At 72.4% G+C, this 57,671-nt stretch carries 37 protein-coding genes and 2 pseudogenes (1 of these 39 running past the window's edge); 16 read left to right on the forward strand and 23 right to left on the reverse strand.

From position 1 onward, the window contains the following. Window positions 1-132: 132 nt before the first annotated feature. From ACZ4U4_RS25070 to ACZ4U4_RS25085, 4 genes are all read left to right on the forward strand, one after another. A complete protein-coding gene (locus ACZ4U4_RS25070; protein ID WP_467878766.1) occupies window positions 133-573 on the forward strand; it encodes an enoyl-CoA hydratase-related protein in 441 nt (146 codons plus the stop codon). Window positions 574-640: 67 nt separating this feature from the next. Further along, on the forward strand, window positions 641-1,609 hold the full coding sequence (locus ACZ4U4_RS25075) for a zinc-binding dehydrogenase (protein WP_467878375.1): 969 nt from the start codon (window positions 641-643) through the stop codon (window positions 1,607-1,609). A gap of 27 nt (window positions 1,610-1,636) precedes the next feature. Continuing rightward, window positions 1,637-1,879, forward strand: coding sequence for a hypothetical protein (locus ACZ4U4_RS25080; RefSeq protein WP_467878378.1), 243 nt, complete (start codon window positions 1,637-1,639; stop codon window positions 1,877-1,879). Between the two features lie 21 nt (window positions 1,880-1,900). Beyond that, on the forward strand, window positions 1,901-2,872 hold the full coding sequence (locus ACZ4U4_RS25085; RefSeq protein ID WP_467878381.1) for a 3-oxoacyl-ACP synthase III family protein: 972 nt from the start codon (window positions 1,901-1,903) through the stop codon (window positions 2,870-2,872). Here the strand turns inward: ACZ4U4_RS25085 and uppS are convergent. The 11 genes from uppS to ACZ4U4_RS25140 form a co-directional block, all read right to left on the reverse strand. Then, window positions 2,860-3,630, reverse strand: a complete 771-nt coding sequence (gene uppS, locus ACZ4U4_RS25090; protein ID WP_467878384.1) for a polyprenyl diphosphate synthase — start codon at window positions 3,628-3,630, stop codon at window positions 2,860-2,862. The genes ACZ4U4_RS25085 and uppS overlap by 13 nt on opposite strands. Before the next feature lie 18 nt (window positions 3,631-3,648). Next, complete coding sequence (locus tag ACZ4U4_RS25095) at window positions 3,649-4,521, reverse strand: enoyl-CoA hydratase/isomerase family protein (RefSeq protein ID WP_467878387.1); 873 nt, start codon at window positions 4,519-4,521, stop codon at window positions 3,649-3,651. Next, entirely contained in the window at window positions 4,518-4,739 is a 222-nt protein-coding gene (locus ACZ4U4_RS25100) for an MbtH family protein (RefSeq protein WP_467878390.1), read from the reverse strand. Before ACZ4U4_RS25100 ends, ACZ4U4_RS25095 begins: the two co-directional genes overlap by 4 nt. After that, entirely contained in the window at window positions 4,736-5,968 is a 1,233-nt protein-coding gene (locus ACZ4U4_RS25105; RefSeq protein WP_467878393.1) for a cytochrome P450, read from the reverse strand. The genes ACZ4U4_RS25100 and ACZ4U4_RS25105 overlap by 4 nt, the downstream gene beginning before the upstream one ends. Next, window positions 5,968-6,759, reverse strand: coding sequence for a thioesterase II family protein (locus tag ACZ4U4_RS25110; protein WP_467878396.1), 792 nt, complete (start codon window positions 6,757-6,759; stop codon window positions 5,968-5,970). The genes ACZ4U4_RS25105 and ACZ4U4_RS25110 overlap by 1 nt, the downstream gene beginning before the upstream one ends. Then, window positions 6,759-7,784: a class I SAM-dependent methyltransferase gene (locus ACZ4U4_RS25115; protein ID WP_467878399.1), complete on the reverse strand. Its 1,026-nt coding sequence runs from the start codon at window positions 7,782-7,784 to the stop codon at window positions 6,759-6,761. The genes ACZ4U4_RS25110 and ACZ4U4_RS25115 overlap by 1 nt, the downstream gene beginning before the upstream one ends. Beyond that, a complete protein-coding gene (locus ACZ4U4_RS25120) occupies window positions 7,781-9,142 on the reverse strand; it encodes a condensation domain-containing protein (RefSeq protein ID WP_467878402.1) in 1,362 nt (453 codons plus the stop codon). The genes ACZ4U4_RS25115 and ACZ4U4_RS25120 overlap by 4 nt, the downstream gene beginning before the upstream one ends. Next, the gene (locus tag ACZ4U4_RS25125; RefSeq protein ID WP_467878405.1) at window positions 9,142-15,492 is read right to left on the reverse strand and encodes an amino acid adenylation domain-containing protein; all 6,351 of its coding nucleotides are present in this window, start codon (window positions 15,490-15,492) and stop codon (window positions 9,142-9,144) included. The genes ACZ4U4_RS25120 and ACZ4U4_RS25125 overlap by 1 nt, the downstream gene beginning before the upstream one ends. Window positions 15,493-15,668: 176 nt before the next feature. Beyond that, window positions 15,669-17,564 carry a methylaspartate mutase subunit E gene (locus ACZ4U4_RS25130; RefSeq protein ID WP_467878408.1) on the reverse strand — a complete coding sequence of 632 codons (1,896 nt, stop codon included), beginning with the start codon at window positions 17,562-17,564 and terminating at the stop codon, window positions 15,669-15,671. Window positions 17,565-17,604: 40 nt separating this feature from the next. Further along, window positions 17,605-19,977, reverse strand: a complete 2,373-nt coding sequence (locus ACZ4U4_RS25135; RefSeq protein ID WP_467878411.1) for an amino acid adenylation domain-containing protein — start codon at window positions 19,975-19,977, stop codon at window positions 17,605-17,607. Further along, a complete protein-coding gene (locus ACZ4U4_RS25140; protein WP_467878413.1) occupies window positions 19,974-20,984 on the reverse strand; it encodes a TauD/TfdA family dioxygenase in 1,011 nt (336 codons plus the stop codon). The genes ACZ4U4_RS25135 and ACZ4U4_RS25140 overlap by 4 nt, the downstream gene beginning before the upstream one ends. Before the next feature lie 248 nt (window positions 20,985-21,232). Here ACZ4U4_RS25140 and ACZ4U4_RS25145 point away from each other — a divergent pair, with 248 nt between their 5' ends. The 3 genes from ACZ4U4_RS25145 to ACZ4U4_RS25155 all read left to right on the forward strand — a co-directional run bounded on the left by ACZ4U4_RS25145 (window position 21,233) and on the right by ACZ4U4_RS25155 (window position 25,975). Continuing rightward, a complete protein-coding gene (locus ACZ4U4_RS25145; protein ID WP_467878415.1) occupies window positions 21,233-22,081 on the forward strand; it encodes a phytanoyl-CoA dioxygenase family protein in 849 nt (282 codons plus the stop codon). Window positions 22,082-22,316: 235 nt separating this feature from the next. Then, window positions 22,317-23,699, forward strand: a complete 1,383-nt coding sequence (locus ACZ4U4_RS25150; protein WP_467878418.1) for an MFS transporter — start codon at window positions 22,317-22,319, stop codon at window positions 23,697-23,699. A gap of 1,229 nt (window positions 23,700-24,928) precedes the next feature. Then, window positions 24,929-25,975 (forward strand): NAD-dependent epimerase/dehydratase family protein, encoded by a 1,047-nt coding sequence (locus tag ACZ4U4_RS25155; protein WP_467878421.1) that lies wholly within the window; start codon window positions 24,929-24,931, stop codon window positions 25,973-25,975. 235 nt (window positions 25,976-26,210) lie between these two features. Here ACZ4U4_RS25155 and ACZ4U4_RS25160 read toward each other — a convergent pair. Continuing rightward, window positions 26,211-26,352 (reverse strand): annotated as a pseudogene (locus ACZ4U4_RS25160) (response regulator); the annotation flags it as partial. Window positions 26,353-26,550: 198 nt separating this feature from the next. On the opposite strand from ACZ4U4_RS25160, the gene ACZ4U4_RS25165 reads away from it, so the two are divergent. Genes ACZ4U4_RS25165 through ACZ4U4_RS25175 form a run of 3 tightly spaced genes read left to right on the forward strand, consistent with a single transcriptional unit; the run spans window position 26,551 to window position 28,792 of the window. Further along, a complete protein-coding gene (locus tag ACZ4U4_RS25165; RefSeq protein ID WP_467878769.1) occupies window positions 26,551-27,336 on the forward strand; it encodes a glycosyltransferase family 2 protein in 786 nt (261 codons plus the stop codon). Continuing rightward, window positions 27,333-27,995, forward strand: a complete 663-nt coding sequence (locus ACZ4U4_RS25170; RefSeq protein WP_467878423.1) for a TIGR04282 family arsenosugar biosynthesis glycosyltransferase — start codon at window positions 27,333-27,335, stop codon at window positions 27,993-27,995. Before ACZ4U4_RS25165 ends, ACZ4U4_RS25170 begins: the two co-directional genes overlap by 4 nt. Further along, entirely contained in the window at window positions 27,992-28,792 is an 801-nt protein-coding gene (locus tag ACZ4U4_RS25175) for a class I SAM-dependent methyltransferase (protein ID WP_467878425.1), read from the forward strand. Before ACZ4U4_RS25170 ends, ACZ4U4_RS25175 begins: the two co-directional genes overlap by 4 nt. Window positions 28,793-29,108: 316 nt before the next feature. On the opposite strand, the gene ACZ4U4_RS25180 is transcribed toward ACZ4U4_RS25175, so the two are convergent. Then, window positions 29,109-30,386, reverse strand: coding sequence for a molybdopterin-dependent oxidoreductase (locus ACZ4U4_RS25180; protein ID WP_467878428.1), 1,278 nt, complete (start codon window positions 30,384-30,386; stop codon window positions 29,109-29,111). Between the two features lie 172 nt (window positions 30,387-30,558). Between ACZ4U4_RS25180 and ACZ4U4_RS25185 the strand changes: the two genes are divergently transcribed. Next, window positions 30,559-31,917 carry a hypothetical protein gene (locus ACZ4U4_RS25185; RefSeq protein WP_467878431.1) on the forward strand — a complete coding sequence of 453 codons (1,359 nt, stop codon included), beginning with the start codon at window positions 30,559-30,561 and terminating at the stop codon, window positions 31,915-31,917. A gap of 49 nt (window positions 31,918-31,966) precedes the next feature. Here the strand turns inward: ACZ4U4_RS25185 and ACZ4U4_RS25190 are convergent. The 4 genes and pseudogenes from ACZ4U4_RS25190 to ACZ4U4_RS25205 form a co-directional block, all read right to left on the reverse strand. Further along, window positions 31,967-32,367 (reverse strand): annotated as a pseudogene (locus tag ACZ4U4_RS25190) (amidohydrolase family protein); the annotation flags it as partial. A gap of 567 nt (window positions 32,368-32,934) precedes the next feature. Further along, window positions 32,935-33,819 (reverse strand): thioesterase II family protein, encoded by an 885-nt coding sequence (locus ACZ4U4_RS25195; RefSeq protein WP_467878434.1) that lies wholly within the window; start codon window positions 33,817-33,819, stop codon window positions 32,935-32,937. 6 nt (window positions 33,820-33,825) lie between these two features. After that, entirely contained in the window at window positions 33,826-41,535 is a 7,710-nt protein-coding gene (locus ACZ4U4_RS25200; protein ID WP_467878437.1) for an SDR family NAD(P)-dependent oxidoreductase, read from the reverse strand. Window positions 41,536-41,680: 145 nt separating this feature from the next. Beyond that, on the reverse strand, window positions 41,681-42,526 hold the full coding sequence (locus tag ACZ4U4_RS25205; RefSeq protein WP_467878440.1) for a class I SAM-dependent methyltransferase: 846 nt from the start codon (window positions 42,524-42,526) through the stop codon (window positions 41,681-41,683). A gap of 754 nt (window positions 42,527-43,280) precedes the next feature. Here ACZ4U4_RS25205 and ACZ4U4_RS25210 point away from each other — a divergent pair. Then, window positions 43,281-45,707 carry an SdrD B-like domain-containing protein gene (locus ACZ4U4_RS25210; RefSeq protein ID WP_467878443.1) on the forward strand — a complete coding sequence of 809 codons (2,427 nt, stop codon included), beginning with the start codon at window positions 43,281-43,283 and terminating at the stop codon, window positions 45,705-45,707. Window positions 45,708-46,016: 309 nt separating this feature from the next. Beyond that, the gene (locus ACZ4U4_RS25215; protein ID WP_467878446.1) at window positions 46,017-46,697 is read left to right on the forward strand and encodes a hypothetical protein; all 681 of its coding nucleotides are present in this window, start codon (window positions 46,017-46,019) and stop codon (window positions 46,695-46,697) included. A 7-nt stretch (window positions 46,698-46,704) separates the two neighbouring features. Here the strand turns inward: ACZ4U4_RS25215 and ACZ4U4_RS25220 are convergent, their stop codons facing one another. Next, window positions 46,705-48,042: a right-handed parallel beta-helix repeat-containing protein gene (locus ACZ4U4_RS25220; RefSeq protein WP_467878448.1), complete on the reverse strand. Its 1,338-nt coding sequence runs from the start codon at window positions 48,040-48,042 to the stop codon at window positions 46,705-46,707. A gap of 87 nt (window positions 48,043-48,129) precedes the next feature. Here ACZ4U4_RS25220 and ACZ4U4_RS25225 point away from each other — a divergent pair, with 87 nt between their 5' ends. Further along, a complete protein-coding gene (locus ACZ4U4_RS25225) occupies window positions 48,130-49,302 on the forward strand; it encodes a Dyp-type peroxidase (RefSeq protein ID WP_467878451.1) in 1,173 nt (390 codons plus the stop codon). A gap of 135 nt (window positions 49,303-49,437) precedes the next feature. Here ACZ4U4_RS25225 and ACZ4U4_RS25230 read toward each other — a convergent pair whose 3' ends face one another. The 4 genes from ACZ4U4_RS25230 to ACZ4U4_RS25245 all read right to left on the reverse strand — a co-directional run bounded on the left by ACZ4U4_RS25230 (window position 49,438) and on the right by ACZ4U4_RS25245 (window position 53,709). Then, window positions 49,438-49,974, reverse strand: a complete 537-nt coding sequence (locus ACZ4U4_RS25230; RefSeq protein WP_467878454.1) for a Dps family protein — start codon at window positions 49,972-49,974, stop codon at window positions 49,438-49,440. Window positions 49,975-50,192: 218 nt separating this feature from the next. Beyond that, complete coding sequence (locus ACZ4U4_RS25235; protein WP_467878456.1) at window positions 50,193-50,540, reverse strand: PRC-barrel domain containing protein; 348 nt, start codon at window positions 50,538-50,540, stop codon at window positions 50,193-50,195. A 310-nt stretch (window positions 50,541-50,850) separates the two neighbouring features. Then, window positions 50,851-52,374 carry a hypothetical protein gene (locus ACZ4U4_RS25240; RefSeq protein ID WP_467878459.1) on the reverse strand — a complete coding sequence of 508 codons (1,524 nt, stop codon included), beginning with the start codon at window positions 52,372-52,374 and terminating at the stop codon, window positions 50,851-50,853. Window positions 52,375-53,010: 636 nt separating this feature from the next. Then, a complete protein-coding gene (locus ACZ4U4_RS25245) occupies window positions 53,011-53,709 on the reverse strand; it encodes a glycosyltransferase family protein (protein WP_467878461.1) in 699 nt (232 codons plus the stop codon). A 463-nt stretch (window positions 53,710-54,172) separates the two neighbouring features. Here ACZ4U4_RS25245 and ACZ4U4_RS25250 point away from each other — a divergent pair, with 463 nt between their 5' ends. Next, window positions 54,173-55,378: a glycosyltransferase gene (locus tag ACZ4U4_RS25250; RefSeq protein ID WP_467878464.1), complete on the forward strand. Its 1,206-nt coding sequence runs from the start codon at window positions 54,173-54,175 to the stop codon at window positions 55,376-55,378. Window positions 55,379-55,697: 319 nt separating this feature from the next. Here ACZ4U4_RS25250 and ACZ4U4_RS25255 read toward each other — a convergent pair whose 3' ends face one another. Beyond that, on the reverse strand, window positions 55,698-56,738 hold the full coding sequence (locus tag ACZ4U4_RS25255) for an asparaginase (RefSeq protein WP_467878466.1): 1,041 nt from the start codon (window positions 56,736-56,738) through the stop codon (window positions 55,698-55,700). 264 nt (window positions 56,739-57,002) lie between these two features. Here ACZ4U4_RS25255 and ACZ4U4_RS25260 point away from each other — a divergent pair, with 264 nt between their 5' ends. Next, on the forward strand, window positions 57,003-57,671 hold the 5' portion of the coding sequence (locus tag ACZ4U4_RS25260) for a GntR family transcriptional regulator (RefSeq protein WP_467878469.1). 84 nt of this gene lie beyond the right edge of the window; 669 of the gene's 753 nt are visible here — the first part of the coding sequence; it begins with the start codon at window positions 57,003-57,005; the stop codon falls past the right edge of the window.

Below are 57,671 nucleotides of genomic sequence, written 5' to 3' on the forward strand. Positions count from 1 at the left end.
TCCTCTGGTTGCGTCGCGGGGGGTGCTTTTTTCTCCCCCCCTCCCCCCCCCCTCTCTTGGGGGTGGGAGCCTCCCCCCCCCTCCCCCCGCCCTTTTTTTTTTTTTTTTCCCCCCCCCCCCCCCCCCCCCGCGATCGGCGGCGGACTGCTGCTCGGGCTCTACGCGGACCTCGCGGTGCTGTCGGAGCGCTCCGTGTACGCGGCCAACTTCATGTCCCACGGCTTCACCCCCGGGGTGGGGGCCACGGCGCTGCTCCCCGCCCGGTTCGGCTCCGTGCTCGGCACCGAGATGCTGCTCACCGGCCGGTCCTACCGCGGCGCCGAACTGCGCCGACGCGGGGTCCCGTACCGGGTCGTGCCGCACGACACCGTGGAGCGCACGGCGCGCGAGCTGGCCGTGCGCACCGCCCGCGCGCCCCTGGCGAGCCTGCGTCTGCTCAAGGAACATCTGCGGGGAGAGCTGCGCCGCCGGACGGACGCGGTGCTCGGCCCCGAACTGCGGATGCAGGCGGTCACGTTCGCGCTGCCGGACGTCGCCGCCCGCATCACGCGCGCCTGCCCGCCCTCCGATTGATCCGCCGCCGGTCCTCGCCGACCGGATGACCGTCGTGCGTCCGCCCCCAGCCGCAGAGGAGCCTGCCATGAAGGCGGTCTACGCCGCGCGCCCCTGCCCCGACGCCCCGTTGACCGCGCTGCGCTTCGGCGAGCGGCCGGAGCCCGAACCGCCCGGTGCGGACTGGACCGTGGTGACGGTACGGAGCGCCGGGCTCAACCACCACGACCTGTGGACCCTGCGCGGCGCGGGCGTCCCGCCGCACCGCTACCCGCTGACGCTCGGCGTGGAGTGCGCGGGGACGGACGGAACCGGCCGCGCGGTCATCGTGCACGGCATGGTCTACGGCCGTGAGTTCCTCGACCGCCCCGTACTCGATCCGCAGTGGACGATGCTCGGCGAAGGCCGGCCGGGGACCTTCGCCGAGCGGGTCGCGGTGCCCACGCACACGCTGATCGCGAAGCCGCCGGAGCTGAGCTTCGCCGAGGCGGGCGCGCTCACCGGCACCTGGCTCACCGCGTACCGCATGCTGTTCACCCGGGCGGCGCTGCACCCCGGGCACACGGTGCTCGTACAGGGCGGCGCCGGGGGCCTGTCCACCGCGCTGATCCGGCTGGGCCGGGCGGCCGGACTGCGGATGTGGGCCACGTCGCGCACGGAGGCCAGACGCCGGCTCGCACTGGAGCTGGGCGCGGACCGGGTGTTCGCGTCGGGGACGCCGCTGCCGGAGCGGGTCGACGCCGTGATGGAGAGCGTCGGCCGGGACACCTGGGCGCACAGCCTGCGCTCGGTGCGGCCCGGCGGCACCGTCGTGGTGGCGGGGGCGACGACCGGGGCGCTGCCACCGGCGCATCTGACACGGATCTTCTGGAACGAGCTGCGGGTGCTCGGCGTGATGTGCGGAACCATGAGCGAACTGCGCGGTCTGCTGTCGTTCATGGTGGCCCACGGCCTGCGGCCGCACCTCCAGCATGAATTCCCCGCCGAGCGCGCCGGGGAGGCGTTCCGCCTTCTGGCCCGGGGCGAGATCGGCGGGAAGACCGTCCTGAACTGGTGAACCGGAGTCGTGTACGGAGGATGGCACGTGGGTACGGGCGCGCCCCCCAAGGGCATTTCGGAGATCACGCTGAGTCTGGTGATCGGTGAGTTGGAGAACCCCGCACACAAGGAGGTCTCCGCCACCGATGTCGCGCGGAGCACGGGCATGAGCATCGTCACGGCCCGCCGCTACCTGCGCTTCCTCGCCTCGGTCGGCAGGGCGGAGGTGTCCTGCCGGTACGGGAGGGTGGGGGCGCCCGAGCGGCTGTACCGCCGGTGCGGTTCCTGAACGGGGCCGGCGGTGGTCGCGGTGGTCAGCGGTGTCGGCGCGGCGCGGGCGTCCCGGACGGTCCGCAACGCGCACTTCGCGTATCTCGGGATCTCCGACCAGTGGATCACGAGCCGCACGGGAATCCGGGAACGGCGGTGGCTCGGGCCGGACGAGGGGCTGACCGGGCTGGCGATCGAGGCGGGCCGCCGCGCGCTCGCCGACGCGGACTGCGCGCCGGACGAGGTCGATCTGGTGATCGCGGCCACCGCCACCCCCGACCGGATCTCCCCAGGTCTCGCCCCCGAACTGGCGCACGGGCTCGGTCTGCGGGGGCTGCCCGCCGTCGACCTCAACGCGGCCTGCCCCGGCTTCCTCTACGCCGTGGACCAGGCGCTCGCGCAGATCGACGCCGGTCGCCGGTCCTGCGTGCTGGTGTGCGGCGCCGACGCCGCCTCACGGATCATCGACCCGCACGACCGTTTCACGGCGCCGCTGTTCGGTGACGCGGCCGGCGCGGTCGTCGTCCGGGCCGCCGGCGCCGACCGCTGCTGCGCCGCCTGCGCGCCCACCGTCGTCCTCGGCGCCGACGGTGGCCTCGGCGACATCCTGTACGTGGACCGGGAGCGGCACACCGTGCACATGCGGGGGGCCGAGGTCTACGAGCAGGCCGTCGACGCCATGGCCGACAGCACGCTCCGGGCCTGCGCGGTACGGGGCGTGACGCCGGCGGACCTCGACCTGTTCGTGCCGCACCAGGCCAACGCGCGGATCATCAAGGCGGTGCTGCGCCGACTGGCGTTCCCCGCCGGGCGCACCGCGGTGTACGTCGGCGAGTTCGGCAACACCGCGGCGTCCTCGATCCCGCTGTCCCTGCACCGCGCGCAGTCGGACGGACGGCTGCCGAAGGGGGCCCGGGTGGGCATGGCCGCGTTCGGGGCGGGCCTGACCTGGGCCGCCGCCCTCCTCGACTGGAAGGGGTGCCGGCACGCGCCGGCCGCTCAGGCCCCGTAACGCCGCTGACGCGCGGAGTACGCGCGCAGCGCCCGCAGGAAATCCACGTGCCGGAACGCCGGCCAGTGGACGTCACAGAAATACAGTTCGGAATAGGCCGTCTGCCACAACAGGAATCCCGAGAGCCGTTGTTCACCACTCGTACGGATGACGAGATCCGGATCGGGTCGACCATTCGTGTACAGATGATCGGCGATATTTTCGGCGCTCAGCTTGGCCGACAGTTCCGCGACGGGCGTGCCCGCGCCGATCTCGGCGTCGATCCAGGCGCGGAAGGCGTCGATCAGCTCCTGCCGGCCGCCGTAGCCGATGGCGACGGTGAGGTGGTGTTCGGTGGCGTAGGCGCTGGTGGTCTCCTCGGCGGCCTTGAGGGTGCGCGCGGTGGAGTCACGGATGAGGTCCAGGTTGCCCGCGATGTGCAGCCGCCACAGGCTGGACGGCCGGGTGAGGTGCTCGTCGACGACCCGTTCGATGACCCCCATCAGGAAGTCCATCTCGGCCGGAGAGCGGTTGCTGAGGTTCTCGGTGGAGGCGGCGAAGATGGTCACGTGCTTGATGCCCGCCGAGGAGCACCAGCCGAGGACCTCCTCGACGTGTTCGGCGCCGTGCTGATGGCCGAGGCTCGCGTTTCCGAGGCCCGCCCGCTGCGCCCACCGGCGGTTACCGTCCATGATGATCGCGACATGGCGAGGAATTGGCCGTTTGATCAACTGGCGTTGAAGCCGGCTTTCATAGAGCCGATAGAGCAATCGGTGCATGCGCGGCATGGTACCGCCTCAATTACCGTGGAATTCCGCTCGGTTCCCCGTTTTCCAGGCACCCAGTCCGCGCTGCACGTCCTGCGTCCGGAGCCCCCGGACGAAATCCTCGTGCTCCCGTTGCAGATGGTCGGCGAGCGGAAGGGAAAGGCCCTGGTGCGCCAGGCGCTTGGCGGAACGCACCGCGTGCGGGGCGGCCCGCGCGAGGGCCCGGGCCCGCTCCAGCGCCGCGGACAGCAGTTCGGCGGGTGGCACCACGGCCGAGACCAGACCGATCCGCAGCGCGGCGGCGGGCCGCAGCACCGGCTGCTCCAGAAGCAGCGGCAGGGCCCGCGCCAGGCCCACCACACGCGGCAGGAACCAGGACATCGCACCGTCGGTCGAGCATCCCAGCGCACCGTAGGCGAGGTGGAAGGCGCTCCTCCCGGAGGCGATCCGCAGATCGCACGCCAGCGCCAGGGAGAACCCCGCACCGGCCGCCCGCCCGTTCACCGCCGCGATCACCGGGCACTCCAGCGTGGCGAGACCGAGGACGGCCCCGGCCAGGTCCCGCACCGGCGCGAGAACCTCCTCGTCCGGCGGGCCGTCACCGGCGGCACGGAGGTCCCGGGCGAGCCCCTCCAGCGCGTCGGGCGAGCCGCCGAGGCAGAAGTCGCGCCCCGCGCCGGTGAGCACCACCGCCCGCACCGCGGGCTCGTCGCGCAGTCCGGTCACGGCCGCCGCGAGGTCACGGAGCACGGCCGGGGTGAGCGCGTTGCCGGAGCCCGGCCGGTCGAGCGAGAGCAGCGCGACGCCGTCGGAGACCTCCACCCGTACCGCGCGGCCGCCGTGGTGCGCCCCGTCCGTCCGGTCGGGCCGCGCCGTGGGCTCCGGGCGCCCCACGGCAGTCATGTGCGCCCGGAGTCCTTCATCCGGTCGGCCAGGCTGCGGGGCCGCAGATCCGTCCAGTTCCGTTCGATGTGGTCCAGGCAGTCCTGCCGGGACGCCTCGGGGTGGGTCACCCGCCAGCCGTCCGGCACCGCCGCGAAGGAAGGCCACAGGGAGTGCTGGCCCTCGTCGTTGACGAGGACGAGGAAGGTGCCGTCGGGGTCGTCGAAGGGATTGATCATGATCGTCCTTCCCTTGTGCATGAACCGTCCGCGGGGATCAGCGAGACGGGCAGGGACTCCAGGCCGCCGATGAGGTTGGACCGCATCCGGCGGACCGGACCGGCCGGCTCCGCCCGCGCGACCCGGCGCGTCAGCTCCTCGAACATGACGGTCAGCTCGGTGACGGCCAGCGCCGCGCCGATGCAGTGGTGCGGGCCGTGGGCGAAGGTCAGGTGCCGGTTGGGCGAGCGGGTGATGTCGAAGGCGTCGGGGGAGTCGAAGACGTGCTCGTCCCGGTTGGCCGAGGCCAGCCACAGGGTGACCCGGTCACCGGCGCGGATCCGCTCGCCGCCGAGCTCCGCGTCCCGGGTCGCGGTGCGCAGCAGGTGCATCGCCGGGGAGGTGTGGCGCAGCACCTCCTGGACGGCGCCGGGCAGCAGGTCGGGCCGGGCGCGCAGCAGCGCCCACTGGTCCGGGTTCTCGATGAAGGCGAGCAGGCCGCCCAGCGTGGCGTGCCGGGTCGTCTCGTTGCCGCCGGAAATCAGGCCGTTGCAGTTGAGGACCACCTCCGTGCTGCTCAGCGGCTCACCGTCGATCGTGCCGTGCACCAGGGCGCTGATGATGTCGTCCCGCGGCGCGCGCCGCCGCTCGCGCATCAGCTCGCCGTAGTAGCGGAACAGTTCGGTGTGCGCCACGGCCGCGGCGGCCGCGTCGGTGGCGCCGGACCGGTCGCCCACGCCGAACGCGGTCATCGTCCGGCTCAGCATGAAGTCCCGGTCCGCGGGCGGCACCCCCAGCAGATCGCAGATGACCGTCAGCGGCAGCCGTGCCGCGACCTCGGTGAACTCGCAGACATCGGCGGCCAGCGCGCCGTCTAGGAGGCCGGTCACCGTGGTGCGCATGTTCCGCCGCAGCCGGTGGACCGTGCGCGGGGTGAACGCGGAACTCATGATGCGGCGGATCTTGCCGTGCCTCGGCGGGTCGGAGATGACCATCATCTTCCCCGCACCGGCGGCCGTCGCCGTGCCGTCCGCGTCGAGGCGCATACCGCCGGTGGAGGAGAAGACGGCCGGCTGCGACAGGGCCCGTACGACGAGGCCGTACGAGAGCACCGCCCAGAACGGTTCGCCGCCGGGGCGGACGACCCGGCAGACCGGCCGCTCACGGCGGAGGCGGCGCCACACCGCGGCGGCCTCGCCGCGCTCGTACAGCAGGGGGTCGGAGAGATCGGGGACGTCGACCGCCGCCATCAGTCGCTCCTCCCGCGGGCGGGCCCGCCCGCGGCGCGGACCGCGGCCGACACCGGGGCCAGCACGGCCGCCAGCTGTTCGAAGAGGAAGAAGTGACCGCCGGGGAAGACCCGGACCTCGCACGTTCCGGTGGTCAGCTCGCTCCAGCGGCCGAGCAGTCCGGGCTCCGCGCTCGGGTCGTCGGTGCCGCCGAGGACGGTGACGGCGGCCCGGAGCGGGGGCGCTTCCTCGTAGCGGTAGGTCTCGCACAGCGCGAAGTCGGCACGGAGCACGGGCAGCAGCAGTTCCAGCAGGGAGGGGTTGGCCAGCACGTCCGGCGGGGTGCCCTGGAGCCGGGTGAGGTGGTCGATCAGCCCGTCGTCGGAGAGTCGGTGCACCTGTGTGGGGCGGTACAGATGCGGGGCGGTCTGCCCGGACACCAGCAACCCCGCGGGCGGCCGCTCCAGTTGCGTCAGCAGGGACGCCGTCTCGTAGGCCACGAGCGCGCCCATGCTGTGTCCGAAGAGCGCGTACGGCCGTCCCGCCGCCCGCTCCGCGACCGGCCCGGCCAGCCGCTGCGCCAGCCGTTTCAGCGAGGTCTCCGGAGGCTCGCCGAACCGCGGCGGCCGCCCGGGGTACTGCACCGGCACCACCTCGATGCGCGGATCGAGGTGGGCGTCCCACTGCCGGAAGGCGGCGGGCCCCGCCCCCGCGTGCGGCAGGCAGAACAGCGGGATCTCCCCGGTGGTGGCGTCGGTGCTCGCGGCGGACGGGAACCACGAGGCGCCGCCGCCGGACGTCGCCCCGTGCATCAGCGCCGCGCCACGAAGAGACGCCCGGTGGGGAACCCCAGCTCCACGGTCTCCACCCCGGAGAAGCCCGCGGCCCGCAGCTTGCCCTCCCATTCGGCCTCGGTCAGGAGTCTGCGGCCCATGAACTGCCGGTGGTAATAGGTGACGATCGCGCTGAACAGCCGCTCGCGCTCGTTGCGGAGGTAGGGGACCGCGTCCGTGATCGCCATGATCCCGCCCGGGCGCAGCGCGTCCCGGCAGTTGGCGAGCACCTTGTCGGCCACCGCCTCCTCCTCCGGCATCATGTCGTGGAACACGAAGCCCGCGTGGATCACGTCGGCCCCCGCCACCGGTCCGGGGTCCTCGGCGATCGACTGGATGGACCGCTCGACCACCGTGATCCGCTCGGCCATGCCCGCGTGGTGCACGGCCGCACGCGCCGCCTCGCAGGCGCCGGGGCTGAGGTCCAGGCCCACGCCGGTGGCGCCCGGGAGCCTGCGCAGCGCCTCCATCAGCAACTGGCAGGTACCGGCGCCGAGATCCGCCAACCGCCCGGGTGCGGCCTGGAGGATCTTCTCCAGCGCGGCGGGATAGAAGGCGAGCGACCCCATCCACTGCGAGCTGACGGCGACCTGCCGGCCGTCGCGCAGATGGGCGGCGCGGGCCGCGGCCGGGTCGGTGAGGAACTCCCGGGCGTGCTCGATGAACGGCCGGTTGGCGTTCATGGTCCAGGACACGTAGCCCGCCCGGTGCAGGAGGACACCGAAGTCCGCCACCACCCGGAAGTCCGTGCCGCCGTCCGAGGCCGGCTCGATGAGGCCCGCGGACTCCAGCGCCTCCAGATAGCGTGCGGCGCCCTCCTCGGGGACGTCCGCCCGCGCGGCCACCGCGGCGCTGCCGAACGTCCGCCCGGGGGCGATCACGTCCAGTACACCGAGCCGGTCGCCCATCTCCAGCAGCGCCGCGGCGGCGGCGAGGTCCGGGGCCGCTCCGCTGTGCCGGGTCTCGGTCGCGAGCCGGCGACCTGTGTCGTGGGTGGCGGTCATGCTGAGGCTCCTCTCTGCTTTCTGCCGCACCGGGACGGCCACCAGGTGGGCGGCTCGGCTTCCCCGGCCAGCGCGTCCAGCGTGGTCTCGGGCCCGGCGAGGATCCGCCGGAGCAGGGCCTGGCACAGCTCGCCCAGTGCCCGTATGTCGTCCGCGCTCAGCACGTCGGGCCGGTGCACGAACCGCAGTGCCAGATCCGGGTCGCGTTCCTGGAGGAAGACGGTCATCGCCCGCTTGGAGACCACCCCCCGCCGGTCGATGCGCTCCACGGCGACACCGGGCAGATCCCAGGGCACCGCCGCGGAGCTGTCCGTGCAGAACAGCACCTCCGGATAGAGGTCCTCGCCGCCGTCCAGCGCGCGGACCACATGGTCGAAGGGGAGGGCCTGGTGGTCGTAGGCGGACAGCACATGCGCGCGGATCCGGGTGAGCAGCCGGCTGAACGGCAGGTTCCCGTCCACCGTCTCGCGCAGGACGACGATGTTCCGCAGGTACCCGACCATCTCCTCGTAGGCGGTACGCCCCCGGTTGGCCATGGCGGATCCCAGGGCGATGTCGCGCTCTCCCGTGTAGAGGTGGACGAGGAGGTACATCACGGCCAGCAGCACCAGGAAGGGGGTGCAGCCCCGCTCCCGGGCGAAGCGCCGTACCTCCTCGGACAGCGTCCGCGGCAGCGTGAGGTCGTACGCGTCCCCGCACGGTCCGCGCGCGGGGGCGGCACGGGCCGAGGGGCGCAGCCGCAACGGCCGGTGGCCGCGCAGGTCGTCGAGCCAGTACGCCAGGTCCTGCCGGGCCTCCTCGCCCGCGAACCAGGCGTACTGGCGGTCCACGAAGTCGCCGTACCGGGCGGCGGGGGAGGCCAGCCCGGCCGGCTGCCCGCTCACGCCCGCGCGGTAGAGCGCGCCGATCTCCCGCAGGACGATGCCGCAGGAACAGCCGTCGGTGACGATGTGGTGCATCGCCAGTGCCAGCAGCCGGTCGCGGTCCCCGTACCGGACGAGCGCGGCGCGCAGCAGCGGCGGGTCCGCCAGGCCGAAGGGGCGCCGGCAGTGCTCCTCGGCGATCTCCAGGGCCCTCTCGCGGGGACGCCCGGCCCCGCGTACGTCGTGCAGGCCGAGCAGGCGCCGGGGCGGGGCCGCGACGAAGCGGCGCGGGCCGTCCGCCGTCGTACGGAACCCGGTGCGCAGGGACTCGTGGCGCGCCACCACCGCGTCCAGCGCGTCTTGCAGAGCGGCCTCGTCCAGCGCGCCGGACAGCCGCAGCAGCCCGGTCACGAGGAAGTCCTGCCGGCCCGGCTGCCGCTGCTCCAGGTGCCACAGCCGTTCCTGAGTGGGGTACAGCAGGCCGGCGGCGCCCATCAGTCGTCCCCCTCGGTGTCCGCGGCGAGCAGCCGGCCGATCTCGCGGGCGAGCCCCGCGACCGTCGGGTGCTCGAACAGCATCCGGACCGGGAGGGTGACGCCGCACTCGTCGCGCAGACGGTTGACCACTTTCCCGGCGAGCAGGGAGTGGCCGCCGAGCCCGAAGAAGTCGTCCGCGGGGCCGACCTCCGCCGCGCCGAGGACCTCGCGCCACACCCGGGCGACCACCCGCTCCACCGGCGAGCCGCCGACCGGGGGCGGCGGCTCGGTCCGATCGGGGGCCGGCAGCGCCGCGCGGTCCAGTTTCCCGTTGGGGTTGAGCGGGAGCCGGTCGAGCACGATCACCCGCGCCGGGACCAGATAGCCGGGGAGGACCTCGGCGACCCGGCGCCGCACCTGCGCGCCCCGGCAGTCGCCGCCCGGCGCCGGGACGACGTAGCCGATCAGCCGCCGTTCGCCGGGGACGTCCTCCCGGACGGCCACCGCCGCGCGGGACACCGAGGGCACGGCGGCGAGCGCCGCCTCCACCTCGGACAGCTCGATCCGGAAGCCGCGGAGCTTCACCTGGTGATCGGCGCGGCCGAGGAAGCCGAGTTCCCCGCCGGGGCGCCGGACCACCAGGTCGCCGGTGCGGTACATACGGGCCCCCGGGGCGTCCGTGAGCGGGTCGGCCACGAAGCGTTCGGCGGTCAGCCCCGGACGGTTGGCGTAGCCGCGGGTGACGCACTCCCCGGCGAGGTACAGCTCACCGGGCACGCCGGGCGGGACCGGCCGCAGCCAGGGGTCGAGGACGTACAGCGCCACGCCGGGGCGCGGGGAGCCGATCGCCGGGGCGGCGGTGCCGGACAGCGGGCCCGCCCAGGTGGCGATGACCGAACCCTCGGTCGGGCCGTAGAGGTTGACCATGCGGCGGCCCGCGGACCAGTCCCGTACGAGCGCCCCGGGCACCGGCTCACCGGCGACCACCAGCGTCAGATCCGGCGGCAGGGCCCCGGGCGGTACGGCGGCGAGCACCGAGGGCGGCATGGTGACATGGGTGATGCCGCACCGCCGCACGGTGTCGCCCAGTGTCTGGTCGGGCACCAGGTCGCGGGGCTCGGCGAGCACCAGCCGGCAGCCGGAGAGCAGCGACATGCAGATCTCCAGCAGGAACGCGTCGAAGCTGGGCGATCCGAACTGCAGCACCCGGCTCTCCCCGGTCACCTCGAAGAGCGCGCGCTGCGCCCCGACGAGACCGGCCGTTCCCCGGTGTGTGAGCACCACGCCCTTCGGGCGGCCGGTGGAGCCCGAGGTGAACAGCAGGCACGCCGCGCCGAGCGGGTCCAGCGGTCCGCCGCGCTCGGTGTCGCCGATACCGCCGGGCGCCAGGCGCGCCAGCTCCGCGGCGGTCGCCGGGGCGTCCGGGCAGACCACAGGGGCGGTGCCGTCGCCGAAGAGACCCCGGTGCCGCTCGGTGGTGACGGCCACGGTCGGCCGGGCGTCCGCCAGCATCGCGCGGATGCGGGGCGCCGGGTAGTCCAGGTCGACGGGGAGATACGCGGCCCCGGTCTTCAAGGCGGCGAGGACCGCGGTCACCAGCTGCCGTGAGCGGGGCAGGGCGAGCGCCACGCACCGCTCCGGGCCGGCGCCCCGGGCGAGCAGCAGGCGCGCGAGGCGGTTGGCGTCCGCGTCCAGCTCCGCGAAGGTCCGCTCCTCGCCGTCGCCCTGGACCGCCACCGCGTCCGGGTGGCGCCGCACCTGGCGGGCGAAGAGCACCGGGAGCGGGTCGTGGCCGGCGGTCGCCGGGGCGCGGCGGCCCAGCACCTCCACCGTGTGCCGCCGTTCGGCGTCGGTGAGCAGGTCCACCTCGCCCACCGGACGGCCGGGGCGGGCGGTTACGGCGTCCAGCACGGCGAGGAACAGCCGGACCAGGCGCTCGGCCGTCGCGGCGTCGAAGAGGTCGGCCGCGTACTCGACGAATCCTTCGACGCCTTGGCAGACGCCCTCGGCGGAGACCGTCTCCCGCAGGCTGACGGTGAGGTCGAACTTGGCGAAGCCGATGGGGATCTCGTCACCGTCGGCCTCCCGTCCGTCCAGGCGCAGCCGCAGGTCCGAGCGGGGCGTGTTGCGCAGCATCAGCAGCACCTGGAACAGCGGGTGCCGGGCCGGGGACCGGGGCGGGTTGAGGACCTCCACGAGCCGGTCGAAGGGCAGGTCCTGGTGGTCCAGCGCCTCCAGGTCGGTCTGCCGGACCCGGGCGAGCAGTTCGCGGAAGGTGGGGTTGCCCGAGACGTCGGTCCGCAGGACCAGCGTGTTGATGAAGAAGCCGACCAGATCGTCCCAGGCGTCGTCGGTCCGGCCCGCGACGCCGGTGCCCACGGGGATGTCGTCGCCGGCGCCGAGCTTCGTCAACAGCACGGCCAGGCCCGCCTGGAGGGCCATGAACAGCGTCGCGCCCGACTCCGAGGCCGTGTCCCGCAGACGGCGGTGGAGCTCCGGTGGGATGCGCAGCGGGACGGTGCCGCCGAGGTGGCTCGCCACCGCGGGCCGGGGCCGGTCGGTGGGCAGCCGCAACTCCTCGGGCAGGCCGGCGAGTTTCGCGGTCCAGTAGGCGGTCTGCCGGGACAGCAGGGCGTTGCCGTCCGCGCCGCCGGCGAGGAAGCGCCGCTGCCACAGCGCGTAGTCGCGGTACTGGACGGGCAGCGGGGCCCACCGCGGGGCCCGGCCCTCGCGGCGCGCGGCGTAGGCGCGTTCGAGATCGCGGCCGAACGGGGCGAAGGACCAGCCGTCGCCCGCGATGTGGTGCAGCACCACCAGCAGGCGGTAGCCGGTCGGCGTACGCAGCAGCCGGGCCCGCAGCGGGGTGTCGCGGGTGAGGTCGAAGGGCTGCCGCGCGGCCCGCAGGAGCGCCTCGTCCGCGTCCTCCTCCCGCACGTCCACGACGGGGAGCGCGGGGCGGGCGGTCTCCGGCGCGAGGACGGTCTGCCGTACGCCGTCGGGTGTCTCCGGGAAGACCGTCCGGAGTATCTCGTGCCGTGCGGTGACGTCGCCCAGTGCGGCGGTCAGGGCCGCCACGTCGGTCTCGGGGCCGAGGGCGACGGCGTAGGGGATGTTGTAGACCGCGCGCGGGATGTCCGACTGGTTGAGGAACCACAGGCGGCGCTGGGGCAGGGACAGCGGGACGCCGTCGGCGTCCGCTCCCGTGGCCGGGCCGTCCCCGGTGTGTCCGGCCCCGGCGAGCCGTCCGGCCAGCCGCTCCGGGGTGGCGAGGTCGAAGACCTCGCGGACGGACACCTCGGCGCCGGTGGCGGCCCGGATCCGGGCCGCGAGCTTGACCGCGGTCAGCGAGTGGCCGCCGAGGGCGAAGAAGTCGTCCGTCGCGCCGACCCGCGCCATGCCCAGGAGGTCGCCGAAGAGCCGGCACAGCGTCGCCTCCTGCGGGGAGCGGGGGGCCCGGCCGCGGTCCGCCGTGGGGAGGTGTTCGGGCACCGTGAGGGCCGCCCGGTCGATCTTCCCGTTCGGTGTGGTGGGCAACGCGTCGAGCAGCACGAACCGGGACGGGACCATGAAGCGGGGCAGCGTCCGCGCCACGTGATCGCGCAGCTCGGCGGCGGTGGGCGCCTGCCCGGGAGCGGTCTCCACGTAGGCCACCAGCTGCCGCTTCCCCGGTTCGTCCTCCCGTACCAGGACGAGCACCTGCCGGGCGCCGGGGTGGTGGGCGATCACCGCCTGGACCTCGCCCAGTTCGACCCGGAAGCCGCGGATCTTGATCTGGTGGTCGGCCCGGCCGATGAACTCCACGAGGCCGTCGGCGCGCTGGCGCACGAGATCGCCGGTGCGGTACAGCCGCTCGCCCGGCCCGTCGAACGGGTCGGCGACGAACCGCTCGGCCGTCAGCCGGGGTTGTCCGAGATAGCCGCGGGCCAGGTTCTGCCCGCCGATGTACAGCTCGCCGACCACGCCGCGCGGCACCGGCCGCAGGCCGGAGTCGAGCACGTGCAGGCGGGCCCCGGCGAACGGGGTGCCGATCGGCACCGGTCCGGGCTCCGGCACCGTCCCGGCCGGGATGCGGTGGTCGAGGCAGCCGCAGGTGGCCTCGGAGGGGCCGTAGTGGTTGATGACGGCGACCTGGGGGTGCCGGCGGCGCCATTCCCGGAGGAGTTCGCCGACGAGCGGCTCGCCCGCGACGATGAACTCCTGCGTGGGGGAGCAGAGGTCGGGCAGCGTGTCGAGCAGGGCCAGGTGGGTGGGGGTCGCCTTGAGGAAGGCGTAGCTCCCGCCGGAGCCGCCGCGCTCGGCGTACTCCTCCACGCTGGAGACGATCAGTTCCCCGCCCGCGGCCAGCGTGCCGAACAGGGCGGTGAGCGTGATGTCGAAGGACGGGGACGAGTACAGCAGGACGCGCTGGGCCAGACTCGGGTACGCGACCGCGGCCCGTTCGACGTAGTTCACCACCGACCGGTGCTCGACCGCGACGCCCTTGGGACGCCCGGTGGAGCCGGAGGTGTACATGACGTAGGCGAGGTTGCGGTCCAGGAGGGGCGCGGTGCGCTCGCCGGGCCGGATCCCGTCGTCGGGGAGGTCCGCCAGCCGGGCCCGGACCTCGGGGGAGTCCAGCACGATCCGGCGGGCGGGGGAGTCGTCCAGGGCTCCGGAGGCGTCCCCGCGCCCGTTGGTGAGCAGCAGACGGGTCCGGGCGTCGCGCAGCATGTACGACACCCGCTCCGGCGGGTAGTCGAGGTCCACCGGGAGGTAGGCGGCACCCGCCGCGAGCACGCCCAGCAGCGCGACCACCATGTCGGCGGAGCGCGGCATGGCGACCGCGACGACGTCGTCCACCCCGACCCCTTCGGCGAGCAGCAGCCTCGCCAGCCGGTGGGTGCGGGAGAGGAGTGCGGCGTAGGTGAGGTGTTCGCCGCCCGCGGTGAGCGCCGGTGCCCCCGGATCCCGGCGGGCCCGCTCGGTCACGAGGTCGAGGACGGTCCTGGTCTCCGCGTCCGGCCGTGCGGACGGCTGCGGTGCGCCGTCGGCGAGTTGGGACCGTTCGTCCTCCTCCGCGGCGTCGAGCACGCCGGTGGGGACGTCGAGGGTGCCCCCGTCGGCGAGGTGGGTGAGCAGCCGGATCAGCCGTGCCCGGTGGCGGTCGAGCTGCTCGGCGGTGTAGCGGCCGGGGTGTGCGAAGAAGTCCAGACGCAGGCCCTCGCCGCCGAAACCGCTGTAGACGTAGATGTACAGATCGTCCACGGCGCCCAGCCGGAGGGTGTTCAGCTCGGCCCGGCTGCCCGCGAAGGACAGTCCGTAGTCGAAGGGCACGAGGTTGAGGTGCCAGCCGAACAGCCGCTCGTCGCCGTGGAGACCGAGCGCGCGCCGCAGCTCCTCGCCCCGGAAGCGCTGGCCCTGGAGGACGTCCAGCAGGCCGCCCGACGCCCGGCGGGCCAGGTCCGAGAACGGCTCCCCGGGGTGGACGCCGAGCCGCAGCGGCACCACGTTGGACGCCTGGCACGGGGTCTTCCTGGTGGCCTTTCCCGTCCTGCCGGTCACAGTGAGTCCCAGGCTCACGTCGTCGGTGGCCATCACCTTGCCGAGATAGGCGGCGACCGTCGCGCACACCACGGCGGTCCAGCGGATCCGGTGCTGCTCGGCCAGCGCGGACAGACGGTCGAACCGGCCTTGGTCCAGGTGGCCGGTGGTGCGCAGGAAGTGGGCGGTCGGGTCCGCGGAGCGGACGGCGGGGGTCACGATGTCCGGCCGCTCGGCGAAGAGCGCGCACCAGCGGGCCCGGTCCTCCTCGTACTCCGCCGACCGCCGGTAGGCCGCGTCCTCGGCGACCACCTCGCCCAGCGGCCGGAAGGACGGCGCGCGGGGCGTGCGGCCCTCCACCTCGCAGGTGTACAGGTCGGCGACGCGCTGTCCGAGGAGGAAGAGGCCGTAGCCGTCCACCGCGGAGTGGTGCGCGCGGACGTACCACAGGTGCTCGTCGGGGGCGATGCGCACCAGCGCGGAGCCGAACACGTCATCGCGGGCCGGGTCCACGGGCCGGGCCAGGTCCTCGTGCATCCATGCCTCGGCGCGTTCCCGGGCGCGGGGGGCGTCGCTGAGGTCGAGGAACGGCAGCGGCCGGCCGTCCCGCACCCCGACGGTCTGCCGGAGTCCGTCCTCGTCGTCCTCGCCGATCCGGACGTGCAGGCACTCCGCCTCCGATACCGCCCGTCGCAGCGCCGCCTCGAAGACCTGCCGGTCGAAAGCGCCGCGGACGTGGAAATAACTGCCGATGCTGAATGCCGGATTGTCGGGGTCGAGTTTCTGGGCCAGCCAGACCTCGCGCTGTGCGGCCGACAGGGAAAGCGGTGTCCGTGCGGGCTCAGGCATACCGTGAACTCCCGGAGCATGAGGAAAGCGAAGGGAAAGCCGGGGGCGATACGGGTCGGATCACCGCGCCGGAATGCGGCCCGGAGTACGGGATCAGCTGCGATGCTAGCGATGCCGCGGCCGCGGACCCAGATCGCGGCCGTACTGTTCGTAAGGGTTGTTGTGGTCGATTGCGGTCACGAGAGCGGCCAGTCGTCGAAATTCCCGTCGATGACCCGGCGGATATCGGAGGCGGCCACCTCGGCGGCCGTTCTCCGGCCCTCGAAGCGGTCTTGGGAAAGGCGTTCTTGGACGCGGTCGCGGTGGAATTCCCGTATGCCGGACGGCAGCGGGAGCCGGCCCGCGGCGAGCAGCCGGACGGCGCCCGCGGTGTCCCGGATGCCCAGCACCTCGCCCCGGTTGTGCACGCTCGGCGCGAACGGGATGTCGAGCAGGCCGGTGCGGAAGGCCCGGACGACGCCCCGGGCGACGCTTCCGCCGCCGCATTCCAGGACGGCGTTCAGCAGGTGCTCGCATTCGGCGCGCAGGATCCGCCTCTCCTCGCCGACGGCCCGGTGGTCCAGTTCGGCCGGGGTCGCCCCGTCGACGGACCGCCTCGCCCGGAGGATCGCGTCGGCGTTCTCCGCCACGGTCGGGATGCCCCACGCCTCGGCCGTGGTCTTGAGCAGCACCCGCCCGCAGCCCGAGAGCCCCGCCGTCCGCGCCGATCCGCCAAGCAGCAGGAGCGCCTTGCGCCGGTCCTCCGGGAACGCGGCCATGTACTGGTGGAACACGGTCGTCACCGCCACGCCGGGGCCCGCCAGTTCGTGGGCCATCTCGTCCATGACACGGATGGCGGCGACGTCCTGGGCCCGGCAGCCCTGCTCGGCGTAGCCGAGGCTGACCGAGCGCACGCCCTGGGCGACGGCCATCAGCATCTCCAGGAGGGTGGTGACGACCGCCAGGCACGGCGGCAGCAGCGTCGCCGTCAGGACCCCGAAGAACTCCCGGTCCAGGACGATGCCGTAGCGCTCCGCGTACAGCCCGGTGAGCCGGTCCACGTACTGCCAGACCGGGATGGACTCCTCCAGCGGATAGGTCTTGTAGTAGGGCAGGTTGTAGGTGATGGCGCCGCCTTCGAAGGCGGTGACGCCGCCGGCGTAGGAGATCTCGGCGAGCAGCCGGGGGTCCCGGGTGCTGTGCCGGGTCTGCAGGGGAGCGGGGACCTGCGCCGCCAGCCGCCGCAGTACGGGGACGCCGTGGTTGACGACCGGGAAGCCGTTCAGCGCGGACCGGGCCGGGGAACTGGCGCGCAGGCCCTCCTCGGCGCCCGGGTGGTCGTTGTTCCGGGACAGGGAGTCGACCTGGTACGAGAGGACCTGCGCACCGGCCCGGTGCAGCGCGGTGAACAGGCGTGCCTGGCCGCGCGCGTCGGCCACCCCGCAACGGGGCTGCAGCAGCGGCCGCCCGGTGTGCCGGGCCCGTAGCTGCGCGGCGGTGAGCGACGGCCGGGCGGCGAGGAACGCGGCGTTGGCGTCGAGATCGGCGGCGCCCCGCCCGGTGCGCCAGTGCTCCAGGACCTTCTGACGGGCCGTCAGGAAGCATGCGTCGTCGATCCGCTCGTCCCCGGGCACCGGCGGTCCGCACGGACTGCCCGGCGCGGGCGGGCCGTGGGGGGCGGCGGGGGGTGCGGGCCGCCGCCCCGCGAGGTCCTGGGCGAGGCAGCGCAGCACCTCGCGCAGGTCGGTGTAGCCCGGGAACACCCGGTGGAAGCCGAGGGCGAGGAAGTGGCGCACCACCTCGTCGCGGGGCGACGACACGGACAGATTGCCGCCGATGTACCAGCGGGCGTGGAGGGGGCCGTGCTCCTGGCGCAGTTCGCCGAAGCGCCGGGTGTAGAAGCGGCTGTGGCCGTCCATGCTGGAGATCATCACCACGTCGGCGGTGCGGCCCGCCTCGAAGAAGTCCCGCAGCTCGTTCTGGGTGCGCAGGTCCGTCACCCGGTAGCCGCTCTCCGCCAAGGCGTGCCGGAGCACGAACAGCCCCACGGAGTGGGAGTCGGCCCCGATACCGCCCAGCACTATTCGGTGCACCGCGTTCTCCTGGTTCGTGCTCGGTCCGACGGGCCGGTCCTCACGCGGTGCCCGGGGGCGCCGTGCCGCCGGGCGGTTCGTCCGCCGTGGCGGACAGGAACCGGGCGAGGTGGGCGACGGTGCGTCCCTCGTACAGCACGCGGGCGGGGACGGCGGCGGACAGCCGGCTCTCCAGCGCGCCGAGGAGGGCGGCGGCGAGCAGGGAGTGGCCGCCGAGGTCGAAGAAGTCGTCCGCCACACCGACCGGTTCGACGTCCAGCACCTCCGACCAGAGGGCGGCGAGCCGTGACTCCAGCGCGGTGCGCGGCGGTACGGGGGCGGTGGTCAGGGTCCGGGGGGAGCGGCGGAGCGCGGGCAGGGCGCGGCGGTCCACCTTGCCGTTCCGGTTCAGCGGCAGGTCGTCGCGGACCATGATCGCCCAGGGCACCAGGTACGCCGGCAGCGCCGCCGCCAGGGCCTCCCGGAGGAGGGCGCCGAGCCCGGCTGCGGCGTCGCGCCCGGCGGGCGGCGCGGCGTCCGCGCCCTGCCGCGCCACGACGTAGGCGAGGAGCCGATGGCTGCCGGTGCCGTCCGGTTGGGCGACGACGACCGCGTCCTTGACCTCGGGGTGCCGGGTGAGCTGCGCCTCGACGTGTGCCGGCTCCACCCGGAAGCCGTGCACCTTGACCTGCTGGTCCGCCCGGCCGACGAATTCCAGGCAGCCGTCGGGCGAGCGGCGCACCAGATCGCCCGTGCGGTAGAGGCGGCGGCCGGGGCGGGTCGCGAAGGGGTCGGCCACGAACCGTTCCGCGGTGGCGGCGGGCTGCCCCAGATAGCCGCGGGCCAGGCCCTCGCCACCGGCGTACAGCTCACCGACGACGCCCGGCGGCACGGGCCGCAGCGCGGGGTCGAGGAGGTGGATCCGGGTGCCCCGTACCGGGGTGCCGATCGGTACGCGGGCGCCGTGCGGTGGGTCCCCCTCGGTGGTCCAGCAGGTGGTGAACGACGTGTTCTCCGTGGGGCCGTACCCGTTGGTGAAGGTGAGCGACGGGGCGTCGGTGAGCAGTCGCCGGACGTGGACGGGGGAGGCCGTGTCGCCGCCGGTCAGGACGTGCCGTACGGCGTGGAACAGGCCGGGTTCCGCCGTCACCAGGTGGTGGAAGAGGCCCGTGGTCAGCAGCAGGACGGTGACGCCCTCACGCGCCACGACGGAGCCGATCCGCTCGACGGCGGTGGGCGGCCCGGGCAGCACCACCAGGCGGGCGCCGTTCATCAGCGGCGCCCAGATCTCGATGGTCGAGGCGTCGAAGGCGACCGGTGCCAGTTCGAGGAACACGTCGTCGCGGCGGATGTCCATCCAGTCCGGGCCGCGCAGCAGCCGGGACACGGCCCGGTGCGGGACGCCCACCCCCTTGGGACGGCCGGTCGAACCGGAGGTGAAGCTGACGTAGGCGAGGCGGTCCGGGCGGAGCGGGGCGTCCCGGCGGGGCGCGGGACGGCCGGCGCCGGGGCCCGGCGGGCGGCAGGACGCCGTGTCGATCACGCGGGGCCCCGGCGGCAGCCGGTCGCGCAGCGCGGCTTCGGTCAGCACATGGCCGCTGCGGGCCGCGGCGAGGAGTTCGGCGTACCGGGCCGGCGGGTCCTCGGGATCCAGTGCGAGATAGGCGGCGCCGGCCCGCAGGATGCCGAGCAGCGCGACGACGAGGTCGGCGGAGCGGCGGTGCAGTACGCCGACGATCGTGTCCGGGGCCACGCCGCACGCCCCGAGCCGGTCAGCCACCCGGCCCGCCCGGTCCCACAGTTCACCGTAGGTCAGGGTGGCGCCCTCGCAGGTGACGGCGGGCGCGTGCGGGGTGGCGGCGGCCTGTTCGGCGACGTACTCGTGGACGGCCCGTGCGGGTTCGGCCGGTACGTCGGTGCCCTGCGGGACGTGCGCACCGCTCGCGCCGGGGGGCCACAGGTCGAGCACGGACAGCGCCACGGCCGGATCGCGTACCCCGGCGGTGTGGGCGGCACACAACTGCTCGGCCCATCCGGGCTCGTCGGGAACGCCCCGGACCTCACCGGGCAGGACCCGGCCGTCCGCCTCTTCGGTGAGCACGACCTCCAACGAGGAGAGCGCGGCGTCCGCACCGTGGAGACCGGGATCGGCGCCGTCCGCCGCACCGGGCTCCGCTGCCGCGGCCGCCGGTGCGTCGGCGCGCAGGGCGTCGATCTCCGCCGCCGCCCACGCGGCGAGTTCGCCGAAGGACGGTCCGCCGGACAGTTCGGCGCACAGCATCCCGCGCGGGCTGGCCGCTGCTCCGATGATCCGGCACCGGACCCGGACGCGCTCGTCGGTGGTCCTGCGGTGCACCACCGTGACCACCGCCGCCACCAGGGCCGCGGGATCGCGCGGTTCCCGGTCCGCGAAGTCCACCACCGTCCCGCTCATCCCGGCCGCCCCGTCGCCAGGGCGTCGAGGTCCTTCAGCAGCGCGGGCATACGGGGAACCACCCGGGGGCGGGGCATCCGCGCGGGGAGCCCCGGCGGCAGGGCGCGCAGCGCGTAGCAACGGCGCAGCCAGCGGTCCCGGCCGTCGTAGCGTGGCCGGAAGGGGGTGCGGCCGTGGACGATGACGCTGTTGTCCAGGACGGCGAGTTGTCCCGGGCGGAGCCGCAGCCGCCGTGAGACGCGCTCCAGCGCGGCGCCGAGCGCGGCGAGCGCCTCGGTGGCGCGCTCGGTCGTCCCGGTGGTGGTGTGGGCGTTGTAGCGGACGGCGAGCGCGGACGGGGCGCCGGTGAGCAGGGCGTGCGGCGCGGAGACCGGCCGCCGCCCCGCGGCGTCCGGCCCGAAGGACGTGGGGTAGAGGCTGCGGAACAGGGGGTGGCGCAGCGTGTCCAGGTCTTCGGGCGGCAGGTGGCGGAGGGCCTGACGGACGGAGGAGATCCGCAGCGCGGCGGCGTCGTCGTGGTCCTGGCGCAGGCACAGCAGCCCGACGAAGTCCGGCCTGAGCGGATGGTGCACGTTCTCGGTGTGCAGCCCCAGGGACGAGGCGCCGGTGTTCTGGATGTACTCCTCCATGCCGGGCTCCGGGGAGACCTCGTGGATCAGCGCGCCCGCGTTCTCGTCCTCGTAGCCGATGAGCGCGCCGAGGGTCTCGGCGACCAGCAGCAGCAGTCCGGCCGACCAGTGGCCCGGCGGTGCGGGGCGGTCGGCGGTCGGGGTCGGGGGCAGGTCGGCGAGCGGCGCGCCGTCGGCGACGTCGACGAGAGCGCAGGCCGGTGAGGTGTCGCGGTCGGTGAGTGCGGTCAGCAGGCGGCGCAGCCGGGCGGGGACGGCGTCGAGTGCGTCCGCCGCCCGTTCCGGCGCGCCCGGCACGAATGCTGCGACCTCGGACGCCAGTCGGTGCAGTGCCGCCCTTTCCCGGCGGTCGAGTGTGCACTGGTACTCGGGCCCCACTTGTTCCTCCAACGGTCGGGCGACGGGTACGGAATGCGGTGGTGTCCCGAAGCTATGACCGGGGCCGGGAAGGGTCAATGATCAGGGAAATTAGGAGCGTTACGGGCATTGAAATCGGCAGGGTAAAACTTTGGCCGTGCGATCTGGCGCCCGGCGGGGCCGGCGCGTATGAAAGATATCGGTGGCCGTCCGGGGCGGCCCGCTCTGCGGCCGGCCGTCGTGCATACCTCGCGGAAGGATTGTCGGGAATGCTGACCGAGCATGAAAAGTTCCTCTTCGACGTGAATGGCTATCTGGTCGTCGAGGACATCCTCGACAAGGATCAGCTCAAAGAACTCAACAGCGCATTCGACGAGGCCGGCGACCGGGCCGGGCAACTCCCCTTCTCCCTGGCGGAGAAGGCGAAGCGTTTCGAGGGCGACCGGCGCCGCACCGAGTTCAACGAACCCTTCAACTGGCCCAAGCCCGCATGCCTGGCCTTCCGCCGCCTGGTGTCCCACCCTGCCGCGCTGGAGCTGATGCTCGAACTCATCGGCGAGGGTTTCCGCTACGACAGCATGAAGGGCACGATCATGAAGCCCGGCACCGAGGGCTACCGGCTGCACGGCGGCGGTGGCATTCCGGGCGATCTCCGCTTCTACCGCGTCGACGGCGACAGGATCTCCAACGGCCTGGTGAACATCGCCTATGCCCTCAACGACGTGGGGCCGGGGGCGGGGGGATTCGGCTGCATTCCCGGCAGCCACAAGGCCAACTTCCCGTGCCCCGCGGAAATCCGGCGGATGGAGGCGTACGAGGAGCATGTGCGCCAGGTGCCCGTCCGGGCCGGTTCGGCCGTGGTCTTCACCGAGACGCTGGTGCACGGGACCCTTCCCTGGACCGGCACGGGCGAACGCCGTACGCTCTTCGCCCGTTACTCTCCCGGCGCCATGCTCTTCCGGCCGAATGCGCTGCCGACCGGTTACGCGGAATTCGCCGCCGAACTGACCCCGCTGCAACGGGCGGTGTTCGAGCCGCCGCACTACCTCGACCGCCCCAAGATCGCACACCTGCTGAAGGAGGACCTGCGGAACGGGGCGGCGCAGCAGGCGTCCTAGGCGTGTCCGCGACGTTCCGCCGTTCGCCCGGGTGCCGCAAGCCAGGCGGGGCCTTGCGGACACGCCCCAGGGGAGCGGCTTCAGCGGGATCGCACACGGGTTCCCGCGCTGCGGCAGGGCGGGACGACCGGGAGTAGCCTGGCCCGGCACCCATCCCGTCGGCCCGGCAGAGCGCGGCCCGCCGCAGGGCACCTCACCGGTCTGCCGCCCGGAAAGACCTCGGACGGAACGCTGCATGCGCGAAAAGGAACCGGTCGGCTCGCTCTGGCGGCACCGGGACTTCATGCTCCTGTGGGCCGGGCAGGCCGCCAGCCTGGTCGGCGCCCAGGTCACCGTGTTGGCCCTGCCGTTGCTCGCCACCCTCACCCTGCACGCCTCCACCTGGCAGGTGGCCCTGCTGACCTCGTTCAGCACCTTGCCGTGGCTGCTCTTCTCCCTGCCCGCGGGGGTGCTCGTCGACCGCTGCCGCAAGAGGGAGGTGATGCTGTGGTGTGACCTCGCCCGGTTCGGCGTCCTCGTCACGGTGCCTCTGGCGGCGGCGCTGGGCTCCGTCTCGCTGGTCCAGCTCTACGCGGTGGCGCTGGCCTCCGGCGCACTCGCGGTGGTGTTCAACAGCGCCTATCTGAGCTTCCCCGCGATGCTCCTGGCGAAGGACCAACTGGTGGACGCCAACGGGAAGGTGAGCACGGTCTCGGCGGCCGCCGGCGTGGTCGGGCCGAGCGCCGCGGGGTTCCTCGTGGGCCTGGTGGGCGCGGCCGGAGCCGTGACCGCCGACGCGGTGTCGTACCTGCTGAGCGCGGGCGGTCTGTGGCTCGTCCGGTTCCGGGAGCCGCGCCCGGAGCCCCGGCCCGCGGGCGATCGCGGGCTGTGGCGGGAGCTGTCCGCCGGGCTGCGGATCATCGTGGCCGACAAGGCCCTGACCTTCATCACGGTCTCGAACAGCCTGGGCAATTTCCTGCTGGCGGCCATCAATTCGGTGTGGGTGCTGTACGCGGTCCGTGAGATCCGGTGGTCCGCGCAGACCGTCGGCCTCGTCGCCGGGATCAGCGCCGTCGGCGGTGTGCTCGGCAGCCTGTCCGCGAAGCCCCTGATCAAGCGTTACGGTCTCGTCCGGGTGCTGCTCTTCAGCCCGATCCCCTTCGCCCCGGGGCAGATCGTCGCCGGGTATGTGTCGCCCGGCAGTGCCGGGCAGATCGTGGTGGCCGCCGGCTTCGCCGTGACGCTCGCCACCGCCCTCGTCTACAACATCGCCCAGCGGTCCTACCGTCTGGCGTCGTGCCCACCCGGCATGCTGGGGCGGCTCAACGCGACGGCCAGCTGGCTGCAGTGGGGGCTGCGGCCGGTCGCGGGGGTCGCGGGCGGCGCCCTGGGCACCGCCCTGGGCCTGCGCCCCACCATCCTGCTGTTCGCCTGGCTGCTGCCGCTGGTCGCCGTGATCCTGTGGCTGTCACCGCTACGGAACCGTCGCGCTAACGACCAGGAGAGTCGCGAACCGGTACCGGCGACGGGTGGCGCGGTCGCCAGGACGCCGCAGCCGCCCGGGGCGGCGTCGCCTCACCCAGCAGGCGGTACAGCCTTTCGGGCGCCCCGACCCGACCGTAGCGGTGAGAAACCCTGACCATGCCGGTGCGGGCCAGATACCTGAGGTATCTCCGTGCGGTCACGGTACTCATTCCCGTATCCCGTGACACATCGACCGCGGAGACTTCCGCGGATCCTGCCTCTCTCAGCACATCGACCACAATTTTCAAGGTAATTCCGGAGATGCCTTTCGGTAAACGGATCGCCGCCACCCCCGTCGTTTGCGGTCCCTGTCCAGAACGTACCGACGCCATGCGACCAAAAGTCTTCACCGCCCTCCGCCACCGTGTCAACCAGCGAAAAAGGGCCTTCGTATGTCAAGTATTCTCTTCACTCTCGTGGTGAAGACGTCCCGATGCGCGTGCGAGCCGACGGCCGGATCTTCGTACACCTCTACGGCACGGCGGAAGCGGTTGACCGAGTCCTCCGGCCCGACGTCTCAAAAATGCCTTTCTGGCGCTCCGGCGAAGAGATAGCGGCCGCACCGATGTATCCACGCCCGGACCCTGACGGAGGTCCGCGGAGCAGCCCAGGGAGCGCGGGGTTGGCCTGAAGTTCCCCTTTACGACATCGCTGCCGACCGAGGGCGCCACAAAAGCAACAGAAATTTGCGTGCACCGATCTCATATCTGCACGCCCGCTCGAATGCCGGTGCGCAGTACTCGCTCAGGAGAAATCCCTCACGTCTCGCTGCGGTGAGGCGATTTGCTGTGCGGAGCGGAGCCGACGGCGTACGCACGAGAAGGAGAGGGGCGCGCGCCGGCGCATTCTCCTTCGTCGGCCACCACCGGCGCGATGAGGTGCGCTTGAGGGGTGAGCTGGTGTTGTGGGCCGTGACGGGTCCGGAACGGCTGGGTCAGGATGGGGATAGTGGTGAGAGGAACTGGGAGTGAAGACGTCAACCGGGTGATGGCCTGACAGCTGCCGCCCCTGGTCCAGCTCCTGCTCGACCCGGTCATCACCCACATTCTCCTGAGGCCCGTCCTCGAACCGGCACTGGGCCCCGACCTAGAGGAATCCGATGCCGAAGGGGTGATCCTTGCTCTTGTGTGGGCAATGCGGCCAGGGCCGCGGGCCCGGCCTGGGCGGGAGCGCGTCGGTTCCTGCCCGCGGGCAGCGAGAACGTACAGGCACACCCGCGGCACCCGACCCGGCGGAAACGGGTCGCTGGGTCACGCGCGACGGCGTGGCGGAAGTTCTTACGGACGGGTGACACGGCCGGCCGGACACCGGGCGCGGGCTCGTGGCGGGCTTAGCGTGGCGCGTATGCGTGTACTGGTCACCGGCGGAGCCGGTTTCATCGGGTCACAGATCGTCGAAGTCCTCGGGCGGCACGGGCACGAGGTGGTGGTGCTCGACGCACTGCTGCCCTCGGCCCACGCGCAGCCGCCGCGACCGCCCGGCGGCCGGCGCCCGATCGTTGAGGATGTCCGGTCCCCGGAAGCGGTACGGGCCGCGCTGCGCGGGGTGGACGCGGTCTGCCACCAGGCGGCGATGGTGGGACTCGGGAAGGACTTCGCCGACGCTCCCGCGTACGTCGGCTGCAACGACCTGGGCACCGCGGTGCTGCTGGCCGGGATGGCCGAGGCCGGCGTGCGGCATCTGGTGCTCGCCGGATCGATGGTCGTGTACGGGGAAGGGCGCTACGAGTGCTCCCGGCACGGGGTGGTGCGGCCGGGGCAGCGGGCTGTCGCCGATCTCGACGCCGGGCGATTCGAGCCCCGCTGTCCCTCCTGCGGAGCCGAGTTGAAGCCCGGTCTCGTGGGCGAGGACGCGCCCGTCGACCCGCGCAATGTGTATGCCGCGACCAAACTCACGCAGGAGCATCTGGCCGCCGCGTGGGCTCGCGCGACCGGCGGCCGGGCGGTGTCCTTGCGCTACCACAACGTGTACGGGCCCGGGATGCCGCGCGACACGCCTTACGCCGGAGTGGCCTCGTTCTTCCGGTCGGCCCTGGAGCGGGGCGAGGCGCCACGTGTCTTCGAAGACGGCGGTCAGCGACGTGACTTCGTGCACGTACGGGATGTGGCCGCCGCCAACGCGGTGGCACTGGAGGCGGTGCGGGCCGGGGCCGCGGGAGCGTTCTCGGCGTACAACACGGGCAGCGGGGAGCCGCACACCGTCGGGGAGATGGCGACGGAGCTGGCCGGCGCGTTCGGCGGGCCCCGGCCGGTGGTGACGGGCGAGTACCGGCTGGGCGACGTACGGCATGTCACCGCGGATTCGGGGCGGTTGCGGGCGGAGCTGGGGTGGAAGGCCGAGGTGGGTTTCGAGGAGGGGATGGCGGAGTTCGCGAAGGCGGGCCTTCGCTGAGCGCGGCCGGAGTTCCGGTCGGGCGGATGCGGCCGGCAGGGTGAATTCGACGCAACAGTCGCCCACCACGTTCCGTGCGGCCGCCTGACCCCGGTGTGAGGTCCGACGACGCCGCGCACGATGGCCGGGCCGAGGCCCGCCCCGGCGCCGGTGGTGTGCGGGCGTGGCTGCCACGCCGACCTGTGCCGGAGCCGCGGGGCAGGTCGTCCTCACGGGCGCCGCCGCAGCCGTCCGTCACGGACAGGACGACGAGGCCGGGCCGGCGTTGGGCGGGTCGCTCCAGCGCCGTGGGGGCCGTCTTCGGCGCGGTCGACGTCGTACCCGGCGCGGTCGAGGTAGCCCGTGACGGCCTCGGCAACCGTGGGGTCGTCGCCCACGACGCGTACCCGGAGAGCGTCGTCCGGGGGCTGCGACCGACGCCCGGTGCTCGTTCCCGGGGTGGTGTCTGCATGGAGCCGGCCTTGTACCGCTCGCGTGCGGCTGTCCCGGCCGGCTTCTGCTCAGGCGGCTGATGTCCGTGTTTCGCGAGGGCTTGAAGTCGGAAATATCCGTTTCGGGTTCGTAGGGTGAGCGATGTGACTCGATCTACCCCAGCGTCGGCCAGTCCGGCCGGCCCACGCGCCGTTCGCACCGATGTGGTGCTGCCCTGTCTCGACGAGGCCGCCGCGCTTCCCTGGGTCCTCGAACGCATCCCCGCGGGCTGGCGGGCGATCGTCGTCGACAACGGGTCGACCGACGGCTCGGCCGACCTGGCCCGCTCCTTGGGCGCAACCGTCGTGCACGAGCCGCGGCGCGGCTTCGGAGCGGCCTGCCACGCCGGACTCACCGCGTCCGACGCGGACCTTGTCTGCTTCTGCGACTGCGATGCCTCGCTCGATCCGGGACTGCTCGAACCGTTCGTCCGGGACGTTCTCGCGGGGGGCGCCGACCTGATCCTCGGGCGCCGGCGACCGCAAGGACCCGGGGCATGGCCGGCGCATGCCCGTGCGGGCAATCTCGCGCTGTCCCGGATACTGCGGCGGCGCACCGGCCTGCGACTGCACGACCTGGGGCCGCTGCGGGCGGCCCGGCGCGAAGCCCTGCTCGGGCTCGGCCTGACCGACCGGCGCAGTGGCTATCCGTTGCAGATGGTGGTGCGGGCGGCCGACGCGGGCTGGCGGATCGAGGAGCGGGACGTGCCGTATCTGCCGCGCACCGGCAAGTCGAAGGTCACCGGTACCTGGCGGGGGACGTGGCACGCCGTGCGCGACATGCGAGCGGTGCTCGCGGAGCCGCCGGCGGGCGGGGCAGGGGGGCCGGCGACAGGTGAGGTCACGACAGGCCGGGCCACGGCGGCACGCCGGACGGGGGATACGGAGTGAGCCCGTGCACGACCCTGCTCGTCATCGCCAAAGAGCCGGTGCCGGGGCGCGTGAAGACCCGCCTCACCCCGCCCTACTCACCCGAGCAGGCCGCAGGACTGGCCGCGGCCGCACTCATCGACACCCTCGACACCGTCCTCGCGGCGCCTGCTCGCCGACGCGTCCTGGTGCTCGACGGGGAGTCCGGGCCATGGCTGCCGCCCGGCGTGGAGGTCGTGCCACAGTGCGCGGGCGGCCTGGACGAACGGCTCGCCGCCGCCTTCGCCGGGTGCGACGGGCCGACCCTGCTCGTCGGCATGGACACCCCGCAGATCTCGCCCGGACTCCTCGCCCCCGCTCTCGGCGCCGAAGCCTGGCAGGGCTGCGACGCCTGGTTCGGACCGGCCGTCGACGGCGGCTTCTGGGCCCTTGGCCTGGCCGAGCCCGACCCGGAACTGCTGCGGGGTGTGCCCATGTCCACGACGTGGACCGGTGCAGCCCAACGAGCCCGGCTCACCGACGCGGGGCTGCGGGTGCGCGACCTGCCCCGCCTGCGCGACGTCGACACGGCGGACGACGCCGGAGCGGTCGCGGCCCTCGCGCCGGACAGCCGGTTCGCCGCGGCATACGCCCGGCTCGCACCAGCGGCCGGTCCCTCCTTCCTGGTGGGTGGCCGATGAGTACCACGGCGCCGGGTGTCGTCCGCGCAGCCGCGGCCGATGGCTCCGGCCAGGCCGCCCCCTGGCGTGCGGATGCCTACACCGACGCCCTGCGCCGCGGCCGTGGCCCGCTGTTCCTGCGACGCGGCGACGGCTGGCTGCTGCCGCTCGACGTCGAGCGCTGGTGTGCGGACCCCGACCGGGCCGACCTGTCCGCACTCCACCGCTGCCAGGGCAGCGTCCTGGACATCGGGTGCGGTCCGGGCCGCCTCGTCGCCGAACTCGCCGCGCGTGGCCGACGCGCCCTGGGCATCGACGTCAGCGAGGCCGCCGTCGACCATGCGCTGAGGCTCGGTGGCACGGCGCTGCTCCGGTCGGTCTTCGAATCCCTTCCGGGCGAGGGGCGCTGGGGCACCGCCCTGCTCATCGACGGCAACCTGGGCATCGGCGGCGACCCCGTCGCGCTGCTCACCCGGACCGCGGACCTCCTCGCCCCCAACGGGCTGTTGATCGCCGAGACCGCACCCATCGACGTCGACGAGCGGGTGGATGTGCACGTCGACGACGGGCGTGGCGCCCCGGGCGGGGCGTTCCCCTGGGCCCGCCTCGGCGCTCCGGCGCTGCACCGGTACGCACGCCGGCTCGGCTGGCGGCCCACGGCTCAGTGGGCCGTCGACGGACGCCCCTTCGTGGCGCTGCGCCGTCCGCGTGACACCCGCACCACCAGCCACAGGGCCGAACCGGCGAACAGCGCGGCCGAGATGAGCAGCCAGCGGGCGAGGAACACGTCCCCCGACAGTCCGGTGACGGACTCGTAGTCCTTCACCCGTCCGGTGACCAGGGGGAACCAGACCAGCAGCAACAGCAGGGACAGGAAAGCCGGCACGCGTACGAAGTTGATCCAGGGGCGACGTCCGCCGGCCCGGCCCGCCACCGTGGCTAGGGCCCGGTCGGCGCACGCGTACAGCGGCACGAAGAGCAGGTCGTGGACGAGTGCGGCGCCGACGAACCAGGCGGCGATCGCCAACCAGTTGCCGTTCAGGAGACGCACGCCGGCGTAGAGCGCGAGCGCGAACGAGGCGGCCAGCAACAGAAAGTGCAGCGGGCCCTGGCCGTACCAACGCCGGAAATGGTTCATCGCAGCTCTCCAAAGGTCAACGTGGCCACCCACTTGGTATTGAGCACTCCGGGCGCGGCCGGCACGATGATCCGCGCCGGGTACCCGTGGTCCAGCGACAGATCCTCGCCGTTGACCTGTAGCGCGAGCAGGGAACGCGGGTCACGCACCTGGTTGTCGCGCAGCGCGGCCTTCCGGAAGGCGCCACTGCGCTGCAACGACTCCACCAGAACACCCGGCGGGCCCTGCTCGAAGCCGGCGAGGTCAGCCAGGTCCCGCAGGCGCACACCGCGCCACCACTGGTCGGACGTCGACCACCCCTCCACACAGGCGATGGGCAACGCGGAGCTGTGCAGATCGAGTTGCAGCAGGTCGTCCCGGGAGAGGCGGAGGTCGCCGCGTGGCCCGCTGAGGGTCAGCCGCCACTCCCCGCCGGTGTCGACCGGATCGATGCCCACCCCCGCAGCCGTCTTGTTGATCTGGAACCCGCTCGGCCCGGACCCCGGATCACCCCCGCCGCGCGGCGCGAGGAGCGCGGTGCGCCGCAGTCCGTCGAAGCCCTGCCCGGCCGTCGTCGCGAACAACAGCAGGGAGCCCGCGCCGACCATGCCGAGAGTCCCGCGCCGTGACACGGTCGGCTCGGCGGGCCGGGGCGTCACCAGGCCGCTGTCCTCGTCCGGCTCCCGTTCTCGCTGCGGCTCCCGGCCCAGGTCCCGCAGCCCTCGCTCGCGCAGTACCCGCAGCGCCTTGGGCAGCTTCAACGCGACATGCACCGTGAAGGCGCCGAAGAACACCCAGGCGCCGTAGAAGTGCAGGCGGTAGAAGGAGCCCGGGAAGAGGTAGTCCAATTGGATGTTGAGCACCCCGGTGATGAACTCGAACAGCACACCACCGACAAGGAACAGCAGCGAGAGCCGTTCCAGTGCATGTGCCACCGACCGCACCGGGGGCAGCGTGAACAGTTTGGGGACCACCGACCACAGCTTGGCGAGCAGAACGGGGATCAGCGTGATGCCCACCGTGACATGAAGGCCCTGGCTGAGCCGGTAGAGCCAGTGCGGGTTCGTCGGCCAGTCGAAGAGATAGAAACCGAGCAGGCCCTTGTCCGGTGTCTTGTCGTTGAACGGCGACAGATTCGGGTTGTACGCGGCGTACGACAGCAGGCCCGTCACGAACAGCAGGGTGATACCGGCAAGGAGTACGACGCCCAGGACCGAGGTGAGCCAAGGGCCGCGCAGGGGGCTGCGCCAGAATCCGGGGTTGTCCGGGGTGGTGATCCGTGAGGTGTGCCGCATGGCTCGAAGGTATGCCCGCCACGGGGTACGAAGGGGCCAAAAGATGACGAAACGCGGATGGATCGGGTGCATGGGAGTGAAGCGATGGTCGGAGCGCGAGGATCTGACGGTCCGGTGACGCCTGCCCGTCAAGGACCCTGTACCGGGCCTCCCTCGCCTAACGTGCGGAGGTGTGAGTACCAACGACCACATCGGCGTACGCCGCGACCTCTTCGCTGCCGCTCTCGCCGTCCTGCTCGTCGCGGCTGCCATCGTCATCGGTGTGGCCATCGACGGCCCCGACGGTGTCCTGCGTCTCAACTGGCCCCCCTTGGCCGCCTGGTGGGATCCGCATATCGGCCCAGGCACGCCGGCGGCACTCGTCGTCGCCGCGGCGGTGATCGCCTACGGTCCGCAGCTCGCCGCACGGCTTCCGTGGCGTGCACTGCTCCTCGGCGCCTGGGTCACGTCCATGGCCTGGATCTGGTCCCTCGCGCTCATCGACGGCTGGTATCGCGGCATCGCCGAACGGCTCACCACCACGAACGAATACCTTCAGGGCATCGGCCGATTCCATGACATTGCGGCGACGCTGCGGGACTTCACCCACCACATCGTCGTAGGCGCCCCCGACAACTGGCCCGCACACATCGCCGGCCACCCACCGGGCGCCACTCTCACCTTCGTCCTGCTCGACCGCATCGGCCTCGGCGGCGGCGCCTGGGCGGGTGTCTTCTGCATCACCGTGGGCAGCAGTGCCGTGGTCGCCGTACTCCTCACCGTGCGCTCCCTCGCCTCCGAGGCACTCGCCCGCAGGGCCGCGCCCTACCTGCTCCTGGCCCCGGCCGCGATCTGGATCGGCGCCTCGGCGGACGGCTACTTCGCCGCCGTCACCGCCTGGACGATCGCCCTGCTCACCCTGGCCGCGACCCGCGCAACCCGCTACCCGACAGCCGCCGCGCTCGGCTCCGGCCTCCTGTTCGGCCTCACGCTCCACCTCTCCTACGGTCTGACCCTGTTCACGCTCATCGCGGCGGCGGTCCTGCTCCTCACCCGCACTCTGCGCCCGCTCCCGCTGTCCCTCCTCGGAGCATCCGTCGTCCCGCTCGCCTTCGCCCTTACGGGATTCAACTGGTGGGAGGGGTACCACCTGCTGGTCAAGCGCTACTACCAAGGCGCGGGGGGCGTCCGTCCGTACGGCTATTTCGTCTGGGCCAACCTCGCCTGCACGGTCCTCGTCATCGGACTCGCCACCGTCGCCGGACTGCGCAGATCACTGGCCCGCACCCCTTCCATGGTTCAACGGCTGCGCACCGGCGAAACGACCGCCACCGACCGCCTCGCCGCCCTCGTCCTGGCCACACTCCTCGCCCTCGCTGCGGCTGACCTGTCCGGCATGAGCAAGGCCGAGACCGAACGCATCTGGCTGCCCTTCGCCGCCTTCCTCCTCACGGCCACCGCCCTCCTGCCGACCGCGGGGCGCCGCTACTGGCTGACAGCCCAGGCCACGCTCGCCCTGCTGATCAACCACCTGCTGTTCACCAGCTGGTGAGACGCGCCGGCCTCCGCGCGAACCTGAGGTGATGACGGTGCCGGACTGAGTAGAGGTGAAGGACGAACACCGGGGTGTCGGCGCGACTTCGTTCAGTTCGGCGGGCGTGGGGAGCCGTCGCTCGGCGAACTGCTCGGCCGACCAGCCGCCGCCGACGCGCACTCACTGCCCCTTGGGGTGCGGGCTGCCTGCTCGCGCAGCATCGCCAGGGCCTGGCGCAGCGAGGTCACGCCGTCCCAGCGCAGTTCGAGGACGTAGTTCAAGCCGCCCCGGATCACGTGCAGGAGCGAGTCGTTGAGGGCGGGCCCACGCGCCGGCCGAGCGTGTCCACCACGGTGGTGGACGCTCCGATGACCGGGCGATGTCCGCCTCGCCGCCCACGGCCGTAATCAGGCCGCCACGGATGGCGAGGGCACCGGCCTGGGGACGGCCCGCGTCTCCGGTGTGGATCTTCGCATTGCGGACGACGACGTCGGCGGCGTCCTCGACGGCGCGGGGGACCAGCCCGCCGACGGGTATTGCAGGCACCTCGACAGCCTCCTGTGATGGTTCGGCGCCGCACGGTGCGGGCGGCGACTGGGGCGTTCGCTCGGGCGACGCGACAGAGCCGGACCGAACGGCTGAGGGGACGTTAGGCCGATCGCCCGCACCGAACTTGGCCCACAGCACACTGGTTCCGTTCCGGCAGCGCACCACCGGGCCACACGCGGTACCCGCATCCCGGCGGGGCTCTCGTGCACAGGCGGTCGACGACGTGTGCACGGAGAGGGAACCGGCACTGTCCGGGACAACTACCTTTCAGCGCCACGGGCGTGACGAACCCGGCGAGAAGAGGTGCGGAAATGTCGCGGACCACCGGACGGAACAGGACGACGAGGCGCCGCGTCGGCAACGCGGTCGCCAGCCGCCTTCTCCCCGGACACCCCGAGCAGCCACAGCAGCCGAAACCACCGCAGGAACCCGTCCCCGGCCCAAGGCCCGGGCTGCCCTGTGACTACGCAGGCAAACAATCACTGATCATGACGGAGCTCTGTTCCGAAGGGTGGCAATGGGACACTCCCCCGAAGGTGCGCCGGGGCCGTTGACCGGGCATTCCCACCCTCGCAGGGAGGTGAGGATGTCGGCGGTGAGCCGGGAGCTGAGGGCTTCGGCGTTGTCGAGGAGGTAGGTGTGATTGCCGGGAAAGAGGCGCGGGGTGGCCGGTTGGCTGCTGAGGTCGTTCCAGTCGGCCAAGGCGCCCGGGGAGATGACGGGGTCGTCCTCGCCGCCGTAGAGGGCGAGTTGGGTGTCCAGCGGTGGTCCCTGGTGGGGCGGGAATTGCAGTGCGAGCAGAAGATCGGCGAGCCTCGGAACCCAGGTGTTGATCAGCGCCCTGGGGTCGTGGTCGGCCTGGTCGGGCAGGCGGCCGAAGAGCTTCTCGAACCCTTCTCGGCCGCCGAGCAGGACATCCGGAGCCCGTGCGGTGAAGTCGGGGTGGTGGGGGGCGGCCATGGCGGACAGGGCGAGCAGGGTGGGCGGGCGGTGCCCCTGCCGGGTGAGGCATGTGACGGTCTCGTAGGCGACGAGTGATCCCACGCTGTGACCGAACACGGCATAAGGATGGCCGTCGTCGTCCTGGCGGATGCGTTCCGCGAGGAGCTGTCCGAGGCGGTGCGGGTCGGTGTGCGCCGGCGTGCCGATGGCGCGTCCGCGTCCGGGCAGTTGCAGGGCGTGCACGCCGACGGCGGTCGGCAGGTGGGGGGTGAAGGCTTGGAAGTAGGAGGCGCTCATCCCCGCGGGCGGCATGCAGTAGAGGCGTAGGACGTGTGCGTCACCGGTGGCCGGGCGGAGGGCGACGAAGTCCGGTTGGTCGATGGCGGTGGTGAGGCGGGCTGAACTGTCCGCCGGGCCGTGGGCGTTCATGCGTGTTCACTCCGCTCCGGGACGGGCGACCGTCTTGGTGGGATCGGGGGAACCCTGCTGCTGGATACGGTGCAGGGCTCGCTTGGCGATGTCGGGGAGGTGGGCGGCGCCCATCAGTTCCAGGGTGGGGATGTCACAGCCGAGGTGCTGGCGGAGTGCCGTGGAGAGTTCGAGGAACATCAGGGAGTCGATGCCGAGCAGGTCCAGGCGGCAGGTGCGGTCGAGGCGGTCCACGGGGGTGTGCAGGACGGCGGCGGCGAGCTCGGCGACCTTCTCCTCGATCAGGGCGAGGGCCTCGTCGCTGCGCATCGTGGCCACTGTGCTGCGCAAGGTGGTGAGGCCGTCGGTGCTCACGTGATGCGGTGGGAGCAGTGCGCCGGTCCTGGGGGCCGCAAGGCGGGGCAGGACGCGGCTGATGCTGTCCCAGTCGAAGCGGCCCAGGGCGACGACGGGTCCCGTTCGGGTGGCGAGCAGCCGGTCGAGTGCGGTGAGCGCGTCGGTGGCGGTGACGGGGGCCATGCCGTAGGAGGCCATCTCGTCGGTACGTCCGGTGCGGTGGACGTATCCGGCGTCCCCGATGACACCCCATTGCACGGCGAGGGCGGGGCTGCCGCGTCGGTGTCGGGCCCGGATCAGCGCTTCCATCGCAGCGTTGGCGGCGACGTAGGGGGCTTGCTGAATGTTGCCGTCGAGGGCGGCCACGGAACTGTAGGCGAGGAAGAAGTCGGGATCGTGGTCTTCGGCGAGCGCGTCGAGCGCATGGAGCCCGGTGATCTTGGGGGCGAGGACGGTTTCCAGGTGGGTGTCGGTGACGTCGGCCAAGGGAGCGTCCGCGAGGACCATGGCGGCGTGCACGACACCGCCCAGGCGCCGCTCCCGGAGGGCGGTGCGCACCGGGTCGAGGGCGCCGGGCCGGGTGATGTCGGCGCGGTGCACGGTCACCTCGACCTTCGCGGCGCGCAGCTCGTCGAGCAGCTGCGCGGCGCCGGGCGTTCGGGCACCTCGGCGTCCGACGAGATGGAGGTGGCGGGCGCCGCGTGCGGCGAAGTGGCGGGCCGTGGCGGCGCCGAAACCCGCCAGGCCACCGGTGATGACGTAAGCGGCGTCCGGGTCGAGTGCGCTCGTGGGCTCGGAGCCGACGACCGGCGGTGGGGAGTCGAAAGTGATGACGATCTTCCCGATGTGCCGGGCGTGGTGCAGCAGGCTGAAGGCATCCCCGAAGCGGTGCGCGGGGAATGTGTGATGGGGCACCGGCCTCCAGCGGCCGGTGGTGACGGCTTCGGCCAGCTCCGTGAAGTGACGCCGTACCACAGGCGCTTGTCGGCCGTGCAGGTCCAGGGTGTCCACGCCGAAGAAGGAGGCGTTGCGGGCCACCGGGGAAACGGGCAGTGCCTCGTCCTGCTCCCCCTCGTGTCGGCCGAGGTCGATGAAGCGTCCCTGCGGGGCGAGCAGGCGCAGGCTGCGCAGGCGGGCCTCGCCGGGCAGAGCGCTGAGGACGACGTCGACTCCGCGGCCGTCGGTCAGGTCTGCGATCTGCTCGGCGAAGTCCAGGGTGCGCGAGTCCAGCACCTGCTCGACGCCGAGGAGACGCAGCAGGCTCCGTTTGGCGGGGGTACCGGCCGTGGCGATGACGCGCGCGCCGGCTCGCTGCGCGAGTTGCAGGGCGGCCAACCCGACGCCCCCGGCGGCGGCGTGCACGAGGACGGTGTCGTCCTCGGTCAGGACAGCGCACTGCTGAAGGGCGTGGTGGGCGGTGAGGAAGGCGGTGGGCAGGGTGGTCGCCGCGGTGAATTCCATGGCGTCGGGCAGCGGTATGACGTGATCGCTGGAAGCGAGGACATGGGAGGCCAGGGCGGTGTGGGCCATGGCCGCGACGCGGTCGCCCGGTGCGAGACGGGTGACACCGGGGCCGACTGCGGTGACGGTGCCCGCGCAGTCCAGGCCGAGGCCGAGGAATCCGTGGCGCCGGGCTGCGGGCAGGGAGCTGTCACCGGTCGCGGTCAGCAGGTCGTGGTGGTTCAGCGCCGCGGCCGCGGTACGGATGACGACCTCGCCTTCGGCCGGGCGGAGCGCGGTGGTGGCGCGCCAGGTGAAACGGGGATGGCGTCCGGGGGTATCGACGTGCAGTGCGTAGTGGGGCTCGGACTCGGAGGTGGCCTCAGTGGCGGGCAGCGGTGTGACACGCGTGGCGAAGCGGCCGTGCGGCGTGAGGACGACCTCGTCGTCGACGAGCGCCTCGGGGCTGTCCGCCGCGGCTGCGCTGCCCTGAAGGTGGTGCACTTCGTGCAGGAGACGCTGGAGCGTGTCCTCGTCGCCGGGTTCGGTCAAGGCGATGCGCCGCACGCTCAGCGAGGGGTGTTCGTTCGCCAGGCTTCGCGCGGCGCCCCACAGGGGGGCGCCATGGGGTGAGGGCGGCGGGGTGGGTGGCTGCTGACCGCCGGCGTCGACGATCCAGACACGCAGGCTCCCTTCGCCTGGCTGCGCACTCCGGCTCCAGGCACGCGTGAGGTCACGCAGCGCGGCAAGCTGCCGGACGCCGTCGTCGGTGTGGTGCTGTGGCCCTGTTCCATCGGCCGGCTCGGCGAGGAGGATCACGTCGCTCACCGGCCGGGGTGCCTCGGTTCCGTCTGCCGCACCGGTCAGTTCGCGGGCCCAGGAGTCCGCACCGCTTGCCTCCGCGACGTGGTGGACGCGGCCGTGGGGGGATGCGGCGTGCAGTGCTCGGGTCAGCCGGTGCACCAGCTCGGTGGGGGAGTCGGCGGTAGGTGTGCTCAGCAGCCAGGACCGCTGCGTCGCGTGGTCGAGCGCCGTTGCGGCGGTGTCCGACCGCCGCACGCCCGATGCGCCGGGAGAAGTACCGTCCGTCGCCTTGTCGGGGACGGCGTGGGCGCCGCGCTCCGCGACGATGAGGGACACGTAGGGCCGGTCCGCGGCGGTGTCGTCATAGCGTTCCGTGGCCGCGAAGCCGCACTCGGCGAGGAGGCCGGGCCAGCGGTCGTAGGGCACCAGTGGACCGTCGGGGCGGACGTCCTCGTCGGTGGGGAGCCAGAAGGAGTCCAGCAGGCCGAACACCGGCGCCAGGAGTTCCACACTGTGGGTTTCCAGGGCGATCAGATGGCCGCCGTCGGCGAGCAAGGTGGCCATGGAGCGCAGGGCGCGGGAGATGTCGCTCGTGGCGTGCAGGACGTTCGCGGCGATGACGAGGTCGTAGGCACCGGGCTCGAAGCCTTGGGCCACGGGGTCGCTGTCCGCGTCCAGGACCTGGTGGACGAGGAAGTCGTAGGTGGCGAAGCGCTTCTCGGCGGCGGGGAAGAACGCGGGGGACACATCGGTGAAGGTGTAGTGGACACGCTCGGGCGGCAGATGCGGCAGCAGGGCCGCGGTGGTGGCGCCGGTGCCCGCACCGACCTCCAGGATGCGCAGCGGCCGGTCGGCGGGCCAGCCCTCGACGACCTTGCGGATCCAGCCGACGAGGGCATGGGTGTGCGGGGCGAAGAAGGTGCTGGCCTCGTAGAACCGCTGGACGAGATGGTCGGACTCGGAGAAGAGCAGCTCCAGAGGGTTGGCGTCACCGGTGAGGACATCGGCGAGGCGGCCCCCGCACACACCGTAGGTGAGGACGGTGACGCTCTGATCGGGAAAGTCCTCCAGCAGACGGCTGAACAGTTCCTCGGGACGTGGCGCGGCCGGGAGGCTCCAGGCGTCGGGCCCGGTGGCGGTGAGGACGCCGTGGCTGACGGCCTGGGGCAGCAGGACGCCGAGCAGCTTCGCGTGCTTGGCCTGGACTCCGGCGTCGAGGAGGTCGCCCAGGCCGAACGAGGAGTGCTTCGCGGCGGGGAGCAGGTGGTGCACGGCCTGGGCCGTGAAGTGGGCGCAGACTTCGAGCAGCCGCGGCCGGAGCGCGTCGCTGATCCGGTGCAGCCGGCCCAGATGGGCATCCTTCTGGCTCCTGACCAGCTCCGGCAGTGCCTGCGGGGCCGGCAGCGGGCTCCGGCCGGGCTCGGGTTGGCCGGGTACGGGAGCCGCGCGCAGGACTTCGGTGAGGCGGTCCTGTTCGTCGACGGTCACGGTGTCGAAGCGTCGCAGTTCGCAGCCGAGCAGTTCCATGCACACGTCGCCGTCGTCGTCACACACGGCGATGTCCCACCGGGCGTCGGGGCCGGCGGCGCGGGTGACATGGGTGAAGCCGGAGGAGGGCAGGGCCCGCCAACTGCGGATGGTGGTGATGCGGGCGGGCAGGAACGGGGCGGGTCGGTCCGCGGTGAACATCAGCGGCAGACAGGTCTGCAGGGCGCCGTCCACCAGCGTGGGGTGGGCGATGACTCCGGGCTCGGGCTCGATCGGCGCGGTGAACCCGTAGCGGCCCAGGGATGCGTCCGGCCCGGTGTGCAGGTGTGTGACGGTCCGGAACGCCGGCCCGTAGTCGAGCCCGGCGCGCTGCGCGGCCGCGTAGTGGTCGACGGCGGGCCGCCTGTCCGGCAGGCGGCGTTCCAGGGCGGCGGTGTCCAGGCGGGGGCGCTGAGGGCGGAGCAGACTCCGCACGCCGGCGCGGACGTGCTCGGTCCACTCCTGTTCCCCCGTGCGGCTGCGGATGGTGAGCCTGCCGTCCTGGGCAAGGTGGGTGGCCAGGTGGACGTCGTCCCCGTCCGCGGGGCTTGCCGAGTCGGCGCCCCAGTCGAGGGTCAGGGCTCGGTCGATGGACAGGCCGGTGATTTCCAGTGGTCCGTCGTGCCGGGTCCGCGCGGCGGCCAGAGCCATTTCCACAAAGCCTGCGGCGGGCCAGACGACAGCGTCCGCGACCCGGTGGTCCGCCATCCAGGACAGCCGGTCGGCGTCCAGATGGTTCAGCCACGCTGCTTCCGGTCCGGCTTGGCGGGATCCGAGAAGGGGGTGGACACCGGCGGCTTCCTCGCCGGGGGAGTCTTCCCGCCACCAGGACGCGTCGCCGTTCCAGTGCCGCTCGCGCTGCCACGCCACCGTCGGCAGGTCGGCCACCGCACCGGGACGGGGGAAGTGGCGGTCCCAGTCCACCGCTGCCCCGGCGGCGAGTACGCGCAGGACGGTCTGTTGCAGAGCGTCCACGGTGGCGAACGTCCGGGACAGGGTGGGAACGATCACGCTGGGGGTGGGGGCGCCGGCGGTGGCACGTCGCAGGTAGGCGGTCAGCACGGGGTGCGGGCCGATTTCGACCAGGACGTCGCAGGCGGCGTCCCCGGCGGTCAAGGCGGTGGCGGCCTGGTGGAAGCGGACGGGGCGGCGGATATTGGCCCACCAGTACCCGGCGTCCAGGGCGTCCCCTGCCCCGGCGCGGCCGGTCACCGTGGAGATCATCGGGATGCGGAAGGCCCCGGGGGTCAGGGATTTCAGTGCCCGATCCAGCTGGTCGCGCACGGGGTCCATGGCTTGCGTGTGGAAGGCGTAGTCGAGGCGCAGGTCCCGGAAGAAGACGCCGTCGGAATCGAGTGCCGCGCCGAGGGCCGCAAGGTCCTCGTGCGGGCCCGCGAGGGTGACGTCCTGGTCCGAGTTGATCGCGGCGATCTCCACGCGGTCGTGCAGCTGAGCCCGGTCGAGCCGTTCCCGGGCCGCGTCTTCGCTCAGGCCCACCGCGGCCATGCCTCCCGAACCCGCGGTGGCGGCCTGCGCGAGGCTGCGGGCGGCGATGACGCGGCAGGCTTGGGCCCGGGTGAGGCCACCTGCACAGTACGCGGCGGCCACTTCCCCGACGCTGTGTCCCATGACGGCGTGCGGATCAACGCCCCGGGCGGACAGGGCGGCGACCAGGCCCGCCTGGACGGCGAACAGCATCGGCTGCGCGACTTCCGTACGGTCCCAACGGGAGGCGTCGGCGCTGGCCAGCTCCTCGCGCACCTGCCAGCCGAGCAGCGGTTCGAGTGCGTCGCTGACGGCTTCGACCTCGGCGGTGAACGCACGGTCCCGGCCGAGGAGTTCGGCCCCCATGCCCGCCCACTGCGAGCCGTTCCCGCTGAAGACGAAGCCGATCCGGCCTCCGCCCACCAGGCGTTCGGTGGCGGTGCCGGCTTCCTGTCCCTGTGCCGCCCGGGCCAGGACTTCGGCGGCCTGGGTGAGGCCGGTGGCGAAGAAGGCCATGCCGTGGCGGCGCCGGGTCCGTCGCCGGCAGGAGGTGACGGCGGCGTCGTACAGGGCCTCGGGCCCCTGCGAAGGGTCGGCGGCCAGGGCGGTGAAGTGCTCCGCCCAGGACTCCAGGGCGCAGGTCAGCGCCTGGGGCGTATGCGCGGAAACGATGACCGGCACCGGCCGCGCTGCGGCGCCGACGACCGGCGCGGCGGCGCTGTCGCTCACCGCGGCGCTGCCGGCGCCATCGGCCCGGGCCGACGCCGACGGCAGCACCGGCGGTGCGGCCAGGACGGCGTGCGCGTTGGCACCGCCGATCCCGAAGGAGTTGATGCCGACCACGACACGGCTGTCGCCGGGCACGGGACGGGTGGCGAGTACCGGCTGCAGACCGAGGCGCTCGAAGTCGATCTTCGGGTTGGGCGGATCGGCGTGCAAAGTCCTCGGGATGGAACGGGACTTGATCACGGTCAACGACTTCAGGACCCCCGCCATCCCGGCCGCCGCTTCCAGATGCCCGAGATTGGACTTGACCGAACCGATCGGAAGCGGGGCGCCGGCACGGTGGCTGCCGAGCACCTGCCCCAGCGCCGCACACTCGACGGGGTCGCCGACCAGGGTGCCGGTGCCGTGCGCCTCCACATAGGACACCTCGCGCGGGTCGATACCGGCGGTGGCGTACACACGGCGTAGCAGAGCGGCCTGGGTGCGGGAACTCGGCGCGGACAGACCCACGGTGCGGCCGTCGGAGTTGAGTGCGGTGGCCAGGACGACGCCATGCACCCGGTCGCCGTCGGCGAGCGCGGCGGCCAAGGGCTTCAGGACGAGCATCACGGCGCCCTCGGAGCGTACGAAGCCGTCGGCCGCGGCTCCGAAGGGGTGGCAACGCCCCGTCGGCGAGACCACTCCGGCCTGCGCGAAGCCGACGAAGGGGCCCGGCGACAGCATCAGGTTCACGGCGCCTGCCAGGGCGAGCGGGCTGCGGCCGGTGCGCAGCTGCTCGCACGCCTGGTGCAGCGCGGTCAGGCCGGAGGAACAGGCGGTGTCCACGGCGCTGGACGGGCCGGTCAGATCCAGTTCGTACGAGACGCGGTTGGCCGTGATCGACAGGAGTCCGCCGGTCGTGGTGTAGGGGTTGCTCGAACGCAGGCGGCGCGCCTGAAGGTCGGCGTAGTCGTGGGTGGAGACACCGGTGATGACGGCGGTTTCGCTGCCGGCCAGGGCCTTGATGTCGAGGGCGGCGTCGTCGAGGGCCTCGACCGCGCACTCGAGCAGCAGACGCTGCTGCGGGTCGATACGGGACGCTTCCTTGGGAGTGATGCCGAAGTACGAGGTGTCGAAGCCGGTGACTTCCGGTTCGGGCAGGAAGCCGCCCGCCACGGAGTGGAACTTGCCCGGTGTTCCCGGGCGGCGGGCTTGATGGGCGCTGAGATCGAAGCGGTCCGAAGGCATGGTGCCGACCAGGTCGCGTCCTTCCTGAAGGGCCTGGCCTAGCTGGTCGAGGCGGTGGATGCCGCCCGGCAGACGCAGGCCCACCCCGATCACCGCCACGGCATCAGCAGGTAGGGAGGCGGGGTCGGAGGCGGTGGAGGTGTACGGCGAGGACGGACGGGGTTCAGCCATGGGGGCCTCCACGTAGACGGCATGGGTCGGATCTCAGGAACGGTGAGGCGAGAACGGCGCGTGTCGGGTCAGCGCTCAAGCACCGGGGGAGGGGTACGGACCGCGGCGGTGGCGGCGTCCACTTCCGGAACTGTCATGCCGAGGGCTACCCGGTCGGCTGCACGGGCTTCCGGCCCCATACGGAGACGGCGTGCATACCGAGATCCGTGAAGTCGGGATGGTCGATCAAGGAGAGCGCCGCGTCCAACTCACCGGCCAGGGCGGAGTCGTTCCGGGCCTGGAAATCGCGGAGTTGAGCGAACGACAGCTGCCAGAACTCGTCCGCGGGACCGCCGGCACCGATCAGCACCGGCTGCACCCCCATGCCGCCCAGGGTGAAGCCGCCGTCGGTCACCAGGGCCTGCAACCGTCGGCCCAGGCGGAGATCGCTGCCCTGGGAGACCCCGAGGGTCTGCTCGGCAACATGCAAACCCCGGCGCATCACCGGGTGGGGCGAGGCATCGGCGGGCCCCAGATCGAGGTCCTCGACCAGGAGGAGACCACCGGGACGCAGCCACTCGGCCAGGGCGGCCACCACCTGTGCGGGGTCGGCCAGATGGCACAGGACCATCCGGGCGTGGACCACCTCGAACGAGCCGGGGGGAAAGCCGTCCCGGGTCACGTCGTGGCAGAGGACGGTGATGCGCTCTTCGGCCGTGAGCTCCTCGAAGAAGCGGGTGTCGATATCGGTCGCGGTGACGTCACCGCCCGGGCAGATCCGGGCCAGCATCCGGGCCACCGACCCGGCGCCTGCCCCGACTTCCAGACAGCGGGCCGTGGCGGGCACACCCGCCTGTCTCAAGTAGTGCTCGGTGAACGGGTCCCACAGGTCCTCCAGCGCGCGCAGCCGGCCCTGCTCACCGGTCCTCCGATGGCCGAAAGCCCCGGCCTTGTAGTCGGGCGCCGCCTCGGATCCGGGTCGGCGGCGGGGTAGGGGATGGAGTCGGGTCAACGATCGGCCTTTCTTGCGATTCCGGGTCCGGGCCGCGATCGGCGGTAAGGCACCGCCGACCTCAGCGATCCCCCCGTGCCGCAGCCGGCTGCGGCAGCAGGTCTTCCGGCCGTACCTGACACACCACCACGATGACGCTGCCGACCAGCCGGTACGCGGGCCCGTGACCCGGCAACGTCCACGAAGAGCTTGCAAGATCCAATTGCCGCGATACTCCCCAGCTGATCATCAGATAAACAGGGTGGAGACGGCATCCCGGCGGGCGTTCGGACGCTCTTGCCGGTTTCCGGAGGATGTGAGGGGATCTGCTGGTTACGGCGCGACTCCAGGCGGTAAGGTACGCGCACTGCTCGCGACGGCCGTCGGTGAGGTCGAGGGCGGGGGGGCAAGACGCCGTGATGGAGCTGCAAGCACGTACCCCGGGCGGACCTGCTCCAGGCAACGAACGCACGTCTGCATTTCCTGGCCTGCGATGCTGACGACCCACCGCTCCATCCTCATGCGATCTCCAGCAAGCGGTCCACGCCACAGCAGTGGGCCCTTCTTCCTTCCGTGACCTTCGCGACCGGCGCCCGCGCCCGGTGTCGCGGAGTGAGCGGGTAGCGAGAAGCGGGCCCTTCGTTTTCCCGACAAGAGATGTGTGGAGTGTGATGCCATGAACCGAACCGGCAAGGATTCACGCTGGTCGGGCCGCGGACTTGTGGGCCCGTCGGCACGCCTCGGGTTATCCGTTCTCCTCCTGACAGGCGGCGCCGTGGCAACGACGGCCGGCCCGGCCGCCGCTTCGACCGCCGACGGCACGCTGACAGTTGCGGTGCTGCGCGACTTCTTCGGCACCGGCGTGCTCAACGCGACGATGGACGTGCCGCAGCGGGGCATGAAGGTGGAGATCTCCGACCCCGCCGGGCACCGTGTCACCGGCGTCACGGATGCCACCGGAAAGGTCGTGGTGTCGCGGTCGACCGCGCTGAGCGGCGGCCGATACCGCGTCGACGTCAGCGTCCCGGCGCCGTACAGCGGCTATCTGCGGGCGGCGCCCGCGTCGACGGAGGAGAACCACTTCGACAGCTTCACCTCGTTCGTGGACGTGTCGGACGGAAAGAACGCCTCGGTGGTGACGGGCGTGTGGGACCCGGCCGATTACGCACTGCCGGACTCGCGGTACTTCGTACCGGTCCACAACGGCGCCAACGGGACCGACAAGCGGGCGTTGGTGGCGTTCGGGACGAAGGCCCGGGGCACGTGTCCCACCGATGTGGCGTGCCCGACCACGCTGGCCACGCAGGACCAGGTGGGCACCACGTTCGGGTTGGCGTACGACACGTACCGGACCCGGCTGTTCCAGAGCGCGTTCGCCCGCCGGTACACCCCGTACGGGCCGCAGGGCGGGAACGCGATCTACACGGTGCCGGTCAACGGCTCAGGGGCGCCGGAGCTGTTCGCACGGGTGCCGGACGCCGCGGTGACGCGGCACGACTCCGCCAACATGATCAAGGATTCCGGGTTCACCGACGCGCCGGGCAAGGAGAGCATCGGTGGCCTGGCCCTGTCGGAGGACGGCGCCACGCTGTACGCGGTGAACCTGCGGACCCGCAGCCTGGTGAGCTTCGCCGCGACCGGGGCCACCGCCGCGGCGCCGAAGTCGACGGTCCCGATCCCGGACCCGGGGTGCGCGAGCCGCGACGACTGGCGGCCGTTCGGTCTCCAGGTCCACGACAACACGCTCTACGTCGGCGGCGTGTGCAGCGCCGAGAGCACGCAGCGGCGCGCGGACCTGAAAGCCTTCGTCGCCACCTACGACGGCAAGCGGTTCAGCACGGTGTTCAGCCACCCGCTCACGGACGAACGCGGCAGCGTCTTCGGAGCCGGCGACAAGGCCACCCACTGGAACCCGTGGAACACCAGCCCGGAGACCTGGGACGAGCGGGAGTCCGGCAACGTCTTCATCGATCCGCAGCCGGAGCTGTCCTCCCTCGCCTTCGCCCGCGACGGCTCGATGATCCTGGGCTTCCGCGACCGGTTCATGGACGTGCTCAGTTGGGGAGGGCTGGACCCCCGTCCCGGGAACGACAGGGCGGAGAACGGCATGTCCGGTGGTGACATCACCATGGTCTGCGCCACTGCCACCGGTGAATACCAGTGGGAAGGCACCGGGAGCTGCCCCAACCACGCCACCCCCGCGAACAACGGCGGCCAGGCCGCCGGCGTCGTCGAATACTTTCCGGGCGACTTCTACGCCAACGCGCACCAGGAGACCGCGCTGGGGTCGGTGGCCTACATCCCCCAGCAGCAGTGGGTCGTCAGCACGGAGTTCGACCCGGTCGTCAACGTCGCGACCTCTGGGACCGGATACCACGACATCACGACCGGTGAGGGCCCGGGCAACAACCCGGCCGCCAACGGGTTCCAGTTCGTCAGCCAGGAACAGGGCGGGTTCGGCAAGGCCGGCGGGCTCGGTGACATCGCGTACGCGGCGGCGAACGCGCCGATCCAGATCGGCAACGTCGTGTGGTTCGACGGCGACCACAACGGCATCCAGGACCCGGGGCATGTGCTGCTGCCGGGGGCGACGATCAACCTGCTGGACGCGGACGGCAAACAGGTCGCCACGACCAGGACCGATGCCGCCGGCGAGTACTACTTCGGTGGTGTCGGCGCCGCGTACGAACTCACGCCGGGCGCGAAGTACACGGTGCAGTTCGACGTGTGCACCGCGGACACCGGCCAGGTGCCCGAGCACCCCCCGGCGAGCGAGCTGAGGTTCACGCTCCCGCGAGCCGGTTCCGACCGTGGCCACGACTCCAACGTGACCCCGCCGACCACCGGGCCGTTGTGCAGCGGCTACGCGCCCGTCACGGCGCCGGACAAGCCGGGCGGCGTCGATCACACGATCGACGCCGGGGTCTACATCCCGAAGGAAACCCCGACGCCAACTCCGACTCCGACCCCGACGCCAACGCCGACTCCGACGCCGCCCGCGGACTCCGCGCCGCCGTCGCCTGCGCCGCCGGCGCCCGCCCCGCCTGCCAACCACCCGGCCCCGGCCGGTGGAAACGGGGGCTCGCTGGCGAACACCGGTACGCCCGGGACGGCGGAGCTGCTCGGCCTCGTCGGTCTGCTGGTGGGGACGGGCCTGGTCATCACGTTCGTGACCCGGAATCGTCGCGCCCGGCAACACTGAGCCGAACCGCACAACGGTGAGCTGCCCGTCCGCGGCCCGGACGGCGCGAACGGGCAGCTCACCTCGCGACCGGTCCGCCAGGACCGGCCTCGGCGTCGTCTGCCGCCGGACTGCCGCATGCCGCCGCGAGCCCACGTGGCCGGACGGCGGGTGATCGAGAGGATGAATCGGAGAGTGCCAGCGTCGAACCCCGTGCGGGGCGTGAAAGTCCGGCAGGCCCCACCGGGGCGCCCGGCCGACCGGCGCCGATGGCCACGGTCGCGCCGGGCCGCGGCCGTCATCGGCATCGCGGCCGTCGGGGTGGCTGCGGTGGCCGCGTTCCTGCTCCTCCGCGGTGGCTCCGGCGCCGACGGCCCGCGCCCGCTGACGGCGGACGAGGCGAACCGGCTGGCGATCACACGGTTCCGTAACTACCAGGCGCAGGGCCGTGCGGTGACGATCACCGTGCCGGGCCCCGCCGGCGGACTGACCGTCACCGGGGCCGTCGACTATCGGCGCAAGGTCGGTTACGGCGCCGTGCACGGCACCGGGCGCGACAGGTCCAGCGACGGGCTGATCCAGTGGACACCTACCGCGGTACACGTCCGCCCGATGCCGGACGCCCCGGCACACGCACCCGCGTCACCGCCCCGTTCGGGCTGGTACGACCGTCCCCTGCTGGCAGCCGGCAGCGCACTGGACACCTCCCTGTCCATCGCGCTCGGCCTCGGCGGCGACCGGCCGGACAACGCCGAACTGCTGTCGCAGAACGGCGCCGCCTGGTGGGGTCGGAAACAACTGGACGGGCGCCGGGTGGACGTCATGACCGGGCCGTCCTCCCCCGACCGCTCCGGAACGGCGGGCAACGTGCGCTACTGGATCGGCTCCGACGGCACCATGTACCGCGTCCGCGTCGGTGTGGGGTCGCAGCCGGAACCGGTGGTCATCGACTTCGACACCCACCCGTACGTGCCGGTCGAGCCGGTACCCGCAGCCGCCACGCCCCGTTAGCCGCCGTTCAGGACGTCTGCACCCGCGCGTTCGCGGTGAGCAGGGACGCCGTCGGCACCTGGATGCCCGCCAGCTTCGGCAGGGCCGGGACGGCCGGGACGGCGGTGGCGCCCGCGGTGGTGGCGTGGGGGAACTGCGGCTGCGGAGCAGGTGCCGCGACCTCGGTGAACGGGATGCCACCGGGGGCCTTGGGTGCCGCCCAGGTGCCGGCCGGCGAGGAGGCCCCGGCCGGCAGCGGGCAGGCCGCAGTCGTCGCGAGCCGGGCCGGCACGGTGGTGCGCAGTTCGTTGCCCCGCAGGCAGTTGCCCCGTCCCCGTGTGGCGGTGGGGAACGTCCAGCCGATGTCGACGCCGTTGCCGGTGAACGAGTTCTCCACGAACTGGTTGCCGTCCGGAGGGAGGTCGGCGGTCGCGGTGATCATCAGCCCGGCGTTGCGGTTGCCGTCGATGCGGTTGCGGAGGAACCGGTTGCCGCTGCCGCCGTCGATGCCGACGCCGATGCCCCACCCGCCGTCGGCCTGCTCCGGGGTGGCCGTCTGCTGATTGGCGGCGATCAGATTGCCCGCGATGACGGAGCCCTTCTGCGGGAGCAGTTTCTCCTGGTGGTCGGCGTTGGTGGTGAGCCCGACCCGGTTGCCGACCAGGCGGTTGCCGACCACGTAGATGTCCTCGCTGGCGTTGGTGCCCTCGTAACCGACCGCGTTGAGTTCGGCGACGTTGTCCCGCACCACGATGTTGCAGGGCTTGCACTGGCCGACGTAGATGCCTGAGTCGGCACCGCCCGAAGCGTAGGAGTGCGCGATGACACCGTTCTGGGCGGAGAACGCGTAGATGCCGTACAGACCGTTGCGGGTCGCGGTCACATGGGAGATCAGGAACGACTTCAGGAAGGTGACGGGCTCGGCGCCGGTGTCGTAGCCGCCGCTTCCCCCCGGCAGACCGGCGGCCGCCTTCGCCGAACCGGTGACCAGGACGCCGTTCTGCGTGTTGTTCTCCACGGTCAGGTTCTCCACGGCCACCCCGGGGGCCGAGACGACGACGCCGTTCGGCTGCTGCAACCGCCCGTCGATGACGACCTTGTCCCGGGACGCACCGCGAAGAGTGATACGCGCCGTGTCGATCTTCACCGACTCGTGGTAGCTCCCCGGAGCCACCAGCACCAGGTCACCGGGGTGGGCCAAGGACACCGCGGCCGAGATCGTCGGGGCGTCGGCGGGTACCCGGATCGTCACCTGCGCGCCGGCCGGACGCCGGCCTCTGCCCGAGCCGCCGTCACCGCCGCAGCCGGCCACAAGCATCAGCGTGCCCACCACCGCCGCCACCACGCGAAGAGCTGATCGAGACATGGCCCCAGTCTGGCACGAAGCCCAATTCCCCACCACAAGCATGCAGTTGACCGGCATGTACGGTTCGGGTGTGGCACTCTGCACTCCATGCGCCGAGCCGATCACCAGCCGTCACGCCGTAGGTTCCTCGATGCTTCCGGCGCCATGCTGGCCGCCGGTCTGACCGCCGGGTGCACACCGGACTCCGCCCGGTCAGGCCGGCACGCGCCTGCCCAAGGGGCCACGCCGATGCCTGTTCCGGCGACGGGCCGTCATCAGGCAGGCGTCACGCTCCCACAGCCGGCCCAGCCCCACCTGCTCGCCGTGGTGGCCGATCTCGGCGCCACCGTGGCTCCCGGCCCGTTGCTGGCCGAACTCGGCCAGGCCATCCGCACGCTCACCGCCGGGACCGACCCGCGGCTGCTGGGCCTGCCGCCCGGCGACCTCACCGTGACCGTCGGCGTGGGCCCCCGGTTGGTGCGCACGGCCGGTGCCTCGCTGCCCGGCGCGGCCGACCTCCCGCGCTTCTCCCGCGAGCGGATCGCCCCGCACGCACGCGGCGGTGACCTGCTGATACAGATCTGCGCCGGAGACCCGGTGCTCCTACCGGTCGTCGCCTCCGCGCTTCTCGACCAGGCCGGGGACCGTGTCCGCGAACGCTGGCGCCAGTCCGCACACCGCGGTACGAACGTGTCCGTCGGCAACGGCCTTACCGCACCACGCAACCCGCTCGGTTTCCTCGACGGCATCGTGGGCCCGCACACGACCGCGGAACAACGACGCGACCTGTGGTTGGCGGGGCCCCCGGCGGTCGCCGGCGGCACTCTTGCCGTACTGCGCCGTATGGAACTCGATCTGCCGCGGTTCGCCACCCTGTCCGTGGCTGAGCAGGAAGCGGTCTTCGGCCGCCGCCGGGCCGACGGCGTGCCCCTCTCCGGCGGCGCCGCCGCCTCGGGCCCGGAGCTCGGAGCCAAGACACCGGACGGGCGCTATCTCGTCCCCGCGGACGCCCATGTGCGCAGAGCGCACGCCACCGTGGTCGGGGTCGGGGTCATGCTCCGCCGCTCCTACAGCACCGACGAGCCCGCCCCCGGCCTGCTCTTCATCAGCTTTCAGAACGACCTGCGGACCTTCACCGCCACCCTCACCCACATGGAAACCTCCGACGCGCTGCTGTCCTTCACCACCACAACCGCGGGCGCGACCTTCCTGATCCTCCCCGGCTTCGACCGGCAACGCCCGCTCGGCTCCCAGCTGTTCGGCCGATCACGGTCGACTTGAGGCCCGGCAGGCCGCGCTGTGCGGGTTCGGTGAGGCACCTCGGCGACGCCCCCGGCGGTGGGAGACAGGTGCCCGCCCGGTCCCGGACCGGGCGGGCACCTGCCGTCAGCGGGAAGCCGACGGGGTGTCCGGAGGTCAGGGCTCGTTGCGTGCCTGCTGTGCCGCTGCGCGGCCCGCCTCGGTCTCGCCGTCGTCCGAGCCCGTGCTGAGCTTCCCGCCGGCGTTCTCCAGGTGCGCCCTGACGAACCACTGGAACAACTCAAGAGACCTCAGATGCTCGATGAGCAGGTCCTGCGTCACGGGGTCGGTCGCGTCGGTGGCGGCCACCGCTTCCCGGTGGCCCTTGATGATCCCGCTGTAGACCACGTCGAGCGCGCCCAGGTGCTCGATGGCCTGGGCGCGCCCGATGGAATAGTCGTCCCAGGTCCGTTCGTCGACCAGCGCACCCGGCGTGCCGGTGGGGGAGCCGCCGAGCGTCGCGATGCGCTCCGCCAGGGCATCCACCATGCCCCGGACGGATTCGACCTGCGGGTCGAGCATTTCGTGGACGGCGATGAAGTGCGGCCCCACCACGTTCCAGTGCACGTGCTTGAGGGTGAGGGCCAGGTCGTTGAGCGCGTGCAGCCGCAGCCGCAGCCGCCCGATGACCTCTTCTCCCTCGGCCGTCGTCATTCCGGGAACGGTGTACTGAGGGGATTTACTCGCAGCCACGGTAAGAGTCTCCTTTACGTGGTGATGCCGGACAGGAATGCTGGAATGCTCCTTCGCGCGGTGAACATTCCCATCCGGGGCGTGCCATTGCTGCCGGCGATTCGCGGCCCGTTCCTCCGGTCGTTGCTCGCGGGGACGGGGCTGGCGAATCACCTACGGGTACAGCTTTCGGGGACGGGTCACACCCGAGTGCTCCCGTAGTAACGGCCGATCTCGTCCAGGACGTCCGCACCGCTGATGCGTTTTTCCCGGTCGTAATGGGGGGCGTTCCGGATCTCTTCCTTCGTCCGGTCCACGGAGATCGTCGCATGGGCGTGGTCGACGGCGGTGACGGTACCGGCAGGCAGGAGCACCTGCTTGCCGAAAATCCAGACCCCGGTGTCCACGACGAGATACTGCGCCTGGACCTCGCCGGAGTGCTTGTCGACCTTGCCTATACGCCCGTCGGACGCCTTGACCTTGTACCCCGTCAGAGAGTTGTTCGTGGTGTGAGCGGCGGACGGACCGTATCTCCAGATCTCATTCATGAGAAGTCCACTCCTTCGCCGAGGATTTCCTGCTGAACGGACGCCACTTCGACGAGCGGTGATCGTCCGCTGTCAATGCGCGTGCCCGACGAAGTGGCTCGTATGCGCATCGGCTCGAATAATTGTCTTCCGGGGCAGGGAACGGGTCGGGAGCGCGCGAACTCCCTACCGGGCCCGGCCGCTGGAGGCGGCGCCCATCACTGCCTGCCGCCCGTGTGGTGGGTGACCACGTCGACTCTCGTCGGTCCCGCCTCAATTCCGCGGGTCTCGGCCGTCGGACGACGCGCTTCGAACGCGTCCCGTACCGTCCTCAATCCCTGACCTTGAGGAAACGCATCCGGGTCGCCCCGTTGCTGTCGGTGCCGCCGGCCTCGGCGTCGGAGATCAGGCCGCCGGTGAGGACGAACATCAGGTGCAGGCGGACCGTCCGGGGGCCTGATGTGGCCGTGTACTCGGTCATGATGTGGGTGGTTCCGCCCTGTTGCTCCTGCCGTGCCGCGTTGATCGCCGTGATCTGGGTGAAGCTCGTCAGGAGGGTGTCCGTCGTCTCGTCCCGGAGCCAGCCGATGATGTAGCCGCTGCCGCCGGTGGCGGTGCCGAGCGCGTACCGTACATCGCTGTCGATGTGGTACACCCCGGCCTCCGGGAGCACGATGTCGGACTCGGGGATCGGCACATCGGCACCGGCCTTGGCCAGGAGGTTGGCGTGCTGCCGCTCGGAGTTGTGGAACGCGCTCACCGGCGTGAGACGGGCGCCGATCCGCCACCTTTCGGGGCAGCCGGGCGTCTCGGTGACGTCGATGTCCACCGACCGCTCGGTGCTGATGTTGCCGCCCGGAGCGATGCCCGTCAGGTCGACCCGTGGTACGAGCAGCCCGCCGGTGGTGTTCCGTGCGGCGTTGCACGGAGACGGGTCCAGGGCGGGCGTGTCGGGCACGTACAGGCACCCGTCGCTGCCCCGGGTGAGGGCGTTGCCCAGGTCGGTGGAGAGGCACGGGGGCCGGGTGGTGGAGCATCCTTCCTGGCAGGAGGGGGCGTCCGGGAAGACCGGCGGGACCGGGGCGTAGGGGGTCGCGCCGTCGAGGGTGTCGGTCGTGCAGGTGATCATGCCGTCGCAGTTGCGGCAGGTCGTACGGAGGAATGGCCTGCCCCGGCCCGGGGCGGATGCCTGGACGGTGAGGAGGAAGCTGTCGACGGTCCACTGTTTGGGGCCGACTCGGCAGGTGTCGTCGTTGCCTGTTTCGAGGTTGAGCTCGACGACGATCTTTCCCGCGAGGACGTCCGCGAGGGACACGGAGGTCGGCGGGATGACGCCGTTGTCGTCACCACCCGCCGGCAGATTGGGCGGCCCCAGGAGATCGGTGCGGATCGGGGTCGTGCCGTTCCACAGGGCGAAGCGGCCGTAGAGCTGGCAGGCCGCGTTCGGGCCGTCGTTGTGGACATGGACCGAGGCGCTGATCGTGACGGTGGTGGGGTTGTCGCACAGTGACGCGGGGTCGATGTGCACGACGCCGGCGAGCCAGGTGTGCCGGCCGTTGTGCGTCCCGTCGTCAGCCGGGAACGTGCCCGTGCCACCGTTCAGGATGGTCTGGGCGACGACAGGGTCCAGTGCGGCATGGGTGTTGGCGATGGTGTAGTACGGCGTCGGGTCGGTGCTGCTCGCGGTCGCTGCGACCCGGTACGGGGCGGAATCGCGCAGCGGGGACGTTTCGCAGTGCTGGCGCGGATGGGAGCCGGGACAGTCATCGCGGGCGCCGACGGGAGGACAGGTCGCTCCGGTGGGCTGACAGCCGCCGACGACGATCGGGGACTGCCTGCAGCCGCATCCACTCATGGTTCGACTCCTGACGTGAGGTGGGGTGGTGACAGCGGCGGTGTCCGCCATGCCTCTTGGGCGCCGTTGCGCCCCGGGCGAAGGTGAAGGTGGTGTCGGCTCGTCGGCTGTGGGGAACGTCGGCTTGAGGCAGGCCCGTTGAGAGGTACCGGCGGCGCCGGAGTCGGTCGCGCAACCGGACACAGGGGGAGGCTTCTACCGGGCCGTGGTTGATCTGACGTCGGCCGTCAGGCCAGCTACGTGCCCCTCAGTCGGTCACGCCCTTGAGAGGGGATGCAGAAGGGGGCATGTCGACCCCTCTTCGGATTCTGCTGCTGGGTAAACCGCTTGGCGCCTCAGACGGTATGGAACCTGACGTCAAGTCACTTATCGTCTCAGCCCTGTGACTTAATGTACTAATCCGGCATTGCTCTGGCATTACCCCATTAGGGTGACGGTTTTCGCTGTCGAGGCGGCAGGGTGCCCACATTCCTTCCGCCGGACAGGCCGGGGGAGGGGCCAGGCTCCGCTACGCCCGGATCTTGAGACGACTTCTTCGGCTCCCTGACCGCACGCGGGGACACGCTGTCCGAGCTGACCGGCGCCTTTTCGTGTGCGGACGGGACGGTGAGGGCGCCGGTCGACGTCACCCGGCGGTCAGCCGACGGCCGTGTTGTAGTTGACGATCCCGTCCACCATGAGGGCGGCCGCCCCCGCCAAGGGGCTGTCCGCCTCCCGGCGCACCACGTCGGGCAACCGGTGCGCCTCGTCCTCACCGGCCACCACCATGCCCCAGAACGCGTTGAAGCCCGACGGGTCCGACGGCTTCTCGACCGCCGCGCTGACGGTCGCGGCGCCGTCCTCCCCGGCCACGGCGAGCGCGCCCACCTGCCGCAGCACGTGGGCATCGCGCTCCTCGGCGGCGACCACGCTCCAGCCGGTCGTCCCTATTCGCCGCAGCGCGGCGAGAAGACTGCCGGTGCTGTCCGCGCCGGTCAGGACGATGTCGGGGAGGACGAGGGCCACCGGGCCCCGCGTCATCGGCAGGGCGGTCCGGATCGCGCCGTCGAGACCCGATGCGTCGTCCTGGAGGACGAAGACCATCTGGAAGATGTCGGCGTAGCGCGCGAGATAGCTCACCGTGTCCAGCTTGTGCGTCCGGAACACCACGACCAGGCGCACATGGAGCCCGCTCTTGGCGAGTTCGACGACGGCCTCCAGACTGCGGTCGAGCACGGTCACCCCGGGGGCGAGGGAGTGCAGTTCCTTCGAGTAGGGGGCGCTGAAGCGCGTCGCGAATCCGGCGCAGGGCAGGATGACCGAAACATCGGGGACAGGCGCGGACGGTCTGGGCATCACGTGACTCTCAGGTTGGGCTGACGTTCGGACACCCCGCGCGCCGCGTCGGCTGCGGGCGGCCGCACCGCCGCTCGTCACGCACGCCGGGCGCCCACCGTATGCACCGGGGACGCCTCCAGGCGAGAGCGGAACGCAGATCGGTACCCTCGCCCGCGAACGGACCGGCGGAAATCCGCCGCCGGCCCCCGGAGGCGGAAGCCGATCTCCGCACCGCCGGTCGAACGGGATCCGGGGTGTCCGTCCCGCCCGGGGCGCACCGCTCCACGCGCGAGCGCCGGGGCGGAAATCAGGGCGTACGCGGTCACCGGCCCGACGGCCTACGGGCCCGGCGCTGCGTTCCGCACTCGCGAAGTAAGCTGCTGGCCGCACATCAGCCACGGCCGGCTCACCGTCGTCAACGGGCCGTTCGTAGGCCGAGCCGGGCCGAGGCCGGGGGACGACGGAACGAAAGAGGACGCGGATGCGGGTGCTGTTGTCGACATACGGGACACGTGGCGATGTCGAACCGCTGGTGGCACTCGCGGTGCGACTGCGGGAGCGCGGCGCGGAGGTGCGGATGTGCGCCCCGCCGGACGAGGAGTTCGCGGAGCGGCTGGCGGGTATTGGCGTACGCCTGACGCCGGTCGGGCCGTCGGTGCGGTCGCTGACGCGCGGGGCGGCCCTGCCGTCGGCGGCGGACCTGTCCCGGGCCCGGGACGCGTTGGTGGAGGCGCAGTTCGACCTCTTCCCCGTGGCGGCCGAGGGGTGTGACGTGCTGGTCGCGGCCGGTCTGGCGCAGATCGCCGCGCGGTCCGTGGCCGAGTCGGCGGGCATCCGCTACGTCTACGCGAGCTATGCGGCGGTCCAGTTGCCGTCGCCGCACCATGCGCCGCCGCCGCGGCCGGGCTGGCCGGAGCCGGAGGTCGACGACAACCGGGCGCGGTGGGAACGGGACGCCCACCACGTGAACACGCAGTTCGCCGAGGCGCTCAACCGCCACCGGGCCTCGCTCGGTCTGCCTCCGGTGGACAACGTCCGCGACCACGTCATCACCGACCGGCCGTGGCTGGCGGCGGACCCGGCCCTGGGACCGTGGCCGCAGACTCCGGGCCTCGACGTGATCCAGACGGGCACCTGGAGCCTGCCAGACGAACGGCCGCTCCCGGCCGACCTGGTGGCGTGCCTGGAAGCGGGCACGCCACCGGTCTATGTGGGCTTCGGCAGCGCGCACGCGTCGCAGGACCTCGCCCGCGGAACCATCGAGGCGCTCCGCGCCCAGGGGCACCGCGTACTCGTCTCCCGCGGCTGGGCCGACCTGGGCCTGATCGACGACCGGGACGACTGCTTCGCCCTCGGCGAGGTCAACCACCAGCGCCTGTTCCGACAGGTGGCCGCCGTGGTGCACCACGGCGGCGCGGGTACGACGGCGACAGCCGCCCGGGCGGGCGTGCCGCAGGTGGTGGCACCCGCCCCGATATCGGACAACCCGTACTGGGCGGGCCGGGTGGCGGACCTGGGCATCGGCACGGCACTCGACGGCCCGGCCCCGGACGCCGAGTCCCTGAGCGCCGCGTTCAAGGCGGCCCTGGCTCCCGAGACCCGGGCACGGGCCAAGGCCCTGAGCGCCGGGATCCGTACCGACGGCGCGGCGCTGGCGGCGGACCTGCTGCTCGACGCCACCCGGTGAGCGGGGGCGGCCTCTGACGGCGGGGGCGGGGTGGGCGCACCGAGGCCCTCCTCGACGAGCTCCTGCCGTCCTGGCGTGACACCTGGGCTGCTGCAAACTGACGTTCAGTCTGTAGCAGCAGGACATCGCAGGACGACGGTGGCCCGCGTCGGTACGGGGGACCGACGCGGGCCACCGCCGAGCGGGGCCGTCGAGCCGGCCCGTGCCGCGCAGTGCCGCATGGAGTCAGGTCCCGGCCCGGGCCGCCGGCTGCGGGTGTGGTCAGGGGACGGGAACCACCGGCACCCGCGTGGCTCCGGCAGGGCAGAGGCCCGGTCGGTCAGGTGGCAGGTGTGGGGTGGGTGAGGGTAGTTGAGGGGCGGACGGAGCCTACGGGTTCGCCGTGGCCCAGGACCGGGGCCGTGGCGAGGGCGGACAGGCGGGGGTCGGTTTCGGGGGCGATGCCGATGTGGCGCAGGGCCGCGGTCATCACGACCGGGCGGGGGCGCTGGGAGCCGTCGGCGATTTTGAGGGCGACGGCGGAGCCGTCGGGGAGGGCGAGTGCGTAGACCCCTTCGGCGCCGTCCTTGGCGACGGCGCCGGGGATGGCCTGCATGAGGGTGGTGACGTCGCGGCCCGTGCCACCGACGTACTCGGGGTGGGCGTTCATCGCGGAGGCCACGCGCTCCTCGTGGCTGCCTGCCGGGGCAGTCGCGATCGTGGCGAAGGCGCGGGCGAGACCGCGGAGGGTGAGGGCGAAGAGGGGCGCGCCGCAGCCGTCGACGCCGACCGAGGTGGACTTCTCCCCGGCGAGGTCCTCCAGCGCCGCACGCAGGGCGAGTTGGAGGGGGTGGTCGGGGTCGAGGTAGTTCTGTACCGGCCACCCGGCGGCCACGCAGGTGGCCAGCATCGCGGCGTGCTTGCCCGAGCAGTTCATGGTGATGCGGCTCGGCCCGAGGCCGGCGGCCAGGTGCGCGGGCTGGGATGCGGCGCCGATGGGCAGCGCGGCGGTGCACTGCAGCGCCTCCTCGGTCAGGCCCGCGCCCGCGAGTATGCGGCGCACGCCGTCGAGGTGGAAGGACTCGCCGGAGTGGCTCGCGCAGGCGAGCGCGAGGAGTTCGCCGTCGAGGTCGAGGCCCGCGCGGAGCATGCCGACGCTCTGGAGCGGCTTGTTGGATGAGCGCGGATACATGGGGGCGTCGACGGGGCCCGCGGTCAGCACGGCGCTGCCGTCGGCGTCGAGACACACGACCGATCCGTGGTGCACGGACTCCAGGAAGTCGCCGCGCCAGACCTCCGCCAGCACGGGGTAGGCGCCTTGCGGCGACTGTGCGGGAGCCGTGGACTCGTCGGGGGCTTCCTGGGGGACTGCGGGGGTCATGTTCGTTCCTCCGGTCGATTGCGCGGACGGGCCGTGCCTAGGGCGTTACACCCTGCCAAGTGTCGACAGTTATCAGCTTTCGCCGCAGGTGTCGACGTTCCGCCCACGATGAGAGACGGTCGCGGAGAACCGTTGACATCGAGGCCATGCCGCCTGTCCACTGTCGTCTGTCACCACCTGTCGTGGTGACTGTCGACAGTTCATGGCCCGGGTGAGCGCTGTCTGCGAGACCCACGCCAGCCCCTCGCCCCCTGGGAGATTTCCATGACCGGACTGGTCCACCGCGGCTTGGCGGGACAAGTCGTGGAGATGCTGCGCGAGCAGATCCTCACCGGCGCCCTGCCGCCCGGCTCCCGCCTCAACGAGGTGGAGATCGCCCGCGACCTGGGCATCAGCCGCGGCCCGTTGCGGGAAGCCATCGGGCAGCTGGTGAGCGAGGGCCTTCTCGTCCACGTGCCCAACAAGGGCGCCGCCGTCTTCGCCGCCCGCCCGGACGACGTGGCGGCACTCTTCGAACTGCGCTCGGCCCTCGAATGCGCGGCGGCGCGCATGGCTGCGCACCGCCGCCTGCCCCGGGAAGTGACCCGCCTGCGCAAGGTGTGCGAGCGCTCCCGCAAGGCCCGCGAGGCGGGGCGCAAGCTGCCGTACGACCTGGACCTGGACTTCCACCGCTCGCTGATGGAAGCGGCGCACAGCCCGCGCATCGCCGAGCAGGTGTGGCTGGTGCAACAGCAGGTCATCGTGTTGCGCAGCGGCCTCACCTCGCGGACCTCTCACACGGAGACGTCGCTGGCCGATCACGAAGCGATGGCGGAGGCGGTCGCGGAGGGCGACGCCGATCTCGCGGCGAGCCTGATGGAGGCCCATCTCGCGCTCGTGGAAACCGAACTGCTCCAGACCATGCAGTCCGAAGCCCGCGACGAGGCCGATGAC

The sequence above is a fragment of the Streptomyces sp. NPDC029159 genome, from assembly GCF_055564055.1.

Excerpts from the sequence above, each read along its gene's own strand:
- ACZ4U4_RS25075 (WP_467878375.1), top strand. The coding sequence starts at position 641 with ATGAAGGCGGTCTACGCCGCGCGCCCCTGCCCCGACGCCCCGTTGACC.
- uppS (WP_467878384.1), bottom strand. The coding sequence starts at position 3,630 with ATGCACCGATTGCTCTATCGGCTCTATGAAAGCCGGCTTCAACGCCAG.
- ACZ4U4_RS25095 (WP_467878387.1), bottom strand. The coding sequence starts at position 4,521 with ATGACTGCCGTGGGGCGCCCGGAGCCCACGGCGCGGCCCGACCGGACG.
- ACZ4U4_RS25100 (WP_467878390.1), bottom strand. The coding sequence starts at position 4,739 with ATGATCAATCCCTTCGACGACCCCGACGGCACCTTCCTCGTCCTCGTC.
- ACZ4U4_RS25105 (WP_467878393.1), bottom strand. The coding sequence starts at position 5,968 with ATGGCGGCGGTCGACGTCCCCGATCTCTCCGACCCCCTGCTGTACGAG.
- ACZ4U4_RS25110 (WP_467878396.1), bottom strand. The coding sequence starts at position 6,759 with ATGCACGGGGCGACGTCCGGCGGCGGCGCCTCGTGGTTCCCGTCCGCC.
- ACZ4U4_RS25115 (WP_467878399.1), bottom strand. The coding sequence starts at position 7,784 with ATGACCGCCACCCACGACACAGGTCGCCGGCTCGCGACCGAGACCCGG.
- ACZ4U4_RS25120 (WP_467878402.1), bottom strand. The coding sequence starts at position 9,142 with ATGGGCGCCGCCGGCCTGCTGTACCCCACTCAGGAACGGCTGTGGCAC.
- ACZ4U4_RS25125 (WP_467878405.1), bottom strand. The coding sequence starts at position 15,492 with ATGCCTGAGCCCGCACGGACACCGCTTTCCCTGTCGGCCGCACAGCGC.
- ACZ4U4_RS25135 (WP_467878411.1), bottom strand. The coding sequence starts at position 19,977 with ATGAGCGGGACGGTGGTGGACTTCGCGGACCGGGAACCGCGCGATCCC.
- ACZ4U4_RS25145 (WP_467878415.1), top strand. The coding sequence starts at position 21,233 with ATGCTGACCGAGCATGAAAAGTTCCTCTTCGACGTGAATGGCTATCTG.
- ACZ4U4_RS25150 (WP_467878418.1), top strand. The coding sequence starts at position 22,317 with ATGCGCGAAAAGGAACCGGTCGGCTCGCTCTGGCGGCACCGGGACTTC.
- ACZ4U4_RS25155 (WP_467878421.1), top strand. The coding sequence starts at position 24,929 with ATGCGTGTACTGGTCACCGGCGGAGCCGGTTTCATCGGGTCACAGATC.
- ACZ4U4_RS25175 (WP_467878425.1), top strand. The coding sequence starts at position 27,992 with ATGAGTACCACGGCGCCGGGTGTCGTCCGCGCAGCCGCGGCCGATGGC.
- ACZ4U4_RS25180 (WP_467878428.1), bottom strand. The coding sequence starts at position 30,386 with ATGCGGCACACCTCACGGATCACCACCCCGGACAACCCCGGATTCTGG.
- ACZ4U4_RS25195 (WP_467878434.1), bottom strand. The coding sequence starts at position 33,819 with ATGAACGCCCACGGCCCGGCGGACAGTTCAGCCCGCCTCACCACCGCC.
- ACZ4U4_RS25200 (WP_467878437.1), bottom strand. The coding sequence starts at position 41,535 with ATGGCTGAACCCCGTCCGTCCTCGCCGTACACCTCCACCGCCTCCGAC.
- ACZ4U4_RS25220 (WP_467878448.1), bottom strand. The coding sequence starts at position 48,042 with ATGTCTCGATCAGCTCTTCGCGTGGTGGCGGCGGTGGTGGGCACGCTG.
- ACZ4U4_RS25225 (WP_467878451.1), top strand. The coding sequence starts at position 48,130 with ATGCGCCGAGCCGATCACCAGCCGTCACGCCGTAGGTTCCTCGATGCT.
- ACZ4U4_RS25230 (WP_467878454.1), bottom strand. The coding sequence starts at position 49,974 with ATGACGACGGCCGAGGGAGAAGAGGTCATCGGGCGGCTGCGGCTGCGG.
- ACZ4U4_RS25235 (WP_467878456.1), bottom strand. The coding sequence starts at position 50,540 with ATGAATGAGATCTGGAGATACGGTCCGTCCGCCGCTCACACCACGAAC.
- ACZ4U4_RS25240 (WP_467878459.1), bottom strand. The coding sequence starts at position 52,374 with ATGAGTGGATGCGGCTGCAGGCAGTCCCCGATCGTCGTCGGCGGCTGT.
- ACZ4U4_RS25245 (WP_467878461.1), bottom strand. The coding sequence starts at position 53,709 with ATGCCCAGACCGTCCGCGCCTGTCCCCGATGTTTCGGTCATCCTGCCC.
- ACZ4U4_RS25250 (WP_467878464.1), top strand. The coding sequence starts at position 54,173 with ATGCGGGTGCTGTTGTCGACATACGGGACACGTGGCGATGTCGAACCG.
- ACZ4U4_RS25255 (WP_467878466.1), bottom strand. The coding sequence starts at position 56,738 with ATGACCCCCGCAGTCCCCCAGGAAGCCCCCGACGAGTCCACGGCTCCC.